51 protein-coding genes and 1 pseudogene (2 of these 52 only partly in view) are annotated in these 56,521 nt (G+C 70.8%); 20 read left to right on the top strand and 32 right to left on the bottom strand.

The annotated features are described in order from the left end of the window. Positions 1-129, top strand: partial view of a zinc-ribbon domain-containing protein gene (locus tag OHA58_RS34865; protein WP_266568386.1) — the end only. The gene continues 180 nt to the left of window position 1, outside the view; 129 of the gene's 309 nt are visible here — the last part of the coding sequence; the start codon falls outside the window, past its left edge; its stop codon occupies positions 127-129. A gap of 4 nt (positions 130-133) precedes the next feature. On the opposite strand, the gene OHA58_RS34860 is transcribed toward OHA58_RS34865, so the two are convergent. The 3 genes from OHA58_RS34860 to OHA58_RS34850 all read right to left on the bottom strand — a co-directional run bounded on the left by OHA58_RS34860 (position 134) and on the right by OHA58_RS34850 (position 2,692). Continuing rightward, on the bottom strand, positions 134-673 hold the full coding sequence (locus OHA58_RS34860; protein WP_405483698.1) for a 2'-5' RNA ligase family protein: 540 nt from the start codon (positions 671-673) through the stop codon (positions 134-136). 71 nt (positions 674-744) lie between these two features. Then, a complete protein-coding gene (locus OHA58_RS34855; RefSeq protein ID WP_405483697.1) occupies positions 745-1,380 on the bottom strand; it encodes an LAETG motif-containing sortase-dependent surface protein in 636 nt (211 codons plus the stop codon). Between the two features lie 106 nt (positions 1,381-1,486). Then, a complete protein-coding gene (locus OHA58_RS34850; protein WP_405483696.1) occupies positions 1,487-2,692 on the bottom strand; it encodes a Gfo/Idh/MocA family protein in 1,206 nt (401 codons plus the stop codon). Between the two features lie 115 nt (positions 2,693-2,807). Between OHA58_RS34850 and OHA58_RS34845 the strand changes: the two are divergent. Continuing rightward, positions 2,808-3,741: pseudogene (locus OHA58_RS34845) on the top strand (ROK family protein); the annotation flags it as partial. 8 nt (positions 3,742-3,749) lie between these two features. On the opposite strand, the gene OHA58_RS34840 reads toward OHA58_RS34845, so the two are convergent. Then, positions 3,750-4,256, bottom strand: a complete 507-nt coding sequence (locus tag OHA58_RS34840; RefSeq protein WP_405483695.1) for an NUDIX hydrolase — start codon at positions 4,254-4,256, stop codon at positions 3,750-3,752. 365 nt (positions 4,257-4,621) lie between these two features. Here OHA58_RS34840 and OHA58_RS34835 point away from each other — a divergent pair, with 365 nt between their 5' ends. From OHA58_RS34835 to OHA58_RS34825, 3 genes are all read left to right on the top strand, one after another. Further along, positions 4,622-5,845 (top strand): RNA-guided endonuclease InsQ/TnpB family protein, encoded by a 1,224-nt coding sequence (locus tag OHA58_RS34835; RefSeq protein WP_405483694.1) that lies wholly within the window; start codon positions 4,622-4,624, stop codon positions 5,843-5,845. A 182-nt stretch (positions 5,846-6,027) separates the two neighbouring features. Further along, entirely contained in the window at positions 6,028-6,954 is a 927-nt protein-coding gene (gene htpX / locus OHA58_RS34830) for a zinc metalloprotease HtpX (protein WP_405485331.1), read from the top strand. An 18-nt stretch (positions 6,955-6,972) separates the two neighbouring features. Then, positions 6,973-7,563, top strand: coding sequence for a hypothetical protein (locus OHA58_RS34825; RefSeq protein ID WP_405483693.1), 591 nt, complete (start codon positions 6,973-6,975; stop codon positions 7,561-7,563). Positions 7,564-7,628: 65 nt separating this feature from the next. Here OHA58_RS34825 and OHA58_RS34820 read toward each other — a convergent pair whose 3' ends face one another. From OHA58_RS34820 to OHA58_RS34805, 4 genes are all read right to left on the bottom strand, one after another. Continuing rightward, the gene (locus OHA58_RS34820) at positions 7,629-8,426 is read right to left on the bottom strand and encodes a family 1 encapsulin nanocompartment shell protein (protein ID WP_405483692.1); all 798 of its coding nucleotides are present in this window, start codon (positions 8,424-8,426) and stop codon (positions 7,629-7,631) included. After that, positions 8,423-9,463: a Dyp-type peroxidase gene (locus tag OHA58_RS34815; RefSeq protein WP_405483691.1), complete on the bottom strand. Its 1,041-nt coding sequence runs from the start codon at positions 9,461-9,463 to the stop codon at positions 8,423-8,425. The genes OHA58_RS34820 and OHA58_RS34815 overlap by 4 nt, the downstream gene beginning before the upstream one ends. A gap of 74 nt (positions 9,464-9,537) precedes the next feature. Further along, complete coding sequence (locus OHA58_RS34810) at positions 9,538-10,032, bottom strand: DUF5709 domain-containing protein (RefSeq protein ID WP_405483690.1); 495 nt, start codon at positions 10,030-10,032, stop codon at positions 9,538-9,540. 611 nt (positions 10,033-10,643) lie between these two features. Further along, positions 10,644-11,819: a hypothetical protein gene (locus OHA58_RS34805; RefSeq protein ID WP_405483689.1), complete on the bottom strand. Its 1,176-nt coding sequence runs from the start codon at positions 11,817-11,819 to the stop codon at positions 10,644-10,646. Positions 11,820-12,072: 253 nt separating this feature from the next. Between OHA58_RS34805 and OHA58_RS34800 the strand changes: the two genes are divergently transcribed. Continuing rightward, positions 12,073-12,291 (top strand): hypothetical protein, encoded by a 219-nt coding sequence (locus tag OHA58_RS34800; RefSeq protein WP_326714538.1) that lies wholly within the window; start codon positions 12,073-12,075, stop codon positions 12,289-12,291. Between the two features lie 36 nt (positions 12,292-12,327). Here OHA58_RS34800 and OHA58_RS34795 read toward each other — a convergent pair whose 3' ends face one another. Then, on the bottom strand, positions 12,328-13,263 hold the full coding sequence (locus OHA58_RS34795; protein ID WP_405483688.1) for an SDR family oxidoreductase: 936 nt from the start codon (positions 13,261-13,263) through the stop codon (positions 12,328-12,330). Positions 13,264-13,480: 217 nt separating this feature from the next. On the opposite strand from OHA58_RS34795, the gene OHA58_RS34790 reads away from it, so the two are divergent. After that, positions 13,481-13,936: a pyridoxamine 5'-phosphate oxidase family protein gene (locus tag OHA58_RS34790; RefSeq protein ID WP_405483687.1), complete on the top strand. Its 456-nt coding sequence runs from the start codon at positions 13,481-13,483 to the stop codon at positions 13,934-13,936. Between the two features lie 202 nt (positions 13,937-14,138). Here OHA58_RS34790 and OHA58_RS34785 read toward each other — a convergent pair whose 3' ends face one another. Continuing rightward, positions 14,139-15,746: an MDR family MFS transporter gene (locus OHA58_RS34785; protein ID WP_405483686.1), complete on the bottom strand. Its 1,608-nt coding sequence runs from the start codon at positions 15,744-15,746 to the stop codon at positions 14,139-14,141. Between the two features lie 174 nt (positions 15,747-15,920). After that, a complete protein-coding gene (locus tag OHA58_RS34780; RefSeq protein WP_405483685.1) occupies positions 15,921-16,595 on the bottom strand; it encodes a TetR/AcrR family transcriptional regulator in 675 nt (224 codons plus the stop codon). Between the two features lie 216 nt (positions 16,596-16,811). On the opposite strand from OHA58_RS34780, the gene OHA58_RS34775 reads away from it, so the two are divergent. Next, a complete protein-coding gene (locus OHA58_RS34775; protein WP_405483684.1) occupies positions 16,812-17,411 on the top strand; it encodes a DUF4232 domain-containing protein in 600 nt (199 codons plus the stop codon). 36 nt (positions 17,412-17,447) lie between these two features. Here OHA58_RS34775 and OHA58_RS34770 read toward each other — a convergent pair whose 3' ends face one another. From OHA58_RS34770 to OHA58_RS34760, 3 genes are all read right to left on the bottom strand, one after another. After that, a complete protein-coding gene (locus OHA58_RS34770) occupies positions 17,448-18,170 on the bottom strand; it encodes a PP2C family protein-serine/threonine phosphatase (protein WP_405483683.1) in 723 nt (240 codons plus the stop codon). A gap of 183 nt (positions 18,171-18,353) precedes the next feature. After that, complete coding sequence (locus OHA58_RS34765) at positions 18,354-18,749, bottom strand: nitroreductase/quinone reductase family protein (protein WP_405483682.1); 396 nt, start codon at positions 18,747-18,749, stop codon at positions 18,354-18,356. A gap of 61 nt (positions 18,750-18,810) precedes the next feature. Then, positions 18,811-20,283: an MFS transporter gene (locus tag OHA58_RS34760; RefSeq protein ID WP_405483681.1), complete on the bottom strand. Its 1,473-nt coding sequence runs from the start codon at positions 20,281-20,283 to the stop codon at positions 18,811-18,813. A 238-nt stretch (positions 20,284-20,521) separates the two neighbouring features. Here OHA58_RS34760 and OHA58_RS34755 point away from each other — a divergent pair, with 238 nt between their 5' ends. Both OHA58_RS34755 and OHA58_RS34750 read left to right on the top strand, forming a co-directional pair. Next, a complete protein-coding gene (locus OHA58_RS34755) occupies positions 20,522-20,968 on the top strand; it encodes a hypothetical protein (protein ID WP_405483680.1) in 447 nt (148 codons plus the stop codon). A gap of 96 nt (positions 20,969-21,064) precedes the next feature. Further along, positions 21,065-22,039 (top strand): LLM class flavin-dependent oxidoreductase, encoded by a 975-nt coding sequence (locus OHA58_RS34750; protein ID WP_405483679.1) that lies wholly within the window; start codon positions 21,065-21,067, stop codon positions 22,037-22,039. Between the two features lie 168 nt (positions 22,040-22,207). Here the strand turns inward: OHA58_RS34750 and tnpA are convergent, their stop codons facing one another. Further along, positions 22,208-22,642 (bottom strand): IS200/IS605 family transposase, encoded by a 435-nt coding sequence (gene tnpA / locus OHA58_RS34745; protein ID WP_405483678.1) that lies wholly within the window; start codon positions 22,640-22,642, stop codon positions 22,208-22,210. A 26-nt stretch (positions 22,643-22,668) separates the two neighbouring features. On the opposite strand from tnpA, the gene OHA58_RS34740 reads away from it, so the two are divergent. The 3 genes from OHA58_RS34740 (at position 22,669) to OHA58_RS34730 (ending at position 27,160) form a co-directional block, all read left to right on the top strand. After that, positions 22,669-23,988 carry an RNA-guided endonuclease InsQ/TnpB family protein gene (locus tag OHA58_RS34740; protein ID WP_405483677.1) on the top strand — a complete coding sequence of 440 codons (1,320 nt, stop codon included), beginning with the start codon at positions 22,669-22,671 and terminating at the stop codon, positions 23,986-23,988. Positions 23,989-24,037: 49 nt separating this feature from the next. Then, a complete protein-coding gene (locus tag OHA58_RS34735) occupies positions 24,038-25,579 on the top strand; it encodes a glycoside hydrolase family 13 protein (protein WP_405483676.1) in 1,542 nt (513 codons plus the stop codon). A gap of 150 nt (positions 25,580-25,729) precedes the next feature. After that, entirely contained in the window at positions 25,730-27,160 is a 1,431-nt protein-coding gene (locus OHA58_RS34730) for a PP2C family protein-serine/threonine phosphatase (RefSeq protein ID WP_405483675.1), read from the top strand. A 61-nt stretch (positions 27,161-27,221) separates the two neighbouring features. On the opposite strand, the gene OHA58_RS34725 is transcribed toward OHA58_RS34730, so the two are convergent. Further along, entirely contained in the window at positions 27,222-28,721 is a 1,500-nt protein-coding gene (locus OHA58_RS34725; protein ID WP_405483674.1) for a hypothetical protein, read from the bottom strand. A gap of 232 nt (positions 28,722-28,953) precedes the next feature. On the opposite strand from OHA58_RS34725, the gene OHA58_RS34720 reads away from it, so the two are divergent. Continuing rightward, a complete protein-coding gene (locus OHA58_RS34720; RefSeq protein WP_405483673.1) occupies positions 28,954-30,132 on the top strand; it encodes an aminoglycoside phosphotransferase family protein in 1,179 nt (392 codons plus the stop codon). A gap of 70 nt (positions 30,133-30,202) precedes the next feature. Here the strand turns inward: OHA58_RS34720 and OHA58_RS34715 are convergent, their stop codons facing one another. From OHA58_RS34715 to OHA58_RS34690, 6 genes are all read right to left on the bottom strand, one after another. Beyond that, positions 30,203-33,301: a ThuA domain-containing protein gene (locus tag OHA58_RS34715; protein ID WP_405483672.1), complete on the bottom strand. Its 3,099-nt coding sequence runs from the start codon at positions 33,299-33,301 to the stop codon at positions 30,203-30,205. Between the two features lie 99 nt (positions 33,302-33,400). Beyond that, a complete protein-coding gene (locus OHA58_RS34710) occupies positions 33,401-34,276 on the bottom strand; it encodes a sugar phosphate isomerase/epimerase family protein (RefSeq protein WP_405483671.1) in 876 nt (291 codons plus the stop codon). Beyond that, complete coding sequence (locus OHA58_RS34705) at positions 34,273-35,481, bottom strand: substrate-binding domain-containing protein (protein WP_405483670.1); 1,209 nt, start codon at positions 35,479-35,481, stop codon at positions 34,273-34,275. The genes OHA58_RS34710 and OHA58_RS34705 overlap by 4 nt, the downstream gene beginning before the upstream one ends. Next, positions 35,478-36,488 (bottom strand): ABC transporter permease, encoded by a 1,011-nt coding sequence (locus OHA58_RS34700; protein ID WP_405483669.1) that lies wholly within the window; start codon positions 36,486-36,488, stop codon positions 35,478-35,480. Before OHA58_RS34700 ends, OHA58_RS34705 begins: the two co-directional genes overlap by 4 nt. Then, positions 36,485-37,486, bottom strand: coding sequence for an ABC transporter permease (locus OHA58_RS34695; RefSeq protein WP_405483668.1), 1,002 nt, complete (start codon positions 37,484-37,486; stop codon positions 36,485-36,487). Before OHA58_RS34695 ends, OHA58_RS34700 begins: the two co-directional genes overlap by 4 nt. Further along, positions 37,483-39,003 carry a sugar ABC transporter ATP-binding protein gene (locus tag OHA58_RS34690; protein WP_405485329.1) on the bottom strand — a complete coding sequence of 507 codons (1,521 nt, stop codon included), beginning with the start codon at positions 39,001-39,003 and terminating at the stop codon, positions 37,483-37,485. Before OHA58_RS34690 ends, OHA58_RS34695 begins: the two co-directional genes overlap by 4 nt. Before the next feature lie 202 nt (positions 39,004-39,205). Here OHA58_RS34690 and OHA58_RS34685 point away from each other — a divergent pair, with 202 nt between their 5' ends. Further along, positions 39,206-40,420, top strand: coding sequence for an ROK family protein (locus OHA58_RS34685; RefSeq protein ID WP_405483667.1), 1,215 nt, complete (start codon positions 39,206-39,208; stop codon positions 40,418-40,420). A 318-nt stretch (positions 40,421-40,738) separates the two neighbouring features. Next, positions 40,739-42,724, top strand: coding sequence for an N-acetylmuramoyl-L-alanine amidase (locus OHA58_RS34680; protein WP_405483666.1), 1,986 nt, complete (start codon positions 40,739-40,741; stop codon positions 42,722-42,724). A gap of 68 nt (positions 42,725-42,792) precedes the next feature. On the opposite strand, the gene OHA58_RS34675 is transcribed toward OHA58_RS34680, so the two are convergent. Together OHA58_RS34675 and OHA58_RS34670 are read right to left on the bottom strand one after the other, a co-directional pair. Further along, on the bottom strand, positions 42,793-43,293 hold the full coding sequence (locus tag OHA58_RS34675) for a hypothetical protein (protein ID WP_116500604.1): 501 nt from the start codon (positions 43,291-43,293) through the stop codon (positions 42,793-42,795). Positions 43,294-43,501: 208 nt separating this feature from the next. Further along, complete coding sequence (locus OHA58_RS34670) at positions 43,502-44,125, bottom strand: CGNR zinc finger domain-containing protein (RefSeq protein WP_405483665.1); 624 nt, start codon at positions 44,123-44,125, stop codon at positions 43,502-43,504. Positions 44,126-44,198: 73 nt separating this feature from the next. Here OHA58_RS34670 and OHA58_RS34665 point away from each other — a divergent pair, with 73 nt between their 5' ends. Further along, entirely contained in the window at positions 44,199-44,909 is a 711-nt protein-coding gene (locus OHA58_RS34665) for a leucine-rich repeat domain-containing protein (RefSeq protein WP_405483664.1), read from the top strand. A gap of 15 nt (positions 44,910-44,924) precedes the next feature. Here OHA58_RS34665 and OHA58_RS34660 read toward each other — a convergent pair whose 3' ends face one another. The 6 genes from OHA58_RS34660 to OHA58_RS34635 all read right to left on the bottom strand — a co-directional run bounded on the left by OHA58_RS34660 (position 44,925) and on the right by OHA58_RS34635 (position 50,375). Continuing rightward, positions 44,925-45,839 (bottom strand): universal stress protein, encoded by a 915-nt coding sequence (locus tag OHA58_RS34660; protein WP_405483663.1) that lies wholly within the window; start codon positions 45,837-45,839, stop codon positions 44,925-44,927. Between the two features lie 167 nt (positions 45,840-46,006). Then, positions 46,007-46,249 carry a DUF397 domain-containing protein gene (locus tag OHA58_RS34655; protein WP_116500600.1) on the bottom strand — a complete coding sequence of 81 codons (243 nt, stop codon included), beginning with the start codon at positions 46,247-46,249 and terminating at the stop codon, positions 46,007-46,009. 82 nt (positions 46,250-46,331) lie between these two features. After that, complete coding sequence (locus OHA58_RS34650; protein ID WP_266568301.1) at positions 46,332-47,519, bottom strand: thiolase domain-containing protein; 1,188 nt, start codon at positions 47,517-47,519, stop codon at positions 46,332-46,334. Beyond that, positions 47,516-48,562: a thiolase domain-containing protein gene (locus tag OHA58_RS34645; protein WP_382624527.1), complete on the bottom strand. Its 1,047-nt coding sequence runs from the start codon at positions 48,560-48,562 to the stop codon at positions 47,516-47,518. The genes OHA58_RS34650 and OHA58_RS34645 overlap by 4 nt, the downstream gene beginning before the upstream one ends. Beyond that, the gene (locus OHA58_RS34640; RefSeq protein WP_405483662.1) at positions 48,563-49,510 is read right to left on the bottom strand and encodes a Zn-ribbon domain-containing OB-fold protein; all 948 of its coding nucleotides are present in this window, start codon (positions 49,508-49,510) and stop codon (positions 48,563-48,565) included. Between the two features lie 28 nt (positions 49,511-49,538). Further along, on the bottom strand, positions 49,539-50,375 hold the full coding sequence (locus OHA58_RS34635; protein ID WP_405483661.1) for a crotonase/enoyl-CoA hydratase family protein: 837 nt from the start codon (positions 50,373-50,375) through the stop codon (positions 49,539-49,541). Positions 50,376-50,571: 196 nt separating this feature from the next. Between OHA58_RS34635 and OHA58_RS34630 the strand changes: the two genes are divergently transcribed. From OHA58_RS34630 to paaK, 3 genes are all read left to right on the top strand, one after another. Next, complete coding sequence (locus OHA58_RS34630) at positions 50,572-52,188, top strand: acyl-CoA synthetase (protein WP_405483660.1); 1,617 nt, start codon at positions 50,572-50,574, stop codon at positions 52,186-52,188. A gap of 111 nt (positions 52,189-52,299) precedes the next feature. Further along, positions 52,300-53,091: a GNAT family N-acetyltransferase gene (locus OHA58_RS34625; RefSeq protein WP_405483659.1), complete on the top strand. Its 792-nt coding sequence runs from the start codon at positions 52,300-52,302 to the stop codon at positions 53,089-53,091. A gap of 163 nt (positions 53,092-53,254) precedes the next feature. Next, positions 53,255-54,550, top strand: a complete 1,296-nt coding sequence (paaK, locus tag OHA58_RS34620) for a phenylacetate--CoA ligase PaaK (RefSeq protein ID WP_405483658.1) — start codon at positions 53,255-53,257, stop codon at positions 54,548-54,550. Positions 54,551-54,596: 46 nt separating this feature from the next. Here the strand turns inward: paaK and thrS are convergent, their stop codons facing one another. Both thrS and OHA58_RS34610 read right to left on the bottom strand, forming a co-directional pair. After that, entirely contained in the window at positions 54,597-55,907 is a 1,311-nt protein-coding gene (thrS, locus tag OHA58_RS34615; protein ID WP_405483657.1) for a threonine--tRNA ligase, read from the bottom strand. Positions 55,908-56,103: 196 nt separating this feature from the next. Continuing rightward, positions 56,104-56,521: the end of an acyl-CoA synthetase gene (locus tag OHA58_RS34610; RefSeq protein WP_405483656.1), read on the bottom strand. 1,103 nt of this gene lie beyond the right edge of the window; 418 of the gene's 1,521 nt are visible here — the last part of the coding sequence; its start codon lies off the right edge, out of view; the stop codon is at positions 56,104-56,106.

The following is a 56,521-nucleotide window of genomic DNA, read 5'->3' as shown; positions in this document are numbered from 1 at the left end:
ATCGAGCACCAGCTCGCCAAGGAGCAGGCGGAGGCGCTGCTCGCGCAGGCCGCCGCGCCCGCCGGTTACCCGGCGCAGGGCCAGCAGCAGCCGGGCCAGCCGCTCGGCCAGAACCCGTACCAGCAGTAGTCGTTCAGGGGCTGGCGGCGAACGGCGCCGTGAGGCGCAGCCGCCAGTCCCCGTCGGTGCGGACCACGAGATCGACGCGCCAGGCAGCCACACGCAGCGGGAGCAGCGGCCGCACCTTGTCCCGCACGAGCTCCGCCTCCTCGTCCGTGGCCCCCGTCGCCAGCGTGAGATGCGGCTCGGGTCGCTCCCCGAACCGGCCGCCGTACGGGGCGATGTGTGGCCAGCGTGCGCAGAACGCGTCGGCCACGGGCTGCAGCGCGGGTACGGGCACGGCGACGAAGCGCGGTGCCACCACGAAGTCCTTGAGATCCGTCTCGACCGCGGGCAGTGACGACGCGAGGTCACGCACCTCGGCGTCGACGTCCGCCGTCAGCTCCGCCGCGGGCAGGAACGGGTAGAGCAGCGAGACATGGGCGGGCAGGCCCTTTCTCACCAGCGCGGGGTTGACCTCCGCCGCGGCTTCGAGCAGCGGGTTCACCATGGGCAGGGTGATGACCAGAGCGCTCCGGTCCTCCGGGGCGCGCCCCTCACCGACGGCCGTCATGGCCACCTCACCTCCGTGCTGGGACATGCTTGCGGGGGCGGACCAGGAACGGCCCGCCCCCGCACATGTTCTCAGCCCTGAGCGGCGCTGCGGCGCTTGCGCGTCGCCCACACGAGGCCGCCACCCGCGACGATCACCACGGCGGCCGCCCCGGCGATGAGCGGCGTGGCGCTGGACGAGCCCGTCTCGGCGAGGTCGCCCGAGTCGGCGCTCGGCTTGGACGAGGGCACCGCGGCAGCGGAGCTCGTCGCCGTGCTGGGCTTGTCGCTCGGCGTGGGAGACGCCGTGTCGGCCGGCTTGGACGGCGTCGGAGTCGGCTTCGGCGTGTCCGACGGCTTGGGCGTGCTGCCCTCGCACACCGGTGCCGTCTTCGTCTCGTCACGCGAGTACTGGTCGCCGTCGCCCGCCTTCACGACGAGGTGGACCGAGAGTTCCTTGCTGTGCTCGGGGAGCGGCAGCGTCTTGTGGAACTGGTCCTTGAACGTCTCGGTGGGCAGCAGGTCCTTTCCGTCCACCGTGACGGTCACCGTGTTGTCAGCCCTCGACCCGTAGTTGGTCAGGTCGAGGCTGACCTGGGAGCAGGTCACCTCCCACACGGGGGTGTGCGCCTGCGCCGGGCTCGCGAAGAGCCCCACGCCGAACGCACCTGCCGTGGCGGCCGCTATGAGGGCGCCCGACGCCCGCCACGTCTTCTTGTTCTCAACCACAGAATTTTCCTCCGCGATGTCTTCACCCCGTCTGATGGTGCGCGCACCCTACTCCTGGCGCACCAGGGGCTCGCGACCGCCACCCCTTTAACCCGCGCCCCCTGGTTCAGAGGGAGTTGGGAGCGGCCCCGAAGTCCGGGATGTCCAGGCGTGCACCCCCGCGAAGGGCCGACGCGTGGGCGACGATGCCGGGCAGGGTGTAGCGGGCGGCCACCCAGGCGTTCACCGACGGCAGGGTCCTCGTGGCGACGGCGGTGACGAAATCGTCGACGAGGAAATGGTGGCTTCCCTCGTGGCCGTTGGGCATGTGGTCGAACTCGCGGGGCAGCCGGGCGCGGTCGTGCACGGGCGCCGAGCCGGAGGTGAACGCGTCCCTGAGGGCGGGCGCGATGTGCTGGAGCGAGGGGTCGTCGGCCGGCAGCGTCGGCTTGGGCTGGAGGAGTTCCGAGATGTCCTGCACCCCCTTCTTGTCCTGCCAGAAGCTGACCGTGGCCAGCTGCTCCATGCTGGCGTCGGTGCCGAAGAACCGGAACCGCGATTCGCGGATGTGTGACGGATAGCCGACCCTGCGGAACTCGTTCGTACGGAAGGAGCCGCCGCCCGCGACCTCGAAGAGCGCCGTCGCGTTCGACAGGTCGTTGCCGAACTGGCTGACCTCCTTGTCGAAGACCCCGTCACCGCGCTCGTCGGGCACACCGATCGCGGAGACGCTCACGGCGTGGGTCTGCCAGGCGCCGAGCACACCGCCGACGGAGTGCGTCGGGTAGAGCAGGGGCGGATAGCTGGCGGTGGCCTTCCAGTTGTCGCCGCCGCTGTACCGGTAGGCGTCGTAGAAGCCGAGGTCCATGTCGTGGACGTAGTCGCCCTCGGCGTAGAAGAGCCGCCCGAAGGCGCCGTCGGCGATCTGGTTGCGGGCGTGCACCGTCGCCGGGTTGTACTGGCTGGTCTCGCCCATCATGTACGTCAGCCCCGTGTCGCGCACGGCGTCGATGATGGCGGCGATCTCGTCCTCGGTGATTGCCATCGGCACCGCCGAGTACACGTGCTTCCCGGCGCGCAACGCCTGCAGGACTAGCGGGCCGTGGGTCCAGCGCTGGGTGAAGACCGCCACGGCGTCGACCGCGTCGGACTCCAGCATGGCGTCGAACGAAGGGAAGGTGCCGGTGAGCCGCTCGGCGGCGACGAGCTGTTCGGCGCGCTCCGGCAGCAGGTCCGTGACGTGGATGTCGCCGACACCGGGGTGGGCGCGGAACAGTTTGGCGAACTGCCCGGAGAACTGCCCGGCGCCGACGATGCCGATGGAGAACGTCATGAGGATCCCTTCAGAGACTGAACTTCACTGAACTGCACGGAACTTCGCTGGACTTCACTGCCCGCTCCTGTCCTTCCCCCAACTTCACTGGGAGAACAGGAGGTTGATCTGGCTGCCGCTCGACATCGTGGCCGGGTCACAGAGCTTCGCCGGGTTCAAGATCACGGGTGATGCGGTCTACGGGGTGGTCACCACCCCTCAGGAGCGAGATCGTCGCCCGCCGCTCCGAACCCCTGGACACGCACGACCCGGAGGAGATCGCGGACCTCCTGCACCGGATGGCCACCGGTTTCCAGGAGAGTTTCCCCCGCCTCGCCGGAATCGACATCGGCGTGCGCGGCAACGTCAGGCACCGGGCGACCGTCGTCGTGAACGCGTTCCTCGGCTGGGAGGAAGTACCGCCCGCCGACATGGTCGAAGGGCGCACGGGGCTGCCCGTCGTCGTCGACAGCGCCGTGGCGGCGCTGATCGAGGCCGAGGCCTGGTTCGGCGCCGGCCGCGGCCTCGACCGGTTCGCGGTCCTCACCATCGGGGCGGGCATCGGCTACGGCCTGATGATCGGCGGACGCCTGGTCCGCACCGGCGAGGACGGCCACGGGGTCGGCAAGCGCTGGTTCATCAACCCCAACGGCCCGCTCACCCCGGAGGGCGAACGCGGCAGCGCCATGGCCCTGCTGACCATCCCCGGCATCAGCTACCAGGTCCGCGCGGCCACCGGCCGGGACGTGACGTACGAGGAGATCCTGGCCGCCGCCGCGTCCGGCGACCCGCTCTGCTCCCGCGTGATCGGCGAGGCGGCGCGGGCCCTGGGCACGCTGGTCGCACAGATCGCCAACTTCGCGATGCCGGAGAAGATCCTGCTGGCGGGCGAGGGGGTGGGCCTCGCCGATGTCGCGGGCGGCGTGGTCCACGAGGCGATCCTCGCCAACCGTAACCCCATGGCGGACCCCGTCCACCTGGAGACGAAGGTCTCCGACTTCCACGAGTGGGCCCGCGGCGCCGCGGTCCTGGCCATCCAGGTACTGGTACGGGGGACGAACGAGGGGTGAGGGGCGCCCTAGCGGGGGCCCCGAGCCGGGCCGAGCAGGACGCCGGCGATCAGATCGTGGACCAGGAACTCGCCCGGCCCACGGTTCTCCTTGAGCCGGTCCAGGTCGGCGGCACCGAACCAGCCGTACGCGGAGTGCTTGGACCACTCCAGGGCGGGGTGGTCCAGATCCCCGTCGACCTCGACGACCCAGTCGGCCTCGTGCCGTCGGCCACCACCGTCGTCGCCGGTCCAGGTGGAGACACCGAGGAACGCATCCACCCGCCGCAGGCGCCAGCCCGTCTCCTCCTCGATCTCGCGGGCCAGCGCGCCGAGGAGACTCTCGCCCGGCTCGACATGGCCGCCGACGATGTCCCACGTGTCGGGAAAAAGGCGCCGGTCGGGGCTTCGCCTCTGCGCGAAGGCCTGCCCCCGCGCATTGAGGATCACGGCACCCACGGTCCACACCTCGCCCTGCTTCATCACGGGTGGTGCAGGTGTCACGGCGGTCACTTCATACTGCTCGCGCGGCGGCATGGCGCCACTGTAGAAGGACGCCGACGCGACCCGGCAGGCCTGCGGGCGGGCGCCGAGGCTGACAGGGAACTGACAGGGTCCGTGCGCTACCGGGATTCATTCCCATTGCATCGGGCTTCAGCCTGGTGGTGAAGCGAATCTGGAGATCGCGACGCAGAGCGTCGCAGCGTCCCTCCCCGCGGAGCAGGGAGGGGTGGTCCTTCTGGACTGCCGGTGCGGAGCATCACGGCTCGTCCCATGCGTCCAACGATCATGGGCGGGCGCGATGGGTCGAACTTGAGCGCGAGCATCAAACGGGAGGATGAGCGTGATCAGTTCCGATCTTCTGGGACGGTGCCCGTGAGGGCGCACCTAGGATGACGTTCATGCAGCTCCGGTACGCGTTCCGGCTTTACCCGGAACCGGGTCAACGCATCGCGTTGGGCCGGGCGTTCGGGTGCGCGCGAGTCGTGTTCAACGACGCGGTGCGTGCCCGGAAGGACGCCCATGCGGCGGGTCTGCCGTATCCGAAGGCCGCCGAGCTGTCCCAGACCTTGATCACCCAGGCCAAGCGGACCGTGGAGCGGTCTTGGCTGGGCGAGGTGTCCTCGGTGGTGCTCCAGCAGTCCCTGCGCGATGTCGAGGCCTCATATAAGGCGTTCTTCGCCTCCCTCAAGGGCGAGCGTAAGGGCGCGAGGGTGGGTGCCCCGCGGTTCAAGTCGCGGAAAGATTCGAGGCAGTCGATCCGGTTCACTGCCAACGCCCGCTGGTCGATCACCCCAACCGGCCGGCTGAATCTCCCGAAGATCGGCGATGTGCGGGTGAAGTGGTCCCGCACCCTGCCCGTGGTGCCGTCCTCGGTCACGGTAATCAAAGACAGTGCGGGGCGGTACTTCGCGAGCTTTGTCATCGACACCGACCCGGCCGCCGACGCCGCGCGGATGCCCGCCACCGACCAGACCATCGGCATCGACCTGGGCCTGACCCACTTCGCGGTCCTGTCCGACGGCACGAAAATCGACTCCCCGCGGTTCCTGCGCCGGGCGGAGAAGAAACTCAAGAAGGCCGGACGGGAGCTGTCCCGCAAACAGAAGGGCTCGAAGAACCGGGCCAAGGCCCGGCTCAAGGTCGCCCGCGCGCATGCGCAGGTCGCCGATGCGCGCAAGGAGTTCCACCACCAGCTCTCCACTCGGTTGATCCGCGAGAATCAAGCGATCGCCGTGGAAGACCTGTCGGTCAAGGGCCTTGCGCGCACCAAACTGGCCAAGTCCGTCCATGACGCGGGCTGGTCACAGTTCGTGACCATGCTCGCCTACAAGGCGGCCCGGTACGGACGGACCTTCGTCAAGATCAACCGGTTCCAGCCCACCAGCCAGGTGTGCTCGACCTGCGGACACCACGACGGCCCCAAACCCCTGCACGTACGGGAGTGGACCTGCCCCGCCTGCGGCACCGTCCACGACCGGGATGTCAACGCCGCCAAGAATGTGAAAGCGGCCGCCGGACTGGCGGCATCGGCCTGCGGAGCGAAGATAAGACCAGAACCCCTTCTGGCCCAGCGCGAAGAAACAGGAAGCCACGGAGTCCCAGCAGGAAGCCGAGCCGCATAGCGGCACAGCAACCCGCGGGACGGCCAGAATCCTCGGGCCTCAGCCCGAGGAGCATGTCAATGGTCGGAAGAGCCCCTATAAGTCGATAAGTGGCATCGTGGAAGGTGAGCGCACCGCCCGACCCGCTCCGCGTGAGCGGCCCGTACGGCGGCGCGCACCGCGGAGCGAAGGCGGTGACGGCTGTGGCAACCACCCTCAAGGCCGGAGGGAGCCGGTTCAAGGCCGACCGGCAGCTGACCGTGCGCATGCTGGTCACCGTGTTCCTGCTGGGCCTGCTGTACGTGGCGTTCATCGGCGCGCTCCTGGTCCTGCTCAAGTCGACCCTTCTGGTCGTCGTGATCGCCGCGGCACTCCTCGGGTCGCAGTACTGGTTCTCCGACCGGATCGCCCTGTACGCCATGCACGGCCGCATCGTGACCCGTGAGGAGCAGCCCCAGCTGCACGGCGTCATCGACCGGCTGTGCGCGACCGCCGACATGCCGAAACCGCAGGTGGCCATCGCAGGCACCGACCTGCCGAACGCCTTCGCCACCGGCCGCAACGCCGATCACGCGGTGCTGTGCGTGACCACGGGCCTGCTGCGCCGTCTGGAGCCCGACGAGCTGGAGGGCGTCCTCGCGCACGAGCTGTCCCACGTGGCGCACCGCGACGTCGCCGTGATCACGGTGGCCTCGTTCCTCGGTGTGGTCGCCGGCATCGTCGTCCGCTTCGCGTTCTACTCCGAGCTGCTCGGCGGCCGCCGAAGGACCGACCAGAACACCCTGGTGGTCCTCGCGGTGGTCATGGGCGTCTCGATCGCCGTCTACGCGATCAGCTTCGTCCTCATCCGGGCACTGTCCCGGTACCGGGAGCTGGCCGCCGACCGGGCCGCGGCGCTGCTGACGGGCCGGCCGTCGGCGCTGGCGTCCGCGCTGACCAAGCTCGACGGGGACATCGCCCGCATCCCGAACAAGGACCTGCGGACGGCCCGCGCGTTCAACGCGTTCTACTTCATCCCCGCGCTGTCGAGGAACGCCCCGCTGCCCCGGCTCTTCTCCACGCACCCCTCGCTCGAACAGCGCCTCGACCAGCTGGCGGCGATCTCCGCCGACCTCGGCCGCCCGGCCTGAGCCCCCGAAGGGATCCACATGGGCTTCCTGGACATCCTGCTCGGGCGCACCAGGCCCGCCCCACCCGACCTCGACCGGCTCTTCGGCCTGCCGTCGGCCGCGATCACCCTGGAGGCGGCCGCCGGGTTCACGCCGACCGGCCTGGGCTCTGTGTGCTTCACGACGGTGGAGGGGACTGCCTTCGACACGATCCGCGAGGACGTGGGGGCCCTGCTGAACGCCGATACGGAGCGTGGCGCCGCGACGGAGTTCAGCCGGGACGAATACGGCTACACATGGCTGCTCTCCCGACGAGCCCCCTCGGACCTCCCGGCGCTGGTCGGCGATCTGCACGCGGTGAACGCCACACTCGAAGGCAACGGCTTCGGCCCCCAACTCCTCTGCTCCCTGGCCGGCTTCCGCAACGCGGAGGGCCACTCGCTGGCGCTCGTCTACCTCTACAAGCGCGGCACGTTCTACCCCTTCGCCCCACTCCCCGGAGAAAGGCGCGACAACGCCCTGGAACTGCGCGTACGCGCAGTGATCGGCGACGACCTCCGCATAGAACCGGACCTGGAACGCTGGTTCCCGGTCTGGGGCGCACCCGGCCTGGGAGAGACCAGGACCTGACACGGCCTCCGAGAGAGGGGGCGGGTACCCGTCAGCAAACCCCAACCATCACGCAATCCCGACCATCACGCCCGCAGAGCGACAACGGCCTCGTCCGTGTACATCAGGAACGTCAGCGTCTCCTGGAAGTACAGCTCGACGCCGGTCGCGTCGTGCGAGGTGTAACCGATCGAAAGATCCTGGCCGATGCGGAGTTCGTAGTCGCCGCCGCGGGTGGACAGGACGAAGGCGCCGTTGATCGCGGGTGCCCAGATCAGTTCGCCGTCCAGGAGCCGGGCGATGTGGCCGGACACGGGGAAACCGTGGTCGGTGGTCTCGCTGACCGCCGTGTACGCCTCGGCGCCGAGCAGCAGCGAGTACGGGCCGTCGACGCCTGCGAGGCGCAGGGCGCTCAGGGCCCTCGCGATGGTGTCGGGGTAGTCGCGGGGTTCGGCAGGCAGACTCAGAACGGGGTTGGACGTGCCCTCGCGGACGCCTTCGATCTGCGCCGCGGCGTAGCCGTCGAAGATGGCCTGGTCCTCGGCGAACGCCATGGTGCGGGCCGCGTCCTTGACCGGCTGCCAGTCGGAGTCGTTGGAGCCACGAGCGACGTCGTCCACGGCCTCGCGGCTGACGGTGAAGGGAACGCGCAGTTCAACCAGCGGCTGTGCCTCGCGCAGCCGCGCCATGACTCCCGGGGCGGGCGGTGTGACGGACCGCAGATGCCCGGTGCCGACGGCGGCGAGTTCGAGCCCGTCGGGGCCGGTGACGTCGAGGACGCGGCGTCCCGCGACATGGCGCTGGAAGGCGCGGCCGGCCTCTTGCTCGATCTCCGCCCAGGCGGCTTCGCTGATGGGGGCGAGTTCGCGGTGCAGGTTGTTCATGACGCGGGGGCTCCTTTGAGGCCGCCGATGCCCAAAGAGCCGTCGGGCGGGGCGACGACGGGCTGCGGTGACGCGGCAGGGGCGGGAACTTCGCGTGCGGCGTCCGGCAGAGCGGGCGGGTCCGGCAGGTTGTCGAGGGAGTCTGCGGTGGGAACGAAGAACAGGTTTCCCGTGACGGCGGTGGAGAAGTCGAGGATCCGGTCGGTGTTGCCGGGAGGGCTGCCGATGAACATGTTCTCGAGCATCTGCTCGGTGACCGCGGGAGTCCGCGCGTACCCGATGAAGTACGTCCCGAACTCGCCGCGCCCGAGCGTCCCGAACGGCATGTTCTGGCGGACGATCTTCCGTTCCTCGCCGTCCTCGGTAATGGTGTTGAGGGCCACGTGGGAGTCGGCGGGCTTGGTCTCGTCGGACATCTCGATGTTGTCGGCCTTCGAACGGCCGATGACCTTCTCCTGCTCCTCCGTCGACAGGGCGTGCCAGGCAGCCATGTCATGCAGGTATTTCTGCACGATGACGTAACTGCCGCCCGCGAACGGGGCGTCCTCGTCGCCGATGAAAACGGCAGAGCGCGCCGCGTCGCCGGTCGGGTTCTCGCTGCCGTCGACGAAACCGAGCAGATCACGGTCGTCGAAGTAGTTGAAACCGTGCACCTCGTCGACAACGGTCACGGCGTCGCCGAGCTGTCCGACGATGTGGCCGGCCAGCTCGAAACAGAGGTCCATGCGCCGCGCCCGCACATGAAAGAGCAGATCCCCCGGAGTGGCGACGGCCCGGTGCCGATCGCCGTTCAGCTCACGAAAGGGATGCAGCCCGACAGGCCGCGGCCCGCCGAACAACCGGTCCCAGACAACAGAGCCAATCCCGACGGTGCACGACAGGAACGAGTCGGGAGAGCGGAACGAGACCGACCGCAGCAGCCCGTTCACACCACCGAGCTGGTCGCGTACGCGGGATTCGGCGCCAGGTGCCGTAGTCACCACGAGAATGAGGGCCGCTGTCGAGTGCGGCGCCATGACGGGCTGCGTTTGCGTCACTGACTCTCCCGCAGGGGTGCAATGCAGTCGGCTGACTGCCGTCACATTAAGCCGGGCTCATCTCTCCCGCACGGTCAATCGGTGACCCGCCGCGGATCACGCCCTCTGCGGACGTCCTCCACGAGGTGCATCGCGGCCTCCTCGGCGGACGCGGCCGCACCGTCGATCCCGACGTCGTCGGCGAACATGTCGCTCTCCTTGTCCTTGCGCACGCCTTCATCGGGCGCCACGAGCCGGCCGGAGCGCTCGGCCCCCACCTCGTCGTCGAGCGGTTCGCCGTCGGTGTCCCAGGTGTCGCCGATATCGTCGCCGTCCGGCAGAGTCAGGTCGGGGACCTCCTCGGACAGGCGCTCGTCGAGCGTCTCGCCGTGCCGCTGCTCCGAGCAGGTGACACCGGTGTGCTCGACCCCCCAGGGCCGCTCGGGCGGCGAATAGCCCTCGTCGAGCGGATCGGTGACGCCGCCGCCGAGCAAGGTGTCCTCCTGGTCGAGGAGACCCTCGTCGTCCTGGACCTCGGACCCGTCGGGCTGGTAGACGTCGTCTCCCCGCCCTTGATCGTCGATGTCCACGTCGCCTCCTTCAGCGGTGGCCTCTGCCTCCATTGTGGGCGGCGAGGGGGCGGCACGTCCTGCTGAAGGATCCCGGACATGAAGGTGCCCCGACCGTGACGGGGGATCACGGCCGGGGCGGTCTGAGTGGGCACGGATGGCGGTCGCCTCTCGGCGGGGGCTCCACAAGGCATCAGCCGAACGATCGTCCTTGCAGGCGAATGAGATGAGGCCCGGGGACACAGCTCCATCCGCGTCCACGCCTAGTTTAACGACGAACCACCCCCGGGAATTCCCCACCCCTATGAACTACGTCACTACCCACCCCCGCACGCCACACCAGCCAGGACAGGAGACAGGGAAGACAGCGCCACCGAGCGATGAGCCGCATACGAGACGTGGACCGGCGACAGGAAGCAGCCCCACCGGCGATCAGCCGCGTACGAGACGGGAGGGGACGTGGGGGCATGTGCACGCGGAGCCACCAGCACCACGTACAGGCAATTAACTGGGAAGCGACGCCCCATAGAACAGCGAGCACTGACATGCCCCCGCGGCCCCGCACCCAAAAACACAACGACCAACGACAACCCGCACCGAAGCAAGCACCGGCGCCCCCACCCACCCTTCCGTCACGGCGCCGCAGGCACGTTCTCCAGCGCCGAGATCCGCCGACCGATGGCTTCGAGCGCGCCGGGCCGCCGCCCAGGAACCGCACGCCGCAACCGTGTAAGAGACGCGGCAAGCACACGGGCCTGCGCCGGATCACCAAGCTGCTCCCACTGATGATGGGCGCGATCCACGGCGGCCTCGACATCCTCCGTTCCCGCCGCCTGCCCGCGCGCCAGCCGAGCCTCGGCCGCAGTCATCCACAGCTCGCAACTGCGCCCAGGATCCTGCGCGAGCCGCGCGAGATCCGCACGCACCTCGAGCCAATGGAGCGCCTCCGGCGACCCCGCGCCATGAGTGCGCAGAGCGGTGCTCTCCCACATGGCGGCGATGGCCGCGGCCTCACCGTGCCGCCCGGACTGCGCGGCGGCGAGGATCCCCGGGTGCGGATCGGCATCGGGGCGAGGCTCGACGACTGGAACCGTCTCCTGCCGAGCGACCGGCACAGGCGACCGGGGAGCCTTCGTCACACTCCCCGGCCCACCATCGACCGCAAGGAACACTGCATCGCCGGGACCGGCCTCCCCAGCCGCCTGAGCATGAAGATGCGCAAGCGGCGGACGGTGCCCATTGCGCCATATCGAGGCGTACGTCTTGAGATAACCAGGCACGGCAGTGGAACGGCGCGGAGGAGGAGGCGAGACCCGCCCGAACACACGCACCCCGGGCCCCACGCCGAACCCCCCGCCCCGCACCTGCCCCCAGGCATCACCGTCGGCCACCAGATCGAGGACCACCGTGGTGGTGTCGGGCCGCCGCAGCGCGAGTTCGCCGGTGAGCCAGTGCCAGGGCAGGGCGGTGTACCGCAGGGTCGACGGAGTCGTACGGGCCAGGGCGAGATGAAGCAGACGCTGGCGGTGATCCAGATGGAGCTGCCCGGTCACGTACAGGACGAGAGGGCCGGGCGCGCCGGCCGCGGCGCGGATGCGGGTGAGGACGGTCTGCGGGTCGACGGGGTCGGCGAGTTCGACGACGGTCGCGGCGGCGGTGCCGGTCAGCGCACTGGGCGGTACCGCCGCGAGCGCGGGCAGTACGGAAGTCGCGTCGATGAGGCAGCTCTTGTTCGCCGGGGCGGCCGCAAGGAGCAGCGCGGTCCCGGTCACTGTCTGTTCCCCGTTGTCCTGCTGAGTGATCACCACTACAGCACCGTAACTGGTCCTTCTCCGTCACGGGTGACCGGCAGCAGGAGCTCGACTGGGGCCAATACAGGGCGTTTTGGACGCAATCGGGAAGTGGCTGCCGCACGCGCAAGGGTTCCGTCATTGTGGGCGGAACGAGAACGAGCCACCCCGCCCCGTTCCGCCCCGCAGCCGACCGCGATGCACGCCACGCGTCCGGCGCCGGTGCCCCGTCCGGGTGCGGAGCCGATTCACGTCACGGAAGCTGAGGACTATGGACGAACCTGAAGGATTTCCCCCTGTGGTCGTGCACGCCGCCCAGCCCGGCGGCCGCCGGGTGACCATCCGCGGCGAGGACGCCGGGCTGGCGACCGGGCAGGAGGACGTGCTCGAGTTCCTGCGGCGAGCGGGCCTGGAGGACGCGCGGCTGGACGACCCCGAGCTGGTCGAGTGGCGGGGTGGCGGTACGAAGGTGTGGCCGGCACAGATCTAAAAAGGCGCCGCCAACCCCACACCCCACACCCCAGCGTCAGCGGTAAGAGCTCGCGTCAGCCGGCTTGCCCGGGTCCTGCACCTCGACGAGATAGCGCCAGGCATCGGGCCGACTCCCGTCGACGTCGGTGAACCCGTACACCTGGGCAAGTGCCCCGCTGGACGTCGACTGCCCGTTCCAGCGGGCCACTTCGGGGTCGGCGGCGAGCGCGGCGACGGCCCGGCCGACGTAGAACGGGGTCTCGGAGATGCCGAAGTGCGGTGTCTGTTCCAGGGCGTCGCGCCAGTTCTCCTCGGTGACGCCGTAGTGCCCGAGCATGATCTCCGAGCGGAGCCAGCCCGGGGTGAGGGCGAGGGCTGTCGCGCCGCGTGGGCCCAGTTCCTGCCCGAGAGCGAAGCCCATACGCAGGACGGAACTCTTGGCGAGGTCGTAGAAGAACGAGACGCGGTAGTGGTCACGGTTGTACTCGGCCGTGCCGTCGGTCACTTCGACGACGAGACCACCGGGGTTGCGGAGCAGGAGCGGCAGCGCGTGGTGGCTGGTGATGGCGTGCGTCTCGACGGCGAGGCGGAGCAGGCGAAGCCCGTCGTCGAGGTCGTGCTCCCAGACGGGGGTGTCCCAGGCGAAGAGGTTCTCGCCGCCCCAGATGTCGTTGACCAGAACATCGAGCCGCCCCTGTTCGGTGGAGATGCGGTCGACGAGGGCCTTGACCTGGGCGGGGTCGAGGTGGTCGGTGGGCACGGCGATACCGCGCCCACCGGCGGCGGTTACCAGGTCGGCCGTGTCCTCGATGGTCTCCGGCCGGTCGTACTCGGAGCGCCGGGCCCGCGTGGTGCGGCCGGTCACATAGACCGTGGCGCCGGCCGCGCCGAGTTCCACGGCGATGCCCCGTCCCGCGCCGCGGGTCGCGCCCGCCACGAGGGCGACCTTGCCGTTCAGCCGGGCACTTCCGGTCCCGGGTTCCTGCGTCATGGAGCCGCCTCCTCGCTGCTGCCGGACGGGCCGCCGTGGCCCGCCCGCGGTTCGAGCATGACCCGGAATCAGGACAACCACTGTCGCCATTAATAAGCGGACGAAGACGATGACGACCAAGACGAAGAATGCGTTCTCGCCCATCGGTCACATTCCAGGGCCGGCCCGTGTCATAACAGTGACCAGGGAACCCGCCCGATGCGACAGGGAGACGCCGATGCCACCCGCCCGGACCGCGAAGCAGCGCAAGCAGGACACCCTCGACAGGCTCGAACGCGACGAGGACGTATGGGTGGCCACGGCCGACGGGGAGAACGCAACGCCGTATCTCGTACCGCTGTCGTTCCTGTGGGACGGTACGACGCTGCTGCTCGCCACTCCGGCGGCCAGTCCCACAGGGCGCAATCTGCGGGCCACGGGGCGGGCCCGGCTCGGTGTCGGCCCGACGCGTGACGTCGTCATGATCGAGGGCACGGCGCAGACGCTGACGGCGGCCGAACTCCCGGGCGACGTCGGAGACGCGTTCGCGGAGAAGACAGGGTTCGACCCGCGCACGCTGACCTCGGAGTACCTCTACTTCCGCGTCACACCGCAGCGAGTCCAGGCCTGGCGGGAGGCCAACGAGCTGGCGGGCCGGGACCTGATGCGCGAGGGCGAGTGGATCGAGGACTGAACCACCCGCACCGAAGCCCGAGTTGAGAACAGACTGCGGAGCCGGCCAAAAGCCAACCCCACCCACGGCCGCCCACCCACGGCAGCCCACCTACCGCAGCCCACCCGCCGCACCCCGACAACGCGAAACGCGCCCGCCGAAGAGACCTCCGACGGGCGCGCCCGGTGCCACACACTCAGCCGGTTGCCCCGACCGACCCGACTCAGCCGGCGGCAGGCTCCAGGTCCTTCTCCTCACCGCCCGGCCGCGCCGTCTCGTTCTCGGCATGCCAGTCCTCGTTGTCGGCGAGCGGCTTCTCCTTCAGCACGAAGGCGAGGACGAGACCGACCGCGAAGACGGGCACCAGGTACAGGAAGATCGGCACGAGTGCCTCCTGGTACGAGGAGACGACCGTGGCGCGCAGGTCGGCCGGCAGGGCCCGTACGAGCGCGGGCGTCAGTGAGTCGCTGTCGCCGACCTTCGACGCGGCGTCCGCGGGCAGGCGCACGGCGAGCTGGTCGGTGAGGCGGCTGGCGAAGACCGCGCCGACGACGGCGGTGCCCAGGGTCGCGCCGATCTCGCGGAAGAAGTTGTTCGCGGAAGTGGCGGTGCCGACCTCGGCGCCCGGGAAGTCGTTCTGCACGGCGAGTACGAGGGTCTGCATCATCAGGCCGACACCGGCGCCCGCGAGTCCGACGTACAGGCAGACCAGCCAGACCGGGTCGCTCACGTCGAGGCGGGACATCAGGAACGCGACGAGCATGATGATGACCGTGCCGACGATCGGATAGATCTTGTAGCGGCCGGTCTTGCTCATGATCGCGCCGGACGGCAGCGCCGTGGCCATGATGCCGACGACCATCGGGATGAGCAGCAGCCCCGACTCGGTGGCCGTCTTGCCGTAGACCATCTGGAGATACGTGGGCATGTAGCCGACGATCGCGAACATGCCGAGGCCGATCACGATCATGCCGAGCAGCGTGGCGACGTTGAAGATCGGGCTGCGGAAGAGGTGCAGCGGGATGACCGGCTCGGCGGCCCGCTTCTCGGCGACGAAGAACAGCACCCAGGCGACGACCGCGCCGATGCCGAGCCCGATGACCAGCGGGTCGGACCAGTCGTACTGCGTGCCGCCCCAGCTGGCGAACAGCACGGTGCAGGTGACGGCGGCGGCCATCAGTGCGGTGCCGAGGTAGTCGAGGGTGACCTTGACGGCCTTGCGCGGCAGCTTGATCGCGACGGCCGCGACGAAGAAGGCGAGGATGCCGAGCGGCAGGTTGACCCAGAACGCCCAGCGCCACGAGTGCTCGTCGGTGAACCAGCCGCCGAGCAGCGGCCCGACGACCGAGGAGAGACCGAACACGGCGCCCATGGGGGCCATGTACTTGGCGCGTTCCCGGGGCGGTACGAGGTCGGCGATGATCGCCTGCGAGGTGATCATGAGGCCGCCGCCGCCCAGGCCCTGGAGGGCGCGGCCCGCGACGAGCGTGCCCATGTTCTGGGCGAGCCCGCAGACCACGGAGCCGACCAGGAAGAGCGCGATGCCCGCGAGGAATATGTTCTTGCGGCCCATGAGGTCGCCGAGCTTGCCGTAGACCGGCATGCCGATGGTGGCGGCGAGGATGTACGCGGTGGTGATCCACGCCATGTGCTCGATGCCGTTGAGCTCGCCGACGATGGTCGGCAGGGCGGTGCTGACGATGGTCTGGTCGAGCGCGCCGAGCAGCATCGTCAGCATCAGCGCGCCGAAGATCAGCCCGAAGTTGTGCGGCTTGGCCAGTCCGTCCTCAGGGGCCGGATCGGTGCCCGCCGGTGCGGGGGCGTGGGTCATGCGCAGGTCTCCGTACGTGAAGGGATGGGATGCGCGGCGCGCGAGCGGTCGCCGCCCGGGGAGTTCGGGGAGTCTTCGGGGCTGGGGTGGGGAGTCGTGTGGGGGCCTTGCGCGGGGAGCGCTCGCACCGGTGCCGTGGGGGCGGCAGCCGGGTTGCGCTGCGGGAGCCGCGCCTCAGGCCTCCCGTTCGGTGGTGGCGTGGCAGGTGTGCGCCGGGGCGAGGAGGCCGCGCAGGGCGGTGAAGGAGTCGCGCACCGAGGCCGCGGGGCCGTCGGGGTGCTGCTTGTCGCGGGCCCATCGCATGAGGCCGTTGCGTACGGCGGTCATGGCGATCCCCGCGAGCAGCGCGACGGTCTGCCCGTCGGGGGCGTCTCCGGTGCGGCGGGCGATGGCGCCGGCCAGGTCCCTTTCGAGCGCGTCGCACTCGGCGAGGAACGCGCCGAGGGCCGAGGGCACCTTCTCGACGACGGCGAGGACGTCCTCGAACGCTCCGGCGCCGGGCGGCATCTCGTCGACGTGCGTGGCGAACACGTCACCCAGGTCCCGCAGCACGGCGTCCGGGCCGCGGCCGGGCGCTGAGACGAACTGCTCCGCCTCGGCCTCGGTCAGGCCACCGGGCCAGGCGAAGAGCGCGGTCTCCTTGGTGCGGAAGTAGTTGAAGAAGGTCCGCGGGGAGACGCCGGCCTCCTTGCTGATCATCTCGACCGTGACGTGTTCGAGGCCGTGTTCACGGGCCAGGCGGACCGTGGCGGCGTGAAGTTCGGCCCGGGTCTGGCGCCGTCGCCGGGCGCGCAGCCCTTCGGCCGGCGCCTGCTCGCGGACCGCCGACGCCGCGGTGCCTGATGTCATCACGCGGAAGATTCTTGCACACACTGCAATCTTTGCGCGCACTGCATCTAGGCGCCCGCGAAACCCCTGATCCAGGCACCCGCGAAACCCGTGGCACCTGCGGTCACGGCAGCGGCACGGGCACCGGCGTGGGCAGACGCGCCCATCCGAGATACGCTCCATAAGCGTTGTTTCAGGTGAAATGTGAAAGCCACTGTTCGCCGGGAGACCAGACTGATGCTCACTCGCACCGTCCTTGCCGCCTCCGCCGCCGCGCTGCTCGCGTCCGCCACCGGCGCGTCCGCCACCGGCGCGTCCGCCACCGGCGCGTCCGCCACCGCAGCGTCGGCCGACACCCGCCCCGCGCACCCCGCCGCCGCACCGGCCGCCGCCCTCAAGCCCTGCGCGGAGAACGCGCTGACGATGAAGGCGGCCCCGGCGGGCCAGGACCACGTCCTGCGCCTGAGCGTCAAGAACCACTCCTCGCGCGCCTGTCTCGTGGACCGCGTGCCGCTGGTCACGTACGGCAATCTGGACGGGGCCGCCCTCCCGTTCCCGCTCTCCGGCAGCTCCGCGTACAAGCTCGACGCCGGGAAGACGGCCCACGCCGCCGTGCGGTCCCTGTCCGCGAGCGATGACAGCGACGCCCGGTCGGTCGGCTACGTCGTGGTGGCGGCGAATCCGGAACACAACGGCAAGAAATTCACCGCCGCCTCACTTTCCGAGCCGGGCGGGCTGCGCGTCTGGTCGCCGGTGACAACTCTGTGGCAGCCGACGCGGGCCCTGGCGGACGAGGCTCTGGCCGAGTCCGACGGCGCGGGGGTCCTCAAGGTCTGACCCCTCGCCCGCCTCTGACCCCTCGCCCACCTCGCATCAGGCCGCGGCGCGGACCGCGAGAAGCGAGGCGTCGTCCTGGAGCCGGCCCTCCGCGTGGCGGAGCAGGTCGGCGGCGAGGGCGTCGGTGAAGTCTTCGAGGACCTCGTTCCCCAGGGCGGCGGCCCGCTCCGCCAGCGGGTAGAACGCTCCGCGCGCGTCCCTGGCCTCGCTCACCCCGTCCGTGTAGAGCAGCATGCACTCCCAGGCGGTGGCCGGCACGGGCTGGGCGGCACACCATCCGGAGTGGAGGTCGAGCAGGCCGAGCGGCGGTGCGGGCGCGGGGACCGCGGCGTGGACGGCGGCGCCGTCGCGCAGCAGGACGGGCGGCGGGTGTCCGCAGCAGACCAGTTGGGCGGATCCGTCGGATTCGACGCTGAGCAGGGTCGCCGTGACGAAGCGGTCGGGTTCGTCCGAGTGCGCGACCAGCGAGTGCAGCCGTACGGCGATGCCCTCCAGCCGCGCCTCACAGGCGGCAAGATCGCGCCAGGCGCGTAAGACACTGTCCGCGGTGCGGGCGAGCGCGCGGCCTTTGCCCATGACGTCACCCATCAACAGGCGTGTGCCATAAGGGGATTCAATGGCTCCGTACACGTCGCCGCCCGCTCCCGCGGGGCTTCTCTCCACCGGCGCGACGGTGGCGTTCGCCAGGTGCCGGGCGCTGACGCGCAGCGTGCCGACCCGCTCGGGGAGAGGGGAGACCGGCTGGGAACGGGCAGTCATGCAGGGACCTTCCGGGGTGCGGCCGGACGTGCTGCCCGACGTGACGCGCCGCGCAAGTGTAGCCAGTCGAGCGCGCCCGGTAACCGATTGTCACCGAATCCGTTCCCACCTGATCCCGCAGCCCCCAGGTCGTCAACTTCGTGCCGGCGCACGCCAGTTCACGTAACCGCACGGCGGGCCGCCTCAGTCGGCGAGGTCGGCCCGCAGCGTCAGCAGGTTCGTGCCGAGGGCACGCACGGCGGCGCTGTTGTACCGCGGCAGGTTCTTCAGCCGCGCGCGGGCGTCGTCGTCCGGCAGCAGGTGTGCCGTGCCCGTGTGCCAGCGTCCCTTGATCCGGACGCGGATCTTGGGGTCGGCCTGGATGTTGCGTACGTACTGCGACTTGTCGCCGTACTCGGACACCCACCAGAACTCACGGCCGACCAGGCGACCGCCGACCGGGGTGCGCCGGGGCAGCCCGGACGTGCGGCCGGTGGTCTCCAGCAGGATCTGGCCGGGGAGCCGGGAGAGGAGCGGGTTGCCGATACGCCGCTGGAACGACGTCACGGCCCTGAACTTGAACTCGCGATACCGCGACATACGCGTCCCTCCGTCGGCACTGTGACTACCCGCCGCACTCTAGGTGACCCGGCGGACCGGGTCAGGCAGGTGCCTTCGCCGGGGCCGCGGCGGCGGGTGCCGGGCGGGGCAGCGCCAGGGCCGCCGCCACCGCGAGCGCCCCGACGACCGCGGCGGTCAGCCAGCCGTGGCGGAACGCCGTGAGGGACGCTTCCGCCGCGCGGGGCTCGCCGATGAGGCCGACCATCACGGCCACTCCGAGGACGGAGCCCGTCTGCCGGGCCATCGTCGTGACCGCGGACCCGGTGGCGAACCGGCCGGGCGGCAGCGCCGTGGCGGCCGCCCCCACGAGGGTCGGCAGGGCGAACCCGACGCCGACGCCGGTGAGGAGTATGCCGGGCAGGAACGCGGCGGCGTAGTGCGGTGCCGCGTCCAGGGCGAGGGCCCACCACACGAGACCGCCTGCGAAGAGGAGGCAGCCGGCCGCCGCCGTGCGGCCCGCACCGAGCCGTCGCACGACGGGTCCTGACGCGACGGCGAGCACGGGGACGACCAGCGGACCCGGCGCGATGGCCAGTCCGGTACGGATCGCCGAGTAGCCCCACACCTGCTGGCACCACAGGACGGAGGTGAGCAGCATCGCGGCGAACGCCACCGTGAAGAGGAGTGCGGCGAGCGTGGCGAACGCGAAGGCGGGGATGCGCAGGAGCGGGAGTTCGACGATGGGCACCGGGTGCCGGGCCGACCGCAGCCAGAACCCCGCCGCGAGGATCACCGCGATAGCCAGCGAGCCGAGCACACGGCCCGAACTCCAGCCCCATGCCTCGGCCTTGACGAGGCCGAGCGCCAGGGAGCCGATGGCGAGGGTGAGGAGGACGGCGCCCGCCAGGTCGGGCAAGGGGCCGCTGCGGTCGTGACGGTCGGCGGGCAGCAGCCGGATACCGGCCACGAGGCCGGCCGTGCCGACCGGCACGTTGACGAGGAAGACCCAGCGCCAGTCGGCCTCCACGAGCAGCCCGCCCGCCACGGGGCCGAGGCCGGCGGCGATCCCCCCGATGGCGGCCCAACTGCGAATGGCGCGCGGGCGGCGCTCCACCGGGGTCGCGACGAGCAGCAGCGCGAGCGACGTCGGCATGAGGGCGGCGGCGCCCGCGGCCTGGAGGGCACGCGCCGCGACGAGCCAGCCGACTCCGGGGGCAACGGCGCACAGCGCGGAGGCGACGGTGAACACCGCGAGGCCCAGCAGGAAACCGCGGCGGTGTCCGTACCGGTCGGCGAGGCGTCCGGCGGCCACGAGCAGGGCCGCGAACACGATCGCGTAGGCGTTCAGGACCCAGGACAGGGAGGCGAGCGAGGCGTCGTCGAAGGAGGTGGCGAGGGCGGGCACGGCGACGTTGACGATGAACAGGTCGAGGTTCACGACGAAGACGCCCACGGTGACGATCCACGCGGTGGCCGAACCGGTCCTGCCGGATGCCGGCCCGCCCGAACCCGAACCCGCCCCCGAACCGGAGGCCGAAGCGGCGCCCGAGCTCCCGGCAGACGCATCCGCCACACCGACTGAGTTTGATTTTCCAACCATCACGCACGGCAACCTAGCGTGAGTGAGTTTGATATGACAACCCTGCAGTTGGGCGCGGCAGGTGGATGCTGTCCGCCCTCACCCCGACGTGCCGTGTCATCGCCGCTGCCGACCGGACACCCCGCCGTAACGTCCCCCTCGCCCACCCCCGAGCGAAGGATCACCCCTCTATGCGCACCCCCTCGGCGTCCGACTGACGGCGCTCGCCGTCGTGGCACTGGCCGGCCTCGCCGGACCGGCCGTCACCCCGGCGCAGGCCACCGACAACGTGCCGTGCCACAACACCGTCGAGCGGGACCTGGTCGACCCGCCGTCGGGTCGCACCTGGCCCGGGACCGACGTCATGTACTGCAACCTCACGCGCGGCCACGTCCCGGTCCACGCGAGCCGCTCCCCCGGTTCCCCCGTGGTCGGCTACCTGGAACAGGGCGGCGCGGCCAACTGGTTCGTCACCGAGATGAAGGGCGAGACGTACCGGGACGGCGCCGCGGAGAACAACTGGTGGGCCAGCACCCGGGCGGACAACGGCCGTTGGGGCTGGACGCCCGAGGTCTACTTCGCGGGCGGCGGCAACTACGAGGACGACGCGGGCCTGTTGATGCCGGGCTCCTACACCTGCGCAAACACCTGCGCCCCCGTGCCCTTCTGGGCGCGCTGACCCCGCGGCGCACCGGGGGCGGGGCCGGGTTACCCCACCCCCTCTTCGGCAACCCCGGTTCGACAAGCTCGCCCATGATCATCAAGACTGAGGATCATGCGATTCGGCGTGAACCTTCTGAACTTCGGCTCTGGCACGACCCCGCGAACCCTCGAGCGCCAGGCGACGGACGCCCGCGCGCTGGGCTTCACATTCGCGATGATCTCCGACCACATAGCCGTCACCCCCGACGTGCACGAGGTGTACCCCGCCCCGTTCTACGACCAGTTCGTCCTGGCCGCGCATCTCGCGGGGCGGGTCCCGGGGCTTCGGCTCGGCACGACCATCACCGTCATCCCGTACCGGCACCCGCTCCAGACGGCGCGGCTTGCGGCCAACATCGACCAGCTGAACGACGCCGGGTTCATCCTCGGCGCGGGCGTCGGCTGGTCGGCCGCCGAGTACCGCGCGCTGGGCGTCCCGTTCGAGGAGCGCGGCGCCATCACCGACGAGTATCTGGCCGCGATCCGCGCCGCCTGGGCGCAGGACCCGTGCGATCCGCGCCGCCTGGGCGCAGGACCCGTGCACCTTCGAGGGGCGCTACGTCTCGTACGAGGGCATCCGTACGGCCCCCGCCCCCGCTGCCGCGCAGCTGCCGGTCTGGGTCGGCGGCGACTCGCCCGCCGCGCTGCGCAGGGCCGCGCGCCTGGGCGAGGGATGGCACCCCTTCATGCCGACCCTTCAGGGCCTGCGCGCGAAGCTGCCGGTCGTGGCCGCCGAGGCCGAGAAGGCCGGGCGGCTCGTGCCGGAGCTCGTGCCGCGGCTGCAGATCGCGCTCGGGGCGCGGCCCGACACCGAGGACCGCCCGCTCGGCCACGGCAGCGTCGACCAGGTCCGCGCCGACCTGCACGCGTTGGCCGAACTCGGCGCCACACACGTGCTGTTCGACACCTACCCGGGCGACCCGGCCGTGCGCGCCACGGCCGACGAGGACCGCCGCGTCCTGGAGGTCCTCGTGGAGCAGGTCGTCGATCCGGCCACGGGCGACGTGCGCTGACGCCGGGGACCATGAGCAGCCCCACCACCCCCTGAAGGGATACCTCCCGTGTCCAGGACCCGGAGACAGCCGCCGGCGACTGGTGGCGTTCCGCCGCTCTCTACCTCTGATCTTTGGCCGTGCTGCGCCGTTTACGGCGGGGGTGAAGGCCATCTCAGAACTGCTCTGACCCGCACCGTACGCACGGGCCCGCAGTGTTGTCCTCAGCCCACGGGGCGCTGCTGATTCTCGATGTACTGCTTGACGACGGTCAGCGGTGCCCCGCCGCAGGACCCGGCGAAGTACGAGCCGGACCAGAAGTGTCCTCCCCACAGGTAACGGCGGACGTGCGCGCTGTACTCCTGGCGGAGCCTGCGGGAGGACACGCCCTTGAGGGAGTTGACCAGCTTGGAGAGCTGGACTTCTTTCGGCGGGTAGTGCACGAGCAGGTGCACATGGTCCTGCTCGCCGTTGAACTGCTTGAGCTCGGCCTCGAAGTCCGCACAGACCTCGCGCATGATCTCCTCGGTGCGCGTCAGCATGGCATCGGTGAACGCCTTGCGCCTGTACTTGGTGACAAAAACCAAGTGGACGTGCAGGTTGTAGACGACGTGGTGCCCGGTGCGCACGTCAGGATTGGGGATCCATCGTGGCGACATAGGCCAACTGTAGTAGGTTGATCGCCATGAGCGAACTTGTGTGGGAGAAGCGGCAGTTCGGGCACCGTGCCCGGCTGGCGGTGACGCCTGCACAGATCCGGCTCATGGACGGCCAGGCGCACGCTGCACGAGCGATGTGGAATCAGCTCCACGACCTGTGGCAGATGACGCCGAGGTGTCAGCGCTCCCCGTCGCGCTTGGATCAGACCGTGCGGCAGGCGCGCAAGGAGATCGACTGGTATGGGGTGCTGCCCGCGCAGGCCGCGCAGGCAGCACTCAAGACGTACATGCAGGCGTGGAAGAACTGCTGGGACGGGCGGGCGGACGAGCCGAACTTCAAGGCCCGCTTCCGCACCGTCATGTCCGTGGACATCCCGCAGGGCCGCGATCTCCAGATGAAGCGGGTGCACCGCCGATGGGGCATGGTCAACATCCCCAAGGTCGGACGTGTCCGCTTCCGCTGGACCAAGGATCTCCCGGTCGGCAAGCACGCCGACACGGAGAACCGCATCACCGGCGCGCGCCTGGTCAAGGACGCGCTCGGCTGGCACATCGCCTTCCGCGTTCAGTCTCTGGAGCCGAAGCCTGAGCCGCACACCGGCCCGGAGATCGGCATCGACGCCGGGGTCAACCTTCCCCTCGCCCTGTCCGACGGCAACCACCAAGACCACGACCGGCCGCCCCGGCTCCCGGACGGCACCGCCGACCGGGACAAGTGGCTGAATCCGGACGAGAAGGCCAAGCTGCTCCGTCTGGAGCGGCAAGCCGCGCACCGCAAGTCCTTCCGCAAGCCGAAAGAGCGCAGCTCGAATCGGCTGCACCGCATCTACGACCAGATCAAGCAGCTCCGCGCAAGAGCCACGCGCCGCGCCGTTGACTGGCAGCACCAGACCACCACCGCCCTCGCCCGCACCTACGGCGTAGTCGTGGTCGAAGCACTCACCATCACGAACATGGTCAAGTCCGCCAAGGGCACCATCAAGGAACCAGGCAAGAACGTCGCCGCCAAGTCCGGCCTGAACCGCTCCATCAGCCAAGAGGCATGGGGCCGCACCGTGACAATGCTGACGTACAAGACCGCCCGCCACGGCGGCACCCTGCACAAGGTTCCCGCCCCGAACACTTCCCTGCGCTGCTCCGCGTGCGGCTTCCTCACGCCCGGCAGCCGGGAAGGCCAGGCCACGTTCGTATGCAAGAACCCCGACTGCGGCTGGGAAGGCAACGCCGACCACAACGCTGCCCGGAACGTTTTGCACCTGTACCGGATCGGCCTCGTGGCGATCCCGGCTGCCGGGAAGGCAGTCGTCAGGCGCACCCGTGGCGCCAAGCCCGCCGCCGCAAGGTAGGTGGGAATCTCGTTCCTGAGCTTGCGAAGGGAGGAGAGCACTTCAACAGGTGTACGTACGCAGCTTCGCCGACGGCGACGGCGACGGCACGGGCGATCTCGCGGGGGTCAGAGCCCGGCTGCCGCACCTGGCCCGGCTGGGGATCGACGCGATCTGGTTCACCCCCTGGTACCGCTCCCCGATGGCGGACGGCGGTTACGACGTCGCCGACTACCGGGCGATCGACCCGTCGTTCGGCACGCTCACCGAGGCGGAGAAGCTCATCGAGGAGGCCCGGGACCTCGGCATCCGCGTCATCGTCGACGTCGTGCCCAACCATGTCTCCGACCGGCACGCCTGGTTCAGGGCCGCGCTCGCGGCAGGCCCCGGCAGCCCCGAGCGCGAGCTGTTCCACTTCCGGCCCGGCCGGGGCGCGCACGGCGAACTGCCTCCCAACAACTGGCCGTCCCAGTTCGCCGGCGAGACCTGGACCCGTGTCCCCGACGGGGAGTGGTACCTGCATCTCTTCACGCCCGAGCAGCCCGACCTCAACTGGGCGCACCCCGCCGTACGCCACGAGCACGAGGAGGTGCTGCGGTTCTGGTTCCAGCGGGGCGCGTCGGGCGTACGCGTCGACTCGGCGGCGCTGCTCGCCAAGGACCCGGCGCTCGCTGACGCCGCCGCGGACGACACCAGCGGCTATGTCGACCGGGACGAGCTGCACACGATCTACCGCTCCTGGCGGGCCGTCGCCGACGAGTACGACGGCGTGCTCATCGGTGAGCTGTGGGTCCCCGACCCCGAGCGCTTCTCCCGCTATCTGCACCCCGACGAGCTGCACACGGCCTTCAACTTCGACTTCCTGTCGCGCCCGTGGGACGCGGCGGAGCTGTGTGACTCCATCGACATGACGCTGGCCCACCACGCGCCGGTGGGGGCTCCCGCGACCTGGGTCCTGTGCAACCACGACGTGACGCGGACGGTGACCCGCTACGGCCGGTCGGACACGACGTTCGCGTTCGCGTCGAAGCGCTTCGGCACGCCCACGGACCTGGCGCTCGGCACCCGCAGGGCGCGCGCGGCGGCGCTGCTGTCGCTGGTCCTGCCGGGGGCCGTCTACCTCTACCAGGGGGAGGAGCTGGGCCTGCCCGAGGCGGAGGTACCGCCCGGACGCATCGAGGACCCGATGCACTTCCGCTCCGGCGGCACCGACCCGGGCCGCGACGGCTGCCGGGTGCCCCTGCCCTGGACGCAGGACGGTTCTTCGTACGGCTTCGGGTCGGCCGGGGAGCCCTGGCTGCCGCAGCCGGCGGACTGGGGGATGTACGCCGCCGCGCGGCAGGACGCCGATCCTGGCTCGATGCTCTCGCTCTACCGCGAGGCGCTGCGCCTGCGCCGCACGGAGCCGGGCTTCGGCGACGGGCCGATGCGCTGGCTCCCAAGTCCCCCTGACGTGCTGGCCCTTGCCCGGGGCGAGGGCCTGGTCTGCGTCGTCAACTTCGCCGATCCGGCCGCTGCGCTCCCGCCCCATTCACGTCTCCTGCTGGCCAGTGGCCCCTTGGACGACGAGGGGAGGCTCCCGCGGGACACGGCGGTGTGGCTGCGCGTGTGAACCGCACGCCCGGGAGGACTTAGGTATATGCCAGAAGCATCACCGCACCGGGTGTTGCCAAACCCCTTACGGGGCCTGTCCGGCTGTGCGACAGTCATTACCGGTCCTTCCGTCAGTCTTGGTCGTGCCGCGCCTGTATCGGAGTACGCCATGTCACCCCATGTCTTCGCGGACCGCCCCGCCGCCCAGCCGCCGGAGCACGGTTCGGTCGACGCGCTGATCACGCAGACGCGTCGGCTGCTCGGTGACGTCGACGCCGTGCGCCGCGAGGCCGTCTCGGACGACGGTGACCCCGAGCGACGCTGGCAGCGCGCCCTCTACGAGCTGGCCGTGCACCAACTCAGCGACCTCGACAAGCACTTGGCGCAGTTGCGCGACGGGCCACCGCGTCCGGCCGTGGACTCCCTGATCCCCGAGGCACGCGGCTCCGCGCCCGCCGAGCCGCAGAGCGGTTCCCTGCTCAGCCGCGTGGGCAGCGCCGAATGGAATCTCCTCACCGACGAGGCGAGCTGGTCCGGGGAGCTGTTCCAGATCCTCGGCCGCAACCCAGGTGCACCCCCGCTGACCCTCGACGAACTGCCGTCCGTCGTGCACACCGATGACCAGGCCATGCTCACCAGGATGGTGACGGACTGCCTCATCGAGGGGAAGCCGATCGACGGCGAGTTCCGTGTCCTGCGCGCCGACGGCACCGCCCGGACGGTGCACATGATGGGCGAGCCCGTGCTCGACGCCGATGGCTCCACCGCGTCGATGTGGGCGGTCCTGCGCGATGTCAGCGAGCTGCGCCGCACCCAGCGGACCGTACGCGAGACCCATGACTCGCTCCAGCGCCGGCGGCACATCGAGCAGACGGAACACCGGCTCGCGGTCGAGCTCCAGGAGGCCGTACTGCCGCCGTGGCGTGGCTCCCTGCGGTTCTCCCGGGGGGCGCCGCACGACCTCGACCTCGCGGCCCGCTGTCTGCCGTCGTCCACGGGCGAGCTCGTCGGCGGCGACTGGTACGACGCTCTCGAACTGCCTGACGGGCAGACCCTGTTGAGCGTGGGCGGCCTGACCGGACACGGCGTGACCGTGACCTCCGGCATGGCGATGCTCCTGGGCGCCCTGCGCGGCATGGCCGTCACGGGGACCCGCCCCGACGAGCTGATGGGCTGGCTCAACCAGCTGACCGAGACCTCGGTGCAGCCGTCCCTGGGCAGCGCGGTCTGCTGCCGTTACGATCCCCGGTCGCGCACCCTGACCTGGGCGCAGGCGGGACACCCCGCCCCGCTGCTGTTCCGCGACGGGGTAGGGCGTGCGCTGACGCCGCCGGAGGGCGTGCTGCTCGGAGCGACACCCGGTGCCACGTACGGGCAGGCCGAGGAGTCGCTCCGCGCCGGCGATCTGCTGCTGCTGCACACCGACGGCCTGGTCCCCCACCGCAGTGGCGCCGCGGCGGCGAACAGGCTCCTCGATCTCGCGCCACGACTCGCCGAGGCCGCCACCGCACAGGACTGTGTGCGGACGGTCTTCGAGGAGTTCGCCGCGTACGAGCGCGCGGACGAGGCCTGTGTGCTGGTCGCCAGGATCGGCTCCTGACGCAGACGGTCATGTGTTGAAGTCGGTCACGTGTTGAAGTCGGACCGCGTGCCCCGGAGGTTCACGCCTGGGCGCGCTTGCCTCCCGTGGACTTTCCGGGGGCGTTCGGCAGCGCGAGCTTGATCTCCTCACGTAGGTCCACGATCTTCGGGTAGCCCGCGTACTGCCCGGTGAGCCGGTACATCTCGCGGAGCCGGTCCCAGGTGCGATGGGAGGAGTTGGCCCCCATCGACACCAGCGCCAGGCGCGCGTACCGGTCGGCCTGCTCCGGGTCGTCGGCGATGAACAGGGCCGACGCGAGCGAGATGTAGTCGAAGATCTGCGACCGCTGCCGCCCGTTCGCCCGCAGTTCGAGGGCTTCCTTGGCGTGGCGCTGCGCGGTGTTCGCCGCGGCCGGCTCGTGGTCGGCGAGGGTGCGGTAGGCCAGGGCCTGCATCCCGTGCAGATCCGCCTCGTCGAACATCTGCATCCAGCTGGGCGGCGGCACGTCGCCCTTGTCGGAGACGAAGAGGTCCTCCGCCTGGCCGAGGGTGCGCCGCATGGCCTGGCCCTTGCCCATCGACGCCTGTGCCCAGGCCTCGATGGTGTAGAGCATGGCGCGGGTACGCGGCAGGGTCTCGTCGCCGGATCCGGACTTGGCGAGCTTCATGAGGTCGAGGGCGTCGTCGGGCCGGCCGAGGTGCACCATCTGACGGGCCGCCCTGGACAGGGCCTCCCCGGCGCGCGGCCGGTCGCCGCCCTCCCGCGCCGCGTGCGCGGCGATGACGAAGTACTTCTGGGCCGTGGGTTCGAGGCCGACGTCGTGGGACATCCAGCCCGCGAGGACGGCCAGGTTGGCGGCGACGCCCCACAGGCGCCGATGGAGATGGTCGGGTTGCCGGTAGCTGAGCATGCCGCCCACTTCATTGAGCTGGCCCACCACCGCCTTGCGTTGCAGACCGCCACCGCGGGCAGCGTCCCAGGCCCGGAACACCTCGACGGAGCGCTCCAGTTCCTCGATCTCCTGCGACCCGATGGGGGCGGCCTCGTAGCGGTCGTACCCAGCGGGGTCGGCGTGCAGGGGGTCTTCGAATCGTGGGGCGTCGGCCGCGAGGGCCGGATCGGTCTGCAGCCAGTCGTGCATGGCGCTGTTGAGTACAGATCCTGCGGTGAGCGCGGCACCCGCGCCCACCAAGCCGCGTCGGTTGAGCATGAGGTCCATTCCCGTGAATTCGGTGAGGACCGCAGCAGTCCGCTCGGGCGCCCATGGCATTCCGTCGGGGTGTTGAACCGCCCCGTCGTCACGCCGTTTCCCAGTGCGCCCGTGCCGGACCAGACCGAGGTCCTCGATGGTCACGACACGGCCGAGTCGCTCGGTGAACAGCGCCGCCAGCACCCGTGGCACCGGATCGCGCGGGATCTCTCCCATGTCGATCCAACGCCGCACCCGCGAGGTGTCGGTCGCCAGCTGTGGGTGGCCCATGGCCGCCGCCTGCCGGTTGACCAGCCTCGCGAGCTCCCCCTTGGACCAGCCGGCGAGGCCGAACAGGTCGTTCAGGCGGGTGTTGGGTTGTCCGTTCACGTCAAGCCCCCAGGTTCTCGGCTGAGTTGACAGTAACCCTCTGTCAGTTGCTGAGCGACTATTCGCCAGGGTTCGCCAGGGTGCGCCAGATGGTGTGCCAGTGGGCACCGGGTGTCAGGTAGGAATGCGCCACCCCGACCCGGTTGCCGCGGCTCACTCCCCAGGGTGCACCACGGTGCCCGGGGCGGGTGGCGCAGGCAACTCGCAGGCACACGAAGGGATCTGTTCGCCCATGTACGCAGCATCGTCCTCCGTGTCCGCCCCGCCCCGGCCGCTCTACGCCCGGCCCCCGGCTCGCGGCAACGGCCGCGCCGGGGAGGCCCCACCGGCGGGCGGCGGCCCCTACCTCGACCCCGCGCGACCTGCGACCGCAGCGCTCGGCTCCGGTCGGACAAGGCGCCTCCCGGGGCTCGGCACCCAACCGCTCAGCGGGAGACTCGACTTGTCCGGCCCCCAGGGCGCGCAGCTGCGCACGGCGATCGCCTCGGTGCACCGGATCTGCCCGGAGTTCAATCCGGTGCAGGTGCTGCGCCGCAGTGGACGGTCCGTGCTGCTCGTCGGCACCACAGGGCGCAGCACCGCCGTCGCCAAGTGTTTAGTGGACCAATCCCCCGTCTGGGCCGAGCGGATCCGCCATGAGATAGCGGCATACCGCTCGTTCGTCCGGCACCGGCCACCGGTCCGGGTGCCGCGGCTGATCGCCGCGGACCCCGACAACTGCACGCTGGTGATCGAGCGGATGCCCGGCCGGGTCGCCGCCCTGCAGCGGCACCCGGCCGAGGCACCGCCCCGGGCGGACGTGCGGGCCGCGCTCAGCGCGATCTGCCGGCTCAACCTCTGGCGTCCGCCGGCCGGCACGTTCAACGCGCCGCTCGATTACGCGGACCGGATCTCCCGCTACCACGACCTCGGTCTGCTCACCGACCGGGACATGGGCGATCTGCAGAAGCTGCTGCACGGCATCGCGCACTCGTCGGGCCGCCAGGGCATGGGCCAGTTCTGTCACGGGGACGCGCTGCTGTCGAACATCCTGCTGTCCCCCGCGGGCCCCGTGCTCGTGGACTGGGAGCACGCGGGCTGGTACCTGCCGGGGTACGACCTGGCGACCCTGTGGTCGGTGCTCGGTGACGCACCGGTGGCGCGGCGCCAGATCAGCCAGCTCGCACAGTCCGGCGGGCCCGCGGCGCGGGACGCGTTCCTGGTGAACCTGATGCTCGTACTGACGCGGGAGATCCGGACGTACGAGACGGCCGTGCAGCGTTCGATGCACGACACGACCCCGGCGGCATCGGGCACGGCCCCGCACGGTGCTGCGCCGTCCGGCGAGGAACAGCGGCTGCTGCTGAGGCGGCTGCACGACGACTGCCAGCTGGCCCGCCGGGCCGTGCGTGCGGCGGTCGGAACTCGCTGAGGGGACGAGAATCCGCGGTGCGCCAGGACAGCGGCGCACCGCGGATTCTCGTGTGCACTTGCTCTGGGGGCTACGGGTTGCTGAACTGCACGGCGTCCACGTCGAACGAGTTGTCCTGCGGGGACTTGAACACGAGGTACAGCTTGTGCGTGCCGGTCAGCGCGTCGACCGGGACGGCGGGTGTGGCCCGGTAGGTGTCCCAGCCGCCGGTGTTCGGGACGGGTGTGGTGGCCAGGAGCTTGCCGTCGGGGGCGTCCGCGCGCAACTCGATGGAGCCGACTCCGTACGGTGACGACAGTTTGTAGCTCACCTGTCCGATGCCCTCGACGCTCATCGGGTCGAACGCGACCCAGTCGCCGTCGCTGACGTCGCCGATGCGCTTGCCGTTCTCGGCACCTTCCTGAGCGACGACGCGCGTGCCGGACTGGCCGTCGTAGTACTCGGCCTGCTTGTGCTTCGGCTGAAGTACGGAACGGCCGTATCCGGTCAGGGCGCTGACGCCGTCGCCTCCCTTGTCGGTGTACTTGGCGTTGAGTACGTAGGTGAGGTCGGCGCCCTCGGGGTGGCCGCCCAGGTCACCGGTGTCCACGGTGCCTTCGCAGCCGGGGATGTCGGTGGTGGGGTGCTCGTGGTCGTCGTGGCCGAGGGCCGGGTTGACGGTGACCTTGGAGCAGTCGACCGTGCCGTCCTCGGGGTCGGTGACGGTCACCTTGTACGGGATCTTGTCGCCGAAGTCGATGAGCTTGCCGTCGACGGGGAACTCGATCTTCACCTTGGGCGCGGTGTTGCCCGCGGTGACGGGGACGTTGGCGTAGCCGGACTTGCCGGTGGAGTCGGTGACCTTCAGCTGGGCGTTGAAGTCACCCTTCGCCGTGTAGGTGTGGCTCGGGCTCGCCTCGGTGGAGTCGTAGGTGCCGTCGCCGTCGAAGTCCCAGGCATAGGTGAGCGGGTCGCCGTCGGGGTCCTTGCTTCCCTCGCTGGAGAAGGAGACCTCGAGCGGGGTGGGGCCGTTGGTGACGGAGGCCTTCGCCTCGGCGATCGGTACGCGCTGACCTTGCGCGTAGTCGATCCGGTAGAGCCCGGAGTCGTTGTTGCCGCCGCCGAACTGGCTGCCCCATTCGAGGACGTAGAGCGAACCGTCGGGGCCGAAGGTCATGTCCATCGGCTTGGCGAACTTCGCGGTCTTCAGGAAGTCGTTGATCTTGAGGAGCTTGCCGTCCTGGTCGAAGCGGATCTCCTTGACCTGGTCGCGGGCCCACTCGTAGAAGAAGCTCGCGCCCTCGAAGTAGGCGGGGAACTTGGTCTTCGACGGGTTCTGCGCGTCGTAGTGGTAGACGGGCCCGCTCATGGGCGCGGAGCCGCCCTCGCCCATCTCCGGGAACTCCTTGGACTTGCCGTAGCCGTACCAGATCACCGGCTGCTGCACGGGCGGCAGGTCCTTGAGGCCCGTGTTGTTCGGCGAGGGGTTGACCGGCTTGTCGCAGTCGAACTTGGCGCCGACCTCCTTGGTGTCCGGGTTGTAGGGGGCGTACGGCTGGTTGTTGCCGTGGCAGAAGGGCCAGCCGTAGTTGCCGGGCTTCTTGATGACGTTGTACTCGACGAGGCCCTCGGGTCCGCGGTCGGTCGTCGGGCCGCCGCGGTCGGGGCCGTAGTCGGAGACGTGGACGGCGCCGTTCTTGGGGTCGACGTTGAAGCGGAACGGGTTGCGGAAGCCCATCGCGTAGATCTCGGGCCGGGTCTTCGCGGTGCCCTTCGCGAAGAGGTTGCCCTTGGGGATGGTGTAGCCGCCCGCGTCGGTGGGCTTGATGCGCAGGATCTTGCCGCGCAGGTCGTTGGTATTGCCGGCCGTGCGGGCGGCGTCCAGCATCTGCTTGCCGGGGCGCCAGTCGATCGGCGCGTAGCCCTGCCAGTCGGGGTCGAGGTTGGGCGGGGTGTCGTCACCGACGCCGAGGTAGAGGGTGCGGTTCGGGCCGAACTCGACGGCGCCGCCGGTGTGTCCGGGCTCGGGGAAGCTGCGGTCGCGGTAGGCGGGGACGTCGAGGAGCTTCTTCTCGCTCGCGAGGTCGAGGGTGTTGTCCGACTTGACCGTGAAGCGGGAGAGGCGGTTGACGTCGTCCTTGGCGTCCTTCGGCGCGTAGTACAGGTAGATCCAGTGGTTGTCCTTGAACGCGGGGTCGAGCTCCATGCCGACGAGGCCGTCCTCACCGCCGGTGTAGACGTCGAGCTTGCCCGCGGTCGCGGTGGTGTGGGTGGCGGGGTCGTAGACCTTCACCTCGCCGCTGCGCTGGATGTAGAAGACCTTGCCGTCCTTGGCGACGTCGAGCTCCATCGGGTCGGCGGTGTTGTCGTCGAGTGCCGTCTTCTCGTAGCCGGACCAGACGGTGCCCCCGCAGTCGCCGGGCTTGTCGCCCGCGGCCCACTGGATGCCGCCGAGCACATGGGCGCGGAAGGCGGGTTCGCTGTAGGAGGCGGTGTCGTGGCCCATGGCGGTCGCCCACACCTTGCCGCCCTCGGCGTTGCGGCACCAGGAGATGGGGTGGTCGGCGCCCATCGCGGAGCCGCCCGGGTTGTACGTGGTCTCGTCGGCGGTGACGAGGACGTGCACGTCGCCGCGGGGGTCCTTGTCGAAGTTGTACCACTCCTCGGGGCGCTCCCAGCGCTCGGGAAGTCCCTTGGTGGAGGGGTGCACGCGGTCGGCGACCTTGGCCGTGCCCTGGAGCACGCCGGGTGAGTGGGCGGGCATGTGGGCGCCGCCGTTGATGGTCTCGTCCCACCAGGGGAACTGCTCCTCGACGCCCATGTCGAGGGTGTTGTGGATGGCGACGACGCCCTTGCCGCCGCGCACGTACTTCTGCAGGGCCTCGCGCTGGCCGTCGGTGTCCCAGACCATGCCGGAGTTCTGCAGCATGATGATGACGTCGAAGTCCTTGAGCTTCGCGTCGTCGAAGACGGTCGAGTCGTCGGTCTGGACGACCTCGAAGTTGTTCGCCGCGGCCTCCTCCTCGACCATCTTGATGCCGTCCGGGATGGAGCCGTGGACGTAGCCGACGGCCTTGGTGAAGAGCAGCGCGCGGAAGGCGGGGGCCTTGCCCGCGGCCGTGGCGCCGGTGGGGAGGAAGCCGACGGCGAGCAGCAGTGCGGTCAGTAACGCGAGGGCAGCTCTTCGCATGCCTCTGATGTCACGAGCATGACATCCCATGAGGTGGTCCTTTCCGTGGAAACAGTGGACGGACTTGCGGGGTGCCGGAATTCGGAGGAGCTCAGAGGTTCAGCGGGTTCGGCCGGTCGCGGCGCGCAGGAAGCGCAGGCCGTCCGTGGCCAGGGCGTCCTGGCTGTCGGCGAGCGGGCGCCACACGGAGGCGGCGACGGCGATCGCGTCGTTGTGCGCGGTGAACGACTCGATGCACAGGGGACCTCGGTAGCCCGTCTCGCGCAGCGCGTCCAGGAATCCGGTCCAGTCGAGGTGGTCGGCCCCGGGCGTGCCACGGTCGTTCGCGCAGACCTGGACGTGCGCGATGCGGTCCCCGGCCGCGCGGACCGCGGCGGGGAGCGAGTGTTCCTCGATGTTCTGGTGGTACGTGTCGAGCGCGACGCCGATCCCGTCGTGCGGCAGCCCGTCGAGGGCGTCCAGACTCTGGGCGACGGTGTTGAGCAGGCTGGTCTCGTAGCGGTTGAGGGGTTCCACCGCGAGGCGCACCCCGGCCGTGCGGGCGTGCTCGACGAGGGGGGCGAGGTGGGTGCGCAGTTCGTCGTACGCGGCCTCGCGCGCGGCACTGTCCATCCGCCAGGTCCGGCCGACGGACGCGTACAGGGGGCCTGCGACCACCGGAGCCCCGATCGCGTGGGCGGTGTCCACGCAGTGGCGTAAGTAGTCCTGGGTGGTGCGCACCGTGGCGGCGTCCGTGTCGACCAGGTCGCGGCCGTGCGGCATGACGGCGATCACGGCGGCGGGGGTGAGACCGGTCGCGTCGAGGAGCTTGGCCGCATCGCCCGCGTCCCAGTCGCCCGCGCTCTCCATGGGGAGTTCCACGCAGTCGAACCCCCAGGCGGCGAGGCGGGGCAGCGTGTCGGCGAGGGCACGGCCGGTGACCGGCGAGTGCCAGATCCAGGGGTTGGCGCCCAACTCCCAGGCGGGCGGGGTCACTTCTTGCCTCCCCAGTCCTTCGGGTAGCCGGGCAGGTCCTGGCAGCCGCACATGGCGTAGTGCAGCGGCGGCATGCCCTCCTGGAGGTACTCGTCGAGGTTGTCCTGGGTGACGGTGGGCTGCGGCAGCTTCCACTCCTTGGGGACCTGCTTGCCGTCGAGCACGCGCAGGGCGGCGATGACCGGCGTACGCCACTGGAACGTGGGGTACGTGGGCGCGATCGCGGTGAGCTTCTTGTCCTTCCACGCCTGGAGGAAGTCCTGCTGGTCCTCGCCGGTGATGGGCGGGACGTCCACGCCGGCGTCCTCGAACGCCTCGACCGCGGCCACGGACGTGGCGCCCGAGTCCATCCAGACGCCGTCGACCGAGCCGTGCCGGGAGATCGCGTCCGCCACGATCGACTTCGTCTTGGCGGGGTCGCCGTCGGTGAACTTGACGTCCACCACGTCGAGTCGGCTCTTGTCGAAGGCGAGTTTCGCGGCGGACCACCGGGTCTCCAGGACGTCGACACCCGGTGAGATGCGCAGGGCGAGGATCTTGCCCTTGGGCTTGACTTTGTCGACGAGGAAGTCCGCGGCGACGGCCCCGTAGCCGTAGCCACCGATGGGGTTGATGAAGGTGACGGCGCAGTCCGTCTCCACGCCCCGGTCGAAGACGATGACGGGCAGCTTGCCGCAGGCCTCCTTGACGGCCGGGGTGAGGGTGGCTGTGGTGTTCGGGGACACGATCAGGGCGTCGCAGTTCTTGTTCCCGGCGAGTTCCTGGATGTCGGAGATCTGCTTGTCGTCCTTGCCCTGGGCGTCGAGGACGGTGAAGTCGGTGATCTCCTTGTGGAGTTTCACCTCGGCCTTCATGTCCTTGAGGCCCACCTGGCGCCACGGGTTGAAGACGCCGGCGTTGGAGAAGCAGAGGTGCGTGCCGCCGGAGCCCTTCTTCTTGTACTGGGCCGTGTCGGTCATCTCGGGTTCGAGCATTTGCTCCCAGGGCTTGTCGGCGGGCCCCTCGGGCGTGACCTTGGCGAGAGCCAACTGGCGTTCGTATTCGGCCTGTTGGAAGAACTTCGACGGCTTGTCGGCACCCCCCTTCGCGGCGCTCTCCGACGCCGTGCCCGCCGCGGAGTCGGCCGGCATGTCGCTGGAGCACGAGGTGAGCAGCGCGGCGGCCGCCAGGGCGGCGGCGACGGCGAGTGGACGTCTGCGGGTCATGAGGGGGTCCCTCCCGAGGGGTGAGTACGTCGGCGGCGCAGGCGGGAGAAGTCGGCCGCTCCGAGACCTACGGCGGCGATGACGATGACGCCTTGGACCGTGGATTCGAGGGCGCCCGAGACGCCTTGCAGGTTGAGCAGCGTGAACAGGGCCTGGAGCGAGAAGGCTCCGGCCATCGCGGCGACGACACTGCCGCGGCCTCCGCCGAGTGCGACGCCGCCGAGCACGACGGCGGTGATGGCCTCGAACTCGTAGCCGCGGCCCGCCTGCGCGGACACTCCGGAGAATCCGCCGACGAGGACGGCGGCGAGCGCGGCAGCGACGCCCGACAGGACGAACGCGATGACGCGGACCCGATGGACGCGGACGCCCGCGAGGGCGGCGGTGCGTTCGCTGTCGCCGGTCGCGATCAGGGTGCGGCCGAAGTCCGAGCGCATGAGGAACACGGCGGCGGCGCCCGCGACGAGGCAGGCGAGGACCGCCCAGGGCAGCCAGCCGCCCGCCGTGCCGCGGCCGAGCCGGCGGAACTCCTCCGGGAGCGATCCGTGCGGGGAGCCGCCGGTCCAGAAGAAGACGGCGCCTTCGAGGATCAGCATCATGCCGAGCGTGGTGATGAACGACGGCACGCGCAGCTTCGTCGTGATCAGCCCGCTGACGAGACCGGTCAGCGCTCCGGCGAGCAGCAGCCCGCCCGTCACCACGGCCCAGGAGGCATCCGGGTACGAGCCGTAGAGTTCCGCCGCGACGACGACACCGGCGGTGACGATCGCCCCGACGGACAGGTCGAACTCCCCGCAGACGATGACGAGATACTGGCCCGCCGCCAGGATGACGAGCGGCGCCGCGCGTTTGACGAAGGCGAGGAAGCGGTCGGGTTCGTAGAAGCCGGGGTCGGTGGCGGCGAGGGCCACGAGGAGCACGGCGAGGAGTACGTAGACGGGGGTGCCGGTGCCGAGAGAGCGGGCAACTCGCCTGTAGGGGCTGACGGTTGGGTTCGCCGTGGTCATGCGGGCCTCCCTGTGCCGCGTCGGGCGTAGAGGGCGACGGCGGCGATGATGACGACGCCGCGCACGACGTTCTTGAAGAACGGGTCGACGCCCAGCTGGTTGAAGACGGAGTCGAGCACGGCGAGGACCAGGACGCCGCCGAGCGTGCCCGCCACTCCCCCGCGGCCGCCGGCGAGCGCGGTGCCTCCGAGGACGACGGCGGCGATCGACTCGAGGTCGTAGCGGGCCTCGGTGCCGGCCCAGGGGGCGCCCGCGCCGAGCCGCGCGGCGAGGAAGAGCGCGGCGGCTCCCACGCACAGCGAGCACAGGACGTGCGCGGCGACGACGGTGCGCCGGGTGCGGACACCGGAGAGTCGGGCCGCGTGCTCGTCGCCCCCGGTCGCGTACAGGTGGTGGCCGAAGCGCGTGCGGCGGGTGACGAACCACAGGGCGGCGGCGACCGCGGCGAGCAGGAACAGGGAGACGGGGACAGGCCCCATGCGGTCGTAGCCGAGGTGCTGGAAGGACGCGGGGACCTTGCCGGCGGGGCCCGTGTAGTTGTCCTCGATCCAGCCGCGCAGGATGAACGCGGTACCGAGCGTCGCGATGAACGCGTTGACCTTCAGCCCGGTGACGACGAGGCCGTTGGCGAGCCCGACGGCCGCGGAGAGCGCGAGTACGGCGAGGACGGCCGTGACGACGCTGCCGTCCTCCATCGTGGTGGCGGCGACGAGCGTGCCGAGGCTGATGAGGTACGCCACGGAGAGGTCGAGGGAGCCGGTGAGGATCACGGCGGTCTGCCCGACGGCGACGAGTCCGAGTGCCACGCAGTTCTGGAGGATGCCGACGACGTTGGCGAGGGTGAGGAAGTCCCCGCCGCGCGCGGCCACCACGATCCAGCCGGCCGCGGTGACGGCCGCGGCGGCCAGCCAGACGCCGACGGCGGGGTCGGCAAGGCGGGTTCTGCGCGGCGGGTCGGACTTTGCGACGGTCGGCGGGGCGACGGCGGTCCCGGTCATGCGCTTCCCTCCGGTGAGGCGGGGACGGGCGGGTGAGCTGCCGGGCCGCCGCGTGTGGCCAGGCGCATGATGTCCTCCTCGCTCGCGCCGGCGGGGAGTTCGCCGGCGAGGCGGCCCTCCGCCATGACGAGGATGCGGTCGCTCATGCCGATGAGTTCGGGGAGTTCGGAGGAGACGATGAGGACGGCGAGTCCCTCGCGGGCGAGGTCGCGGACGAGGGTGTGGATGGCGGCCTTGGCGCCGACGTCGACGCCCCGGGTCGGCTCGTCGAAGAGGAGGATCTGCGGGCGGGCGGCGAGCCACTTGGCGATGACGACCTTCTGCTGGTTGCCGCCGGAGAGGAACTGGGCCTGCTGGTCCTCGCCGCGCGCGTGCAGCCGGACCCGCTCCAGGAGGGCGGTGAGGTCGCGGGCCGCGGGCGGGCGGCCTCGCGCGGGGACGGCCCGGGTGACGAGGAGCGCGTTGTCTCGCACGGACTGGCGCAGGGCGAGCCCTTCGGCCTTGCGGTCCTCGGTGACCAGGGCGATCCCCGCGCGGATGGCCCGGCGCGGGCTCGTGGGGCGCAGGTCGCGGCCGCCCACGGTCATGGCGCCCGTGGTGAAGGGTGCGGCGCCGAACAGGGCGCGGGCCAGTGACGTGCGTCCTGATCCCTGGAGGCCCGCGATGCCGGTGACCTCGCCCGAGCGCAGCGTCAGGTCGATGTCGCGCAGGCGTGCGTTGCCTCCGCCGCGCACGGTCAGCCGGACGTCGCCGGCCTCGCCGGGGCCGGCGCGCGGCGGGTAGTAGGCGCTGAGCTCCCGGCCGACCATGGCGCCGACGACCTGGTCGGTGTCGGTGTCCTCGGTGCGTACGGTCGTGACGTGCCGGCCGTCCTTGAGGACGGTGATGCGCTGCGAGAGGTCGAAGACCTCGCGGAGGCGGTGCGAGATGTAGAGGATGCCGAGGCCGCGGTCGGCCAGCCTGCGTACGAGTGCGTGGAGTTGGGCCGCCTCGTGGTCGGCGAGCGGGGCGGTCGGCTCGTCCATGACGAGGACGCGGGCCGGCGCGTCGTCGGAGGCGAGCGCCTTGACGATCTCGACGGTCTGCTGGCGCGCGACCGGCAGATCACGGATGTAGGTGCGCGGGGTGACGCCCGACTCGCCGAGTTCGGCAAGGAGTTCGGCGGTGTGCGCCTCCATGGCGCGGCGGTCGACGAGTCCGCACCGGGTCGGTTCGCGGCCGAGGAACACGTTCTCGGCGACGGTGCGGTGGGGCAGGAGCGCGAACTCCTGGTGGATGATGCCGATTCCGGCGGCCTGGGCCTGCGCGGGATGAGTGAAGGACTGCTCGGCGCCGTCCAGGGTGATGGTGCCCTCGTCGGGGACGTGCTCGCCCGCGAGGACCTTCATCAGGGTGGACTTTCCCGCGCCGTTCTCCCCGACGAGCGCGTGCACCTCGCCCGGGGCGAGGTCGAGGGAGACCCCGTGCAGCACCCGTACACCGAGAAAGCTCTTGGACACGCCGTGCATCGCCAACATCGTCTGTGTCGCCTGCATCGTTCAGCCTCTCCGGCCTCTTCGGCAGTCTTCCGCAGCGGTCTGCATTGCAATGTGCTGACCCTTCTTTGACCTGTCAAGGGCCCAACCCTGGTCCGTACAAAGGAAATTGACAGGCACTTAGGTCGATCGGCGAACAGCATCGGGCTTGTGAGCAGCGAAACTCGTCCCTATCGTGACTGCCATGTCTGGAGCGCCGGATCACCTCAGTTCCGCGCCGCCGTCGTCGCCCGGCGAGGTCCTCGCCCTGCTGCGTACGGGGGCGGCCACGACCCGCGCGGACGTCGCGCGGATCACCGGCCTCGCGCGGTCGACCGTGTCGCAGCGCGTCGACGCACTCATCGCGCACGGCTTCCTCATCGAGGCCGGGGCGGAGGCCGGGGACTCGACGGGCGGCAGACCCCCGCGCCGCCTCCATCTGCGCACCCGCGAGCATGTGGTGGCGGGCGTCGACCTGGGCGCCTCGCACTGCCGCGTTGCGCTCCTCGACATCGGAGGGGATCAACTCGCGCTGCGTGAGGACCAGTTGTCGATCGCCGACGGGCCTTCGTCGATTCTCGGCCACGTCGAGCGGACGCTCCACGCGCTCCTGGACGAGGCGGGCCTCGACCCGGCCTCGCTCCAGTCGATCGGTGTGGGCGTGCCGGGCCCCGTCGAGTTCACCACCGGCCGGCCCGTGGATCCGCCCATCATGCCCGGCTGGCACCAGTATCCGATCCCCGAGTTCTTCGCCGACCGGTTCGGTGTTCGGGCCCTCGTCGACAACGACGTGAACGTGATGGCGCTGGCCGAGCAGCGCCGTGCGTTTCCGGACACCCGCTATCTCCTCTACATCAAGGTCGGTACGGGTATCGGCTGCGGCATCGTCGCGGACGGCCGGCTGCACCGGGGCGCGCAGGGCAGCGCGGGCGACATCGGACACATCCGGGTCGGCGACAGCCGGCAGGAGGCGGCGCCGTGCCGGTGCGGGAACTCGGGCTGCCTGGAGGCGGTCGCGGGCGGCGCGGCGCTGGCCCGCGAGCTGTCGGACCTGGGTCTGGAAGCCGCGTCGAGCCGCGACGTCGTGCGCCTGGTGAAGTCCGGCAACCGTGACGCCGTACGGATGGTGCGTGAGGCGGGCCGTGCGGTCGGCGAGGTCCTCGCGGGCCTGGTGAACTTCTTCAACCCGGACACGGTGGTGGTCGGCGGCGCGCTGGCGGCCGTCCACGACCAACTCCTCGCGGGCGTGCGGGAGGCCGTGTACCGCCGCTCCCACCCGCTGGCCACCCATGTCCTGCGCATCGAGCCGAGCCGCACCGGAGCCGACGCGGCCGTGGTCGGCGCTGCCATCCTGGCGATCGAGCACGCCCTCTCGCCGGAGCAGGTGGACCGGGTCCTCGCGGGCGCGTCGCCGCGCTGACCAGGCCGGGCCGGCCGCCGGGGAACACCCGCGCGGTCGATCCCCCGATCAGGTGGAGTACGCGGTTGAGTTCGCGGCGCCCTCCCGCATGCCGAGACGGCGGCCCCACTCTTTGCGAACAGTCATTGGTCCATTCCACTGACGCGCCGCAGGCGGTGAGGCCTCCTCGGAGAAAGCCCGCCGAACGGGCGCTGACATGGGAAATCCCTTGCCCTGAGCATGATTGACGGATCGTCGGCCAGCCGATACCACTGACCCACGATCGCCCCCGCACACCGTCGAGCTCATCTGTCCCAGGACCGTTCCCAGGAGGCCGCTTTGCCCTCGACCACCAGCGACCGCTCCCCGGCCGCCCGCAGACGCACGAACCAGGCGGCCCGGGCGGCGGGGACGCTCGCGACGGCGGCCCTGCTGCTCCCCCTCCTCGGCGCCGCACCTCCGAGCGAGGCCCAGGAGGCGTCGAACGCGGGGCTCCAGCACGCGTTCGCGACCGCGGCGGCCGAGTACCGGGTGCCCCAGAGCGTCCTGCTCGGCGTCTCCTACCTCCAGTCCCGGTGGGACACGCACGGCGGTGCGCCCAGCGTCACCGGCGGCTACGGCCCCATGCACCTCACGGACGCCCGCGCCGCGCTCGCCGGTGTGGCGGCGCACAGCGAGGCCGAGGGCGATCCGCGCGGCGACGCGTCACGGCCGGCGCTCGCCCCCAAGACGAAGGTGCCGCAGAACTCCCAACTCCCGGCCCGCCTCAAATCGTTGACGCGTGCCGCTGAGCTCAGCGGCATCCCCGCGGAACAGCTGCGCTCCGACCCCGCGGCCAATGTGCGCGGCGGCGCCGCCCTCCTCGTCGCGGCGCAGAAGGCCCTCGGCAAGCCCCTCAGCTCCGACCCGGCCGACTGGTACGGAGCGATCGCGAAGTTCTCCGGCGCCGACGACACCGCCACGGCCGCGACATACGCGAACGACGTGTTCGCCGTGATCCACGACGGCGAGCGGCGCACCACGGACGCCGGGCAGCGCGTCGAGCTCGCGGCCGACCGCAGCCTGAAGCCCGACGCGGCGCAGGTGCGGAACATGGGTCTGCGAAAGTCCGACGAGAGCGGCACCGAGTGCCCGCCGACCGTGTCGTGCGAGTGGATCCCGGCGCCCTACGAGGAGTTCGGGGACGGCGACTACGGCAACCACGACCTCGCCGACCGGCCGAACGACCAGAGCATCGACTACATCGTCATCCACGACACCGAGGCGACGTGGGACACGACGCTTCAGCTGGTGCAGGACAAGACGTATCTGGCCTGGCACTACTCGCTGCGCTCCACGGACGGGCACATCGCCCAGCACGTGAAGGCCAAGGACGTCGGCTGGCACGCGGGCAACTGGTACGTCAACGCCAAGTCCCTGGGTCTGGAGCACGAGGGATTCCTCGCCCAGCCGGACTCCTGGTACACGGAGGAGATGTACCGCGCATCGTCGCGCCTGGTGAAGTACCTGGCGAAGAAGTACGACATCCCGCTGGACCGGCAGCACATCCTCGGCCATGACAACGTGCCCGGCACGACACCCGCCGGGATCAGGACGATGCACACGGACCCCGGTCCGTACTGGGACTGGGCCCACTACTTCGCGCTGATGGGCAAGCCGTTCAAGGCGACCGCAGGCACGAAGGGCGGCCTCGTCACCGTCGCCCCCGACTTCGCCAGGAACAAGCCCGTCTACACAGGCTGCGTCAAGGCGGGCGAGACCTGCGCCACGCACGGCTCGGGCGCCGTACGGGTGTACACCGCGCCCAGCGAGGACGCGCCGCTGATCAAGGACATCGGGCTGCGGCCCGGCGGCGAGGACTCCACGACCGGCGTGAACGACACGGGCGCACGCCTGTCGACCGGCCAGCAGTACGCGGTCGCGGAGCGCAAGGGCGACTGGACGGCGGTCTGGTACCTCGGCCAGAAGGCCTGGTTCAAGAACCCGAAGAAGCAGCCCACGGCCGTGAACGCGGCGGGCCTGGTCATCGCCCCGAAGGCCGGCCGCACGGATGTCCCGGTGTACGGGCGGGCCTACCCCGAGAAGGAGGCGTACCCGGCGGACATCACCCCGCAGGCGGTCTCCCCGCTGCCGTACAAGCTGCTCGCTGGGCAGCGGTACGTCGCGGGTGGCAGGACGACCGCTGAGTACTTCTACTCGCCGACGTTCGACACGACGTCGCACCGGGTGGTGCGCGGCAAGGACGTCTACTACGAGATCCAGTTCGGTCACCGGGTGGCGTATGTGCGTGCCGCCGACGTGCAGGTGCTGCAGTCCGGCGCCTGAGGGCACATGACTCGGCCGGGTCCGGATCTGCCGTGGGGGCGGATCCGGGCCCGGCCGGTTTCTGCGGCTCAGGCCTGCTGGAACAGCTCCGGGGGCAGCGGCTTCAGGAGCGCGTAGAGGTCGTCCGTGATGGGCCGGTCCCAGGCCGCGATGGTCACGAGGACGTTGTCGCTGCGGTCGAACTGCACGCAGGAGATACGGCCCTCGGAGAGCTTGAGGCGGCGCACGATGAGGAGGTTGTCGCCCTGCATCACCGGGACGTCCTCGGTGCCGACGACGGTGACCTCCTCGTCGTTCTCCAGCGCGAGGAGGAGCTGGGCGACCTCGAAGGGGATCTCGCCCTCGGCGGTCTCGCGGGCCGAGGAGCCCTCGGGCAGGTTCCCGATGATCATCGCGGGGCCGCGGCCGCCGAACAGGTCGTATCGCAGGAAGACGCCCTGGCAGCTGCCGTCGGGGGCGGGCAGCAGGCCCGCGCCGAGATTGCCCGGCCAGTCGCCCGGGTCCATGGCGAGGACATCGAAGTCAGGACCCGCGGGTGTGGCGGAGCTGCGTCGGCGGAGGAAGGACATGCCGCAATGGTACGTGCACCGGGGCGCTCCGTGGCGCGGGGGCCGCGGCCCCGGCGGGGTCCCGAGCGGGCCGGCGCGGGCGGTTCCCGGGGCGTCGGGGGTTCCGGCCCGGACGGTCCGGTCTGCTCATGGGTGTGCAACCGGCCGGGGGCGACGGTCCGGGCGCATGCCGGCGGTCTCACTCAACGCTCTCTCCCCCGTGGCGAGTTCAGTCTCGTACGGCCTCCGCGCGGTGCCGCTCGTGATGCCGGGCGACCCGGGCACGGTTGCCGCAGGACGGCTTGCACCACTCCTGACGGGGATGGTCCTTGAGGAAGTAACGCACACAACGCGGGGCGTGGCAGGCGCGCAGCCGCTCGCGGTCCTCGCTCGCGAGGAAGCCGGCTGCGGCGCGGGCCAGGGCCGCCGTGAGCAGGTCGGAAGCGGGCGCCGGGGTGCGCGCCTCCTGGCGCACGAGGGGGGTGGCGCCGTCGTCCCAGGTGAGAACGGGGACGGTCGGGGCGAGCGCCGCCGCCGCATTGAGGCGCCGCACCGCCTCGCTCACGGGGAGCAGCCGGTGGGCGTCCGCCGGGCTCGGGTCGCCGGGGCGCACGGCGTGGGCGAACAGCGCGCGGACGGCGGCCCGCACCTCACGCACCTCGGCGAGCGCCGTCGCGTCCGCTTCGAACCCGGCGGTGTCCGGCAGCGCCTCGGCGTGCTCGCGCACCCAGGCCGTCAGCGCTTCGGGCCGGTCGAGGTCGTCGGCGACACCGCCGTGCCCGTCGTGGCGGATGGTGAGGGCGAGGTCCAGGGCGAGCGGTGTGGCGACCGGGCCTGTGCTGATGTCACGCATGGGGCTAATGATAAGGTCCCGCGCATCCATTAGATCTCTGAGCAGGGGTCCAGATCTCCGGGGGAGGCCGACGGTGCTCTCGTACTGGCGGGCGGGTCTGAGCGACGTACCGGACGAGGTGTGGGATCACGCCCACCTCGAGGTTCTCCTCCTGCCCGACAACGCGCTCACCCGGATCCCCGACCGCATCGGATCGCTCCCCCATCTGCACACCCTCGATCTCGGGCACAACCGCCTCACCTCGGTCCCGGACACGCTCGGTGACCTGACGGGCCTGACCCGTTTCCTCTACCTGCACGACAACGCGCTCACCGCGCTCCCGGACTCGCTCGGCAGGCTCTCGCGGCTGGCCTATCTGAACGTCGGCGAGAATCCGCTCGCAGGTCTCCCCGAATCGATCGGCTCGATGACGGGCCTCGTGGAGCTGCGCGCCCAGCACGCCACCCTCACCCGGCTCCCCGACGCGATCGGCTGCCTGGGAGCGCTGCGCGAGCTGTGGCTGCGCGGCAACCGGCTCACCGCCCTCCCCGATTCCGTACGGCACCTGCGTGAGCTGCGGGAACTCGAACTGCGGGAGAACGCCTTCACCGACGTACCCGGATCCCTGCGCGGCCTTCCGCTGCTGCGCCGGCTCGACCTGCGCTCCAACCGGCTGCGCGCGCTGCCCGACTGGCTCGCCTCGCTGCCCGCGCTGGAGAAGCTGGACCTCCGGTGGAACCCCGTGCACGTGCCGCCCGCGCTGCTCGAGACGCTCACGGCGCGGGGGTGCGCGGTCCTGTACTGATCCGCCAAGGATCTTCTAGGGCGTGCCCTCCAGGACCGGCGGCACCACCGCGACCGGGCTCGCCGCGTGCAGCAGTACCGCCATCGTCACCGTGCCGAGCATCGGTGCGGGGCGCGTGAGGCGGCGCCGGTGGCGGCCCACGACCACGAGGTCGGCCTCGCGGGAGTTCTCGACGAGGTGCCCGGCCGCGTCACCCGGCGCCACGTACAGGTCGACCTCGACGTCGGGGTGCGCCTTGCGGAAGGGCGCCACGGCGGCGTTCACCAGGGTCAGGGTCTCACTCTCGGCCGCTTCCTGGTCGACGGTCGTGGGCGTGAAGTCGCCGAACGTCGTCCAGGCGAGCACCGGCCACGGGAACGCCGCGATCACCTGGAGCCGCGCCCCGCCCCGATCGGCCTCCTCGAAGGCGAAGGCGAGGAGGCTGTCGTCGGGCTCGTCCACCTCGACGCCGACGACCACGCGCGGTCCGGGCGGTACGTCGCTGTCACCGTGTACGGCGCGTCCGGGCCTGGGCACCACGACGACGGGGCAGGCGGCGTCCCGCGCCGCGGCCACACCGTTCGAACCGAGCAGCAGACTGGCGAAGCCGCCGCGCCCCCGGGAGCCGAGGACCAACAGCTGTGCCTCGGACCCGAGTTCGGCCAGGACGGCCGCCGGAACGCCTTCCAAGGTCACATATTCGACCGGTGGCAGATCGCCTCGACCGGCCAGGGTGGCGCGCACCTCGTCGAGGACCGCGTCGCCCGCGGGCTCCGGTTGGCCGGACGCCAGTACCCCGCGCTGAGTCCAGGGGCCGTACTGGCGCACATGAGTGATCCGCACGGGCGCCCCGCGCCTGCCCGCTTCCGTCAGCGCCCATTCCAGGGCACGCAGACTGTCTTCGGATCCGTCGACGGCGGACACGACGGGCAGGGGGCGCGGGGTACTCATGTCCAACCTCCGACACCGGGGCACGGTGTCGACGGGCCCCGGCAAGAGCGACTGTTCCTGCCCCCAGCCTCGCGCACACCGGGACCAAGGGGCAGGGCCGAACGCCACATGTCGTCGGAAAAGCCGGAAACGTCACCTGACCGCGGCTCGGGTCAGGCCGGACCGGCTCAGGTCAGGTCGAACTCCCCCTCGCGTGCCCCGAGCACGAACGCCCCCCATTCCGCGGGCGTGAAGATCAGGGACGGGTTCTGGGGACTGCCGCCGTTGCGCATCGCGATGAAGCCTTCGACGAAGGCGATCTGGACGTCGCCCCGCCCCTTGCTGCTCGAATGCCAGTCCGCGGCACTCAGATCGAGGTCCGGCTTGTCCCAACCCGCGAGCGTGTGCTGCTCGATGGTGCTTTCGGCCACGTCCGTGCTCCTCCCGGTTCGTCGTCCGCCCGCCAGCCTAGCGATCGGCCCGCGCGGCGGACAGGCCGCGGCGGCGAGCCGTTCAGGACGTGGGCGGCTGCGCCCCGACGAGCCACATCGAGAAGAACTGCGAGCCACCCCCGTAGGCGTGCCCGAGGACCTTGCGGGCACCGTCCACCTGGTGTTCTCCGGCCTGCCCGCGGACCTGGAGCGCAGCCTCCGCGAAGCGGATCATGCCGGAGGCGCCGATGGGATTGGTGGACAGGACACCGCCCGACATGTTGACGGGGAGGTCGCCGTCGAGTTCCGTGACGCCCGATTCCGTGAGCTTCCAGCCCCCGCCCTCGTCGGCGAAGCCGAGGTTCTCCAGCCACATCGGCTCATACCAGGAGAACGGCACGTACATCTCGACGGCGTCGATCTCGCGGCGCGGGTCGCCGATGCCCGCCTGCCGGTAGACGTCGGCGGCACAGTCCTTCCCGGCCTGCGGCGACACGAAGTCCTTGCCCGCGAACATGGTCGGCTCGCTGCGCATCGCGCCACCGTGCATCCAGGCCGGCGGCTGCGGTGAACGGGCCGCGCCCGCACGGTCGGTGAGGATCATGGCGCACGCGCCGTCGGAGGACGGGCAGGTCTCGGAGTAGCGGACCGGATCCCACAGCATCGGCGAGGACTGGACCTTCTCCAGGGTGATGCCGTGCTCGTGCAGATGCGCGTAGGGGTTCTTCAGCGCGTTGCGCCGGTCCTTGTACGCGACCAGGGAGCCGACGTGGTCGGGTGCTCCGGTGCGCCGCATGTACGCGCGGACGTGCGGGGCGAAGAAGCCGCCGGCGCCGGCGAGCAGCGGCTGTGTGAAGGGGATCGGCAGGGACAGGCCCCACATGGCGTTGGACTCGGACTGCTTCTCGAAGGCGAGGGTGAGGACGGTCTTGTGGACGCGGGACGCGACGAGGTTGGAGGCGACGAGGGCGGTGGAGCCGCCGACCGAGCCCGCCGTGTGCACCCGGAGCATCGGTTTGCCCACCGCGCCGAGGGCGTCCGCGAGATACAGCTCGGGCATCATGACGCCCTCGAAGAAGTCGGGCGCCTTGCCGATCACCACGGCGTCGATGTCGGCCCACGTCAACTGGGCGTCCTCCAGCGCACGTTGGGCGGCCTCGCGGACGAGCCCGGCGATCGAGACGTCCTTGCGGGCCGCGACGTGCTTGGTCTGGCCGATGCCGACGACGGCCACGGGTTCCTTGTGCGTGGCGTGCCCCGTACTGCTCATCGGGCGTCTCCTTCCAGGACGGCGACCAGGTTCTGCTGGAGGCAGGGGCCGGAGGTGGCGTGCGCGAGGGCCCGGTCGGACTCACCGCGGTGGATCCGGGCGGCGGCCTCGCCGATCCGCAGCAGACCCGCGGCCATGACCGGGTTGGCGGCGAGCGCGCCGCCGGAGGGATTCACGGCCACGCCGTCGCCCAGCTTCAGCGCCTTGCGCAGGACGACCTCCTGCGAGGTGAAGGGGGCGTGCAACTCGGCGGTGTCCACGGGCCGTTCGAAGGCGCCCGCCCGCTCGGCGGCCAGCCGCGTGGACGGGGAGTCGGTGAGATCGCGTACGCCGAGGCTGTGCGCCTCGATGCGGTGGTCCATGCCCCGGATCCAGGCGGGCCGCTCGCACAGTTCGCGGGCCTTGTCACCGGCGGCCAGGATCACGGCGACGGCGCCGTCGCCGACCGGCGGGCAGTCGCCCTTGCGCAGCGGCTGCACCTCGTAGTCGCCCTGCGGCACCGAACCCTTCACCTGTGCGTGGGAGTTGGAGGATGCGGACTCCCGGCTCCTGGCGGCGATCCCGGCGAGCGCGGGCTCGTCGGTCTCGCCCGCGTCGATCAGGGCTTGTGCCTGGAGTGCGGCGAGTGCGACCGAGTCCGGCCACAGCGGGGCCACGTAGTACGGGTCGAGTTGGCGGGTGAGGACATCGCGCACGGAGCCGGGCGAGGACTTGCCGTACGAGTAGACGAGCGCCGTGTCGACCTCGCCGGTGAGGAGCTTCACCCAGGCCTCGTACATCGCCCAGGCCCCGTCCATCTCCACGTGGGACTCGGAGATCGGCGGCCAGGCGCCCACGCCGTCGAGGGTCATGGTGAAGGAGAACGCGCGGCCCGCGAGATAGTCGGAGGAGCCGGAGCAGGTGAAGCCGATGTCGCTGGTCTTGAGGCCGGTCTGCGCCAGCACTTGGTGCAGCACCGGCATCACCATGTCGACCTCGGAGAGTTCGTCGGTGGTGCGCAGATGGTCGCTCTGCGCGAAGGCGACGATCGCTACCTCTCGCATCTACACCAGCTCCTTGTACGTGTCGTAGTCGGCGTCCGGTTCGCCGGTGGGCCGGTAGTGGTCGGGGTAGCGGCCGCCCTCGGTCCACACCGGCTCGACCCTGAGACCCATCCGCACCTGGTCGTACGGGATACCGGCGATGCGGCCGTGCAGCGCGAGGTCGGCGCCGTCGAGCGCGATGTGGGCGTAGACGTAGGGCAGTTCGATGTCGAGGTTCTTGGCCTTGACGTTGACGATGCAGAAGGTGGTGACGGTGCCGGCCGGGCCAACCTCGACCCGGTCGGTCGTGGCGACGCCGCAGGTGGGGCAGGCGCCGCGCGGCGGGACGTAGACCTTGCGGCAGGACGGGCAGCGTTCGCCGACGGTGCGGCGGTCGGCGAGGGCGTTGATGTAGGCGGTCTGGGCGCGGCCCGGGGAGTACACGTAGTCGAGACGAGCCTCGGCGACGATCCCGCTGACCGCGTCGTCGAACTGCCCGTCGTGCGCGGCGGGTTCGGTATCCGTCGCCGCCCCCTCGTACGGCTCGAAGCAGGCGATGTCGGTGATGGCGCCGGTGCGTTCGGCGGCCCAGCGGACACGGACGCGCATGCCGGTGGTCACGGCGTCGGGGCCGGGTGCGTCGAGGGCGTGCAGGAGGCCGGTGTCCGCGCCGTCGAGCTTGACCAGGACCCAGGCGAAGGGGGCGTCGAGGGGCTGGCCGCGGCGGGGTTCGGGGTTCCAGGCCCAGGTGGTGACGGTGCCGGTGGGCTCGACCTCGACGAGGTCGCGGAGCTCGTCGGCGGTGACGGGGTCGTACTCGACGGGCGGGACCATGACCTTGCCGTCGGTGGTCTTCACGCCGAGGACGGTGCGTTCGCGCAGGCCCGTGAGGAACGCGCTCTGGACGGGGCCGAGCGAGCGGGTGAAGGGGAACTCGACGACGAGCGGGGCTTTGAGGACTTCGGGCACTTCATGACTCCTTGGCGGTCGGAGGGCTTCACGCGCGCCGGTAGACGGCGGGACGCTTCTCGGCGAAGGCCCTGGGGCCTTCCTTCGCGTCCTCGGTGGCGAAGATCGGCCAGCCGCGCTCCAGTTCGGACTTGAGGCCGTCGGTCTCGGTCATCTCGGCGGTCTCGTACACCGAGGCCTTCACCGCCTCCACCGCGAGCGGGCCGCAGGCGTTGACCTGCTCGGCGATCTCCAGGGCCTTGTCGAGCGCGGTGCCGGCCGGGACGACGCTGCCGACGAGCCCGATGGAGAGGGCCTCGGCCGCGCTGTAGTGCCTGCCGGTCAGCAGCATCTCCAGGGCGTGGGTGCGCGGGATCTGCCGCTGAAGCCGCACCGTGGAACCGCCGATCGGGAAGAGGGCGCGCTTGACCTCGGAGAGGCCGAAGGTCGCGGTCTCGGCGGCGACGCGGATGTCGGTGCCCTGGAGGATCTCCGTGCCGCCGGCCACGCAGTAGCCCTCGACAGCGGCGATCACGGGTTTGCGGGGCCGGTGATGGCGCAGCATCGCCTTCCAGTGCAGATCGGGGTCAGCCTTGAGCCGGTCCCGGTACTGCTCGCCCTCCATCCCCTTGCCGGCCAGGGCCTTGAGGTCCATGCCGGCGCAGAACGTGCCGCCCGCGCCGGTCAGGACGACCGACCGGACCGAGTCGTCCTCGTCCGCGGCGACCCATCCGTCGTAGAGGCCGACCAGCATCGGCAGGGAGAGCGCGTTCTTGGCCTCGGGCCTGTTGAGCGTGAGTACGAGGGTGGCGCCCTCGCGCCGCACCGTGAGGTGTTCCGTCCCGTGACCCGCCCCGTGTCCCGCGTCGTGTTCCGTGCCACCCATGGCCGTACTCCCGTCTCGGATGCGTCTCGGCTGCCGCGTACGTCTCGGATGCGAGAACAGGTTGCAGTAGGCGGGTGGCCAGTTCAAGAGTTTTCTGACAGTCAGTCAGATTTCTTGTGCGGGGGCCCTTCCCTGTTCCCTGCGGCTCTGCTGAGATGACGGCCACATCGAGATGGCGCCTGGGTCAGGAGGAGCGGTGGAGTACAACCTTGCCGACCTGTTCGAGTCGGTCGTCGACGTGGTCCCGGACCGCGAGGCGCTCGTGCACATCGACCATCCCGGCACGGGCGCGGAGCGCCGGCTCGCCTACGCCGGACTCGACGCGGCGGCCAACCGCCTCGCCCACCATCTGATCGACAGCGGGATCCGCCCCGGCGAACACCTGGGCCTGCACCTCTACAACGGCATCGAGTACCTCCAGACGGTACTGGCCTGCCTCAAGGCGCGGATCGTCCCGGTCAATGTCAACTACCGCTACGTGGAAGAGGAGCTGGTCTACCTCTACCGCGACGCCGACCTCGCGGCGCTCGTCTTCGACGCCGAGTTCACCGAACGCGTCGCGGCCGCTCTCCCGCAGACGGAGAAGCTGCGCCACCTCGTGCGCGTGGGGACCGCGCCGACCGGCGCGCCGCCCGTCAAGGCCGTGGACTTCACGGAGGCGGAGGCCGCGGGCTCGCCGGAGCGCGGCTTCGGGCCGCGCTCGGCCGACGACCTCTTCATCATCTACACGGGCGGCACCACCGGCATGCCCAAGGGCGTGATGTGGCGCCAGGAGGACCTGTTCTTCTCGGGTCTCGGCGGCGGCGCGCCGACGGGCGAGCCGGTGAGCAGGCCGGAGGAGCTGTCCGAGCGCGTCGCGGCCGGCGGCGACGGAATCACCTTCTTCCCCACGCCTCCCCTGATGCACGGCACCTCCACCCTCACCGCCTTCATCGGCTTCAACTTCGGCCAACGCATCGTCATCCACACGAAGTTCGTGCCCGAAGAGGTCCTTCGCACGGTCGAGAAGGAGAAGGTGACGAGCATGTCGCTCGTCGGGGACGCGATGCTGCGGCCCCTGATCGACGCGCTGAACGGGCCCATGAAGGGCACCGACTGCTCGTCGATGTTCAGCGTCTCGTCGTCGGGCGCGATCATGTCGGAGACGGTGCGCGCGCAGTTCCAGGCGCTCGTCCCGAACGTGATGCTCCTGAACAACTTCGGCTCCTCCGAGTCCGGCTTCAACGGCACGGCGACGGACGACTCGGGCCCGGAGAAGGGCTTCCGCCTACGGGTCAACTCCCGTACACAGGTGGTCGATCCGGCGACGTACGAGCCGATCGCCCCCGGAGAGCCGGGCCGCATCGCACAGCGCGGGCACGTTCCTCTCGGCTACTACAACGACCCCGCGAAGACGGCCGAGACGTTCTTCCAGAAGGGCGACGAGCGGTGGGTGCTGCTCGGGGACATGGCCACGGTCGACGAGGACGGCATCGTCACCGTCCTCGGGCGCGGCTCGCAGTGCATCAACACGGGCGGCGAGAAGGTCTATCCGGAAGAGGTCGAGCAGGCCCTCAAGTCCCATCCGGACGTGTACGACGCGCTGGTCGCCGGAGTGCCCGACGCGAAGTGGGGCAACCATGTCGCCGCGGTCGTCCAGCTGCGCGACGGCGCGGCACCGCCCTCGCTCGACGACATCCAGACCCACTGCCGCACCCGCCTCGCGGGCTACAAGATCCCCCGCCAGCTCGTCCTGACCGACCGCATCCAGCGCTCGCCCAGCGGCAAGGCGGACTACCGGTGGGCGCGGGCGGTGGCGGCGGACGGCTCGTAACGGGACACGGCGACGGTCGTAACGGACGCGGCGCCGGCTCCTACGGGACACGGCCGCGTGCCGGGGCACAAACCGGTTGCCGCCCCGACGCGCCGGTGCTGGAGTGACCGGATGGATCATCAAGCGGTGTTGTCCCTGTTCGACCGACAGATGAGGCAAGACGCCAAGCCCGACGGCCCCGGCGCGCGGGTCGAGCGGGTGGACGGCGTGGTGCGGCAGACCGGCGCCGAGGGCAGCTCCTGGAACGGGGTCGTGTGGTCGGACCTCGACGAGAGCTCGGCGGACGCGGCGATCGCCGCCCAGGTACGCCATTTCACCGAGCTCGGACGCGGATTCGAGTGGAAGGTGTACGGGCACGACCTGCCGCACGATCTTCCGCAGCGACTCACGGCCGCCGGATTCGTCCCCGAGCCCGTGGAGACGCTCCTGGTCGCCGAGGTCGCGGCCCTGCCGACGGACGTCCTGCCCCCCGAAGGGATCCGGCTCCTCCCCGTCACCGACGAGGCGGGCGTCGACCTCATGTCGGAGGTGCACGACAAGGCCTTCGGCAGGAGTCTCGGCCTCACCCGGCACCAGCTCCTCGCCCAGCTCGCCGAGGACCCGGACGCCGTGCCCGCGGTGCTCGCGCTGGCCGGGGACGTGCCGGTGAGCGCGGCGCGCATGGAGACGCACCCGGGGACGGACTTCGCGAGCCTGTGGGGCGGCGGCACCGTCGCCGAGTGGCGCGGGCGGGGCATCTACCGCAGCCTCGTCGCGTTCCGTACCCGCATCGCCGCCGAGCGCGGCTACCGCTACCTCCAGGTCGACGCCTCCAGCATGAGCCGCCCCATCCTGGAGCGCCTCGGCTTCGCGGCTCTGAGCACCACGACTCCATACGTCCACGGGGCCGCCGGGGGCGCCTGAGACCACCCGGCGGCGATTGAGTCCGTCCCGCCTCTTGACGCCTGCCCCCGACCCTTGAATTACTGACCCTGAACGGATCAACCGAATGATCGGTCGACCGATTCGCCCATTATGTGAATCCGGGTGGACGGTCGGCCCTCAGGGCTCGGGAGTGCGGTCGACGATGACAGAACTGCTGGACGCGGGGGAACAGCTCGGCCCCGAGGAGCTGCACGCACAGCAGCTGGAGCGGCTGCGGGCGACACTGCGCCGCGTGTACGAGCGGGTGCCGTTCTACCGCGCGTCCTTCGACAAGGCGGGCGTGCACCCCGAGGACTGCCGCTCGCTCGCCGACCTGGCCCGCTTCCCGTTCACCACGAAGACCGACCTGCGGGACAACTACCCGTTCGGGATGTTCGCCGTGCCGGAGACGGACGTGCGCCGGCTGCACGCGTCCAGCGGGACCACGGGCCTGCCCACCGTCGTCGGCTACACGGAGAACGACCTCTCCATGTGGGCCGACATGGTGGCGCGCTCCCTGCGCGCGGCGGGCACCCGGCCCGGCCACAAGGTCCATGTCGCGTACGGATACGGCCTGTTCACGGGTGGGCTCGGCGCGCACTACGGCGCCGAGCGGCTCGGCTGCACGGTCATCCCCGCGTCCGGCGGCATGACCGCCCGCCAGGTGCGGCTGATCCAGGACTTCCGCCCCGAGGTCATCATGGTCACCCCCTCGTACATGCTGACGATCCTCGACGAGTTCGAGCGACAGGGCGTCGACCCGCGCAGCACGTCCCTCAAGGTCGGGGTCTTCGGCGCCGAGCCGTGGACCGAGGAGATGCGCCGCGAGATCGAGGAGCGCTTCGCCATCGACGCCGTCGACATCTACGGCCTGTCCGAAGTGATGGGACCGGGCGTCGCCCAGGAGTGCGTCGAGACGAAGGACGGGCTGCACATCTGGGAGGACCAGTTCTATCCGGAGGTCGTCGACCCGATCACCGGCGAGGTCCTGCCGGACGGTGAGCAGGGCGAGCTGGTGTTCACCTCGCTCACCAAGGAGGCCATGCCCGTGATCCGCTACCGGACACGTGACCTGACCCGGCTCCTGCCCGGCACGGCCCGCCCTTCCTTCCGCCGCATGGAGAAGGTGACGGGCCGCAGCGACGACATGGTGATCCTGCGCGGGGTGAACCTCTTCCCGACCCAGGTCGAGGAGATCGTCCTGCGCACCCCGGGCGTCGCCCCGCACTTCCAGCTCCGGCTGACCCGCGAGGGCCGCATGGACGCCCTGACGGTACGCGCGGAGGCCCGTGCCGACGCGACCGCTTCCGAGCGCGACGCGGCGGCCCGCGCCATCGCGACCGGCGTGAAGGACGGCATCGGTGTCTCGGTGACGGTGGAGGTCGTGGACCCGGAGACGCTGGAGCGGTCGGTGGGCAAGATCAAGCGCATTGTGGACCTGCGGGGGCGGGAAGCGTAAGCGGTACGGGCGGGGGCCGGCATGCCGGCCCCCGGGGCCGCCTTCGTCAGCTCGCTTCGTCCCACAGGTCGTGCGCGTACCCGTCGACGACCGCCCCGATCCTGGCGAGCGCCTCCTCGGCGGGCAGCGGCGCGGGGCGGCGGCCGTCACGCAGGCGCAGCGCGACCCGACCGTCCACCGCCTCCCTCCCACCGATGACCGCCTGGTACGGCACGAGCCGGGCCTCCCGGACGCGGGCGCCCAGGGTGCCGCGCTCGGGGCCCGCGACCTCGGCCCGCAGCCCCCGCTCGGCGCATCGCCGCGCGAGGGCGTCGGCGTGCGGCAGCTCGGCGTCCGAGATCGGCAGGATCGCCACCTGGGTGGGGGCGAGCCACGCCGGGAAGGCGCCGCCGTGCTGCTCGATGAGGTGCGCGACGGCCCGTTCCACGCTGCCGATGATGCTGCGGTGGACCATCACCGGACGGTGTTTCGCGCCGTCCGGGCCGATGTAGTGCAGGTCGAAACGCTCGGGCTGGTGGAAGTCGACCTGGACGGTGGAGAGGGTCGACTCGCGCCCCGCACCGTCGGCGACCTGGACGTCGATCTTGGGCCCGTAGAACGCGGCCTCGCCCTCGGCCGCCTCGTACGGAAGGCCCGACCGGTCGAGGACCTCGGTGAGCAGCGCGGTGGAGCGCTGCCACATCTCGGGGGCGGCGACGTACTTGCCGCCCGGCCCCGGCAGCGAGAGCCGGTAGCGCGCCGGGGTGACGCCCAGCACCTCGTAGGCCCTGCGGATCATCTCCAGGGCCGCCTGCGCCTCGCCGGCCACCTGGTCGAGGGCGCAGAAGATGTGCGCGTCGTTGAGCTGGATGGCCCGTACGCGGGTCAGGCCGCCGAGCACGCCCGACAGCTCGGAGCGGTACATGCCGCCCAACTCCGCCATGCGCAAGGGCAGTTCGCGGTAGCTGTGGGAGCGGGAGCGGTAGATCACGGCGTGGTGGGGACAGAGGCTGGGCCGCAGGACGACCTGCTCGCCGCCCAGGTCCATCGGGGGAAACATGTCGTCGCTGTAGTGCGCCCAGTGCCCCGAGATCTCGTACAGCTCGCGCTTGCCGAGGACCGGCGAGTACACGTGCCGGTAGCCGGCCCGCCGCTCGGCGGTGCGGATGTACTCCTCGAGGGTGTGCCGCACAGCCGCGCCGTCGGGCAGCCAGTAGGGCAGGCCCGCGCCGATCAGCGGGTCGGTGTCGAAGAGGCCGAGCTCACGACCGAGCTTGCGGTGGTCGTGCTGCGGGCGCTCGTGCTGCGGGTGTTCCTGGTTGTGCCGCTCGTGGTTCTGCTGGTCCTGCTTGTGCTGGTCCTGCTTCTGCTGGTTCATTTCGGGATCCCTCGCGGTCGTCGGGCGAGTGGTCCCATGGCGAAGCCCCGGGGCACTCGCCCCGGGGCTTCGGACTGAGACAACTGTCAGCGCGCCGGGACACTCTCCGGCGTCGTCGTCATGGCAGCTGCGCGTCGCTTCATGGCCGGACCGTAACAGGGCACCGGCCGGGTCCGCGCGTCATTTTCCGGCGGGCTCAGTCCGCCGTACTGAACCGGTCCCGCAGCTCCCGCTTGAGGATCTTGCCGCTGGCGTTGCGCGGGAGTTCGTCCACGAAGACGACCCGCTTGGGCGCCTTGAAGTGGGCGAGCTTCTCGCGTGCGTGGTCGATGAGCTCCGTCTCGGTGACCTCGCCGCCGCGGACCACGACGGCGGTGACGGCCTCGATCCAGCGCTCGTCGGGCAGTCCGATGACGGCGGTCTCGGCCACCTGCGGGTGGGTGTAGAGCGCGTCCTCGACCTGGCGTGAGGCGACGAGCACTCCCCCGGAGTTGATGACGTCCTTCACACGGTCGACAACGGTGAAGTAGCCCTCGCCGTCGCGCACCGCGAGGTCCCCCGACCGGAACCAGCCGTCACGGAAGGCCGCCTCGGTCTCCTGCGGCTTGTCCCAG

It is taken from the genome of Streptomyces sp. NBC_00009, from assembly GCF_045040855.1.
GTDB classification, from domain to species: domain Bacteria; phylum Actinomycetota; class Actinomycetes; order Streptomycetales; family Streptomycetaceae; genus Streptomyces; species Streptomyces aureus.
This window is presented reverse-complemented; position numbering and strand designations above follow the sequence as displayed.

Bases quoted from the DNA above. Each gene is read 5' to 3' on its own strand.
- OHA58_RS34770 (WP_405483683.1), bottom strand. From the start codon at position 18,170: ATGACTGCCCGTTCCCAGCCGGTCTCCCCTCTCCCCGAGCGGGTCGGC.
- paaK (WP_405483658.1), top strand. From the start codon at position 53,255: ATGACAGAACTGCTGGACGCGGGGGAACAGCTCGGCCCCGAGGAGCTG.
- OHA58_RS34700 (WP_405483669.1), bottom strand. From the start codon at position 36,488: ATGACCACGGCGAACCCAACCGTCAGCCCCTACAGGCGAGTTGCCCGC.
- OHA58_RS34685 (WP_405483667.1), top strand. From the start codon at position 39,206: ATGTCTGGAGCGCCGGATCACCTCAGTTCCGCGCCGCCGTCGTCGCCC.
- OHA58_RS34695 (WP_405483668.1), bottom strand. From the start codon at position 37,486: ATGACCGGGACCGCCGTCGCCCCGCCGACCGTCGCAAAGTCCGACCCG.
- OHA58_RS34850 (WP_405483696.1), bottom strand. From the start codon at position 2,692: ATGACGTTCTCCATCGGCATCGTCGGCGCCGGGCAGTTCTCCGGGCAG.
- thrS (WP_405483657.1), bottom strand. From the start codon at position 55,907: ATGAACCAGCAGAAGCAGGACCAGCACAAGCAGGACCAGCAGAACCAC.
- OHA58_RS34675 (WP_116500604.1), bottom strand. From the start codon at position 43,293: ATGTCCTTCCTCCGCCGACGCAGCTCCGCCACACCCGCGGGTCCTGAC.
- OHA58_RS34625 (WP_405483659.1), top strand. From the start codon at position 52,300: ATGGATCATCAAGCGGTGTTGTCCCTGTTCGACCGACAGATGAGGCAA.
- OHA58_RS34660 (WP_405483663.1), bottom strand. From the start codon at position 45,839: ATGAGTACCCCGCGCCCCCTGCCCGTCGTGTCCGCCGTCGACGGATCC.
- OHA58_RS34670 (WP_405483665.1), bottom strand. From the start codon at position 44,125: ATGCGTGACATCAGCACAGGCCCGGTCGCCACACCGCTCGCCCTGGAC.
- OHA58_RS34705 (WP_405483670.1), bottom strand. From the start codon at position 35,481: ATGACCCGCAGACGTCCACTCGCCGTCGCCGCCGCCCTGGCGGCCGCC.
- OHA58_RS34730 (WP_405483675.1), top strand. From the start codon at position 25,730: ATGTCACCCCATGTCTTCGCGGACCGCCCCGCCGCCCAGCCGCCGGAG.
- OHA58_RS34780 (WP_405483685.1), bottom strand. From the start codon at position 16,595: ATGACATCAGGCACCGCGGCGTCGGCGGTCCGCGAGCAGGCGCCGGCC.
- OHA58_RS34820 (WP_405483692.1), bottom strand. From the start codon at position 8,426: ATGAACAACCTGCACCGCGAACTCGCCCCCATCAGCGAAGCCGCCTGG.
- tnpA (WP_405483678.1), bottom strand. From the start codon at position 22,642: ATGTCGCCACGATGGATCCCCAATCCTGACGTGCGCACCGGGCACCAC.
- OHA58_RS34765 (WP_405483682.1), bottom strand. From the start codon at position 18,749: ATGTCGCGGTATCGCGAGTTCAAGTTCAGGGCCGTGACGTCGTTCCAG.
- OHA58_RS34825 (WP_405483693.1), top strand. From the start codon at position 6,973: ATGGGCTTCCTGGACATCCTGCTCGGGCGCACCAGGCCCGCCCCACCC.
- OHA58_RS34650 (WP_266568301.1), bottom strand. From the start codon at position 47,519: ATGAGCAGTACGGGGCACGCCACGCACAAGGAACCCGTGGCCGTCGTC.
- OHA58_RS34740 (WP_405483677.1), top strand. From the start codon at position 22,669: ATGAGCGAACTTGTGTGGGAGAAGCGGCAGTTCGGGCACCGTGCCCGG.
- OHA58_RS34860 (WP_405483698.1), bottom strand. From the start codon at position 673: ATGACGGCCGTCGGTGAGGGGCGCGCCCCGGAGGACCGGAGCGCTCTG.
- OHA58_RS34720 (WP_405483673.1), top strand. From the start codon at position 28,954: ATGTACGCAGCATCGTCCTCCGTGTCCGCCCCGCCCCGGCCGCTCTAC.
- OHA58_RS34785 (WP_405483686.1), bottom strand. From the start codon at position 15,746: ATGACCCACGCCCCCGCACCGGCGGGCACCGATCCGGCCCCTGAGGAC.
- OHA58_RS34645 (WP_382624527.1), bottom strand. From the start codon at position 48,562: ATGCGAGAGGTAGCGATCGTCGCCTTCGCGCAGAGCGACCATCTGCGC.
- OHA58_RS34840 (WP_405483695.1), bottom strand. From the start codon at position 4,256: ATGCCGCCGCGCGAGCAGTATGAAGTGACCGCCGTGACACCTGCACCA.
- OHA58_RS34690 (WP_405485329.1), bottom strand. From the start codon at position 39,003: ATGTTGGCGATGCACGGCGTGTCCAAGAGCTTTCTCGGTGTACGGGTG.
- OHA58_RS34715 (WP_405483672.1), bottom strand. From the start codon at position 33,301: ATGCGAAGAGCTGCCCTCGCGTTACTGACCGCACTGCTGCTCGCCGTC.
- OHA58_RS34750 (WP_405483679.1), top strand. From the start codon at position 21,065: ATGCGATTCGGCGTGAACCTTCTGAACTTCGGCTCTGGCACGACCCCG.
- OHA58_RS34775 (WP_405483684.1), top strand. From the start codon at position 16,812: ATGCTCACTCGCACCGTCCTTGCCGCCTCCGCCGCCGCGCTGCTCGCG.
- OHA58_RS34635 (WP_405483661.1), bottom strand. From the start codon at position 50,375: ATGGGTGGCACGGAACACGACGCGGGACACGGGGCGGGTCACGGGACG.
- OHA58_RS34795 (WP_405483688.1), bottom strand. From the start codon at position 13,263: ATGACGCAGGAACCCGGGACCGGAAGTGCCCGGCTGAACGGCAAGGTC.
- OHA58_RS34790 (WP_405483687.1), top strand. From the start codon at position 13,481: ATGCCACCCGCCCGGACCGCGAAGCAGCGCAAGCAGGACACCCTCGAC.
- OHA58_RS34835 (WP_405483694.1), top strand. From the start codon at position 4,622: ATGCAGCTCCGGTACGCGTTCCGGCTTTACCCGGAACCGGGTCAACGC.
- OHA58_RS34800 (WP_326714538.1), top strand. From the start codon at position 12,073: ATGGACGAACCTGAAGGATTTCCCCCTGTGGTCGTGCACGCCGCCCAG.